This window comes from Winslowiella toletana (assembly GCF_017875465.1).
In the GTDB taxonomy this organism is placed as follows: Bacteria; Pseudomonadota; Gammaproteobacteria; order Enterobacterales; family Enterobacteriaceae; genus Erwinia; species Erwinia toletana.
This window is the reverse complement of sequence record NZ_JAGGMQ010000001.1, coordinates 861,496-919,166: the sequence shown is the minus strand read 5'-3', so window position 1 is coordinate 919,166 and position 57,671 is coordinate 861,496. Positions and strand designations below refer to the sequence as shown.

At 55.4% G+C, this 57,671-nt stretch carries 44 protein-coding genes and 1 pseudogene (2 of these 45 only partly in view); 36 read left to right on the top strand and 9 right to left on the bottom strand.

Going from position 1 to position 57,671, the window contains the following annotated elements; genetic code table 11:
* Window positions 1-95, bottom strand: the 5' portion of a protein-coding gene (locus J2125_RS04220; protein ID WP_017803422.1) for a hypothetical protein. It extends 67 nt beyond the left edge of the window; 95 of the gene's 162 nt are visible here — the first part of the coding sequence; the start codon lies at window positions 93-95; its stop codon lies off the left edge, out of view.
* 551 nt (window positions 96-646) lie between these two features.
* Between J2125_RS04220 and lrhA the strand changes: the two genes are divergently transcribed.
* From lrhA to J2125_RS04130, 18 genes and pseudogenes are all read left to right on the top strand, one after another.
* Complete coding sequence (gene lrhA / locus J2125_RS04215) at window positions 647-1,573, top strand: transcriptional regulator LrhA (protein ID WP_026112029.1); 927 nt, start codon at window positions 647-649, stop codon at window positions 1,571-1,573.
* A gap of 668 nt (window positions 1,574-2,241) precedes the next feature.
* A complete protein-coding gene (locus tag J2125_RS04210; protein WP_026112030.1) occupies window positions 2,242-2,685 on the top strand; it encodes an NADH-quinone oxidoreductase subunit A in 444 nt (147 codons plus the stop codon).
* 15 nt (window positions 2,686-2,700) lie between these two features.
* The gene (locus J2125_RS04205; protein ID WP_017803426.1) at window positions 2,701-3,375 is read left to right on the top strand and encodes a NuoB/complex I 20 kDa subunit family protein; all 675 of its coding nucleotides are present in this window, start codon (window positions 2,701-2,703) and stop codon (window positions 3,373-3,375) included.
* Between the two features lie 95 nt (window positions 3,376-3,470).
* Window positions 3,471-5,284 (top strand): annotated as a pseudogene (nuoC, locus tag J2125_RS04200) (NADH-quinone oxidoreductase subunit C/D).
* Between the two features lie 2 nt (window positions 5,285-5,286).
* Window positions 5,287-5,802 (top strand): NADH-quinone oxidoreductase subunit NuoE, encoded by a 516-nt coding sequence (gene nuoE / locus J2125_RS04195; RefSeq protein WP_017803428.1) that lies wholly within the window; start codon window positions 5,287-5,289, stop codon window positions 5,800-5,802.
* Window positions 5,799-7,139, top strand: a complete 1,341-nt coding sequence (gene nuoF / locus J2125_RS04190) for an NADH-quinone oxidoreductase subunit NuoF (protein WP_017803429.1) — start codon at window positions 5,799-5,801, stop codon at window positions 7,137-7,139. Before nuoE ends, nuoF begins: the two co-directional genes overlap by 4 nt.
* Before the next feature lie 92 nt (window positions 7,140-7,231).
* Window positions 7,232-9,958, top strand: a complete 2,727-nt coding sequence (gene nuoG, locus J2125_RS04185) for an NADH-quinone oxidoreductase subunit NuoG (protein WP_017803430.1) — start codon at window positions 7,232-7,234, stop codon at window positions 9,956-9,958.
* Entirely contained in the window at window positions 9,955-10,932 is a 978-nt protein-coding gene (gene nuoH, locus J2125_RS04180; protein ID WP_017803431.1) for an NADH-quinone oxidoreductase subunit NuoH, read from the top strand. Before nuoG ends, nuoH begins: the two co-directional genes overlap by 4 nt.
* Window positions 10,933-10,946: 14 nt before the next feature.
* Complete coding sequence (gene nuoI / locus J2125_RS04175) at window positions 10,947-11,489, top strand: NADH-quinone oxidoreductase subunit NuoI (RefSeq protein ID WP_017803432.1); 543 nt, start codon at window positions 10,947-10,949, stop codon at window positions 11,487-11,489.
* 10 nt (window positions 11,490-11,499) lie between these two features.
* Entirely contained in the window at window positions 11,500-12,054 is a 555-nt protein-coding gene (gene nuoJ / locus J2125_RS04170) for an NADH-quinone oxidoreductase subunit J (protein ID WP_017803433.1), read from the top strand.
* Complete coding sequence (gene nuoK / locus J2125_RS04165; protein WP_017803434.1) at window positions 12,051-12,353, top strand: NADH-quinone oxidoreductase subunit NuoK; 303 nt, start codon at window positions 12,051-12,053, stop codon at window positions 12,351-12,353. Before nuoJ ends, nuoK begins: the two co-directional genes overlap by 4 nt.
* A complete protein-coding gene (gene nuoL / locus J2125_RS04160) occupies window positions 12,350-14,188 on the top strand; it encodes an NADH-quinone oxidoreductase subunit L (protein WP_017803435.1) in 1,839 nt (612 codons plus the stop codon). The genes nuoK and nuoL overlap by 4 nt, the downstream gene beginning before the upstream one ends.
* A gap of 214 nt (window positions 14,189-14,402) precedes the next feature.
* A complete protein-coding gene (gene nuoM, locus J2125_RS04155; protein ID WP_017803436.1) occupies window positions 14,403-15,923 on the top strand; it encodes an NADH-quinone oxidoreductase subunit M in 1,521 nt (506 codons plus the stop codon).
* A 6-nt stretch (window positions 15,924-15,929) separates the two neighbouring features.
* Window positions 15,930-17,387 (top strand): NADH-quinone oxidoreductase subunit NuoN, encoded by a 1,458-nt coding sequence (gene nuoN, locus J2125_RS04150; RefSeq protein ID WP_026112032.1) that lies wholly within the window; start codon window positions 15,930-15,932, stop codon window positions 17,385-17,387.
* Window positions 17,388-17,607: 220 nt separating this feature from the next.
* Window positions 17,608-18,978, top strand: coding sequence for an HdeD family acid-resistance protein (locus J2125_RS04145; RefSeq protein ID WP_051050861.1), 1,371 nt, complete (start codon window positions 17,608-17,610; stop codon window positions 18,976-18,978).
* Window positions 18,968-20,092, top strand: coding sequence for an MFS transporter (locus J2125_RS04140; RefSeq protein WP_017803439.1), 1,125 nt, complete (start codon window positions 18,968-18,970; stop codon window positions 20,090-20,092). Before J2125_RS04145 ends, J2125_RS04140 begins: the two co-directional genes overlap by 11 nt.
* Window positions 20,093-20,131: 39 nt before the next feature.
* Window positions 20,132-20,581: a GNAT family N-acetyltransferase gene (locus J2125_RS04135; protein WP_017803440.1), complete on the top strand. Its 450-nt coding sequence runs from the start codon at window positions 20,132-20,134 to the stop codon at window positions 20,579-20,581.
* A 175-nt stretch (window positions 20,582-20,756) separates the two neighbouring features.
* The gene (locus tag J2125_RS04130; protein ID WP_017803441.1) at window positions 20,757-22,709 is read left to right on the top strand and encodes a methyl-accepting chemotaxis protein; all 1,953 of its coding nucleotides are present in this window, start codon (window positions 20,757-20,759) and stop codon (window positions 22,707-22,709) included.
* Between the two features lie 39 nt (window positions 22,710-22,748).
* On the opposite strand, the gene J2125_RS04125 is transcribed toward J2125_RS04130, so the two are convergent.
* Window positions 22,749-24,407, bottom strand: coding sequence for a glucan biosynthesis protein D (locus J2125_RS04125; protein ID WP_026112033.1), 1,659 nt, complete (start codon window positions 24,405-24,407; stop codon window positions 22,749-22,751).
* A gap of 403 nt (window positions 24,408-24,810) precedes the next feature.
* Here J2125_RS04125 and elaB point away from each other — a divergent pair, with 403 nt between their 5' ends.
* The 8 genes from elaB (at window position 24,811) to J2125_RS04085 (ending at window position 37,063) form a co-directional block, all read left to right on the top strand.
* Complete coding sequence (gene elaB / locus J2125_RS04120; RefSeq protein WP_017803443.1) at window positions 24,811-25,122, top strand: stress response protein ElaB; 312 nt, start codon at window positions 24,811-24,813, stop codon at window positions 25,120-25,122.
* A 143-nt stretch (window positions 25,123-25,265) separates the two neighbouring features.
* The gene (gene menF, locus J2125_RS04115) at window positions 25,266-26,555 is read left to right on the top strand and encodes an isochorismate synthase MenF (RefSeq protein WP_026112034.1); all 1,290 of its coding nucleotides are present in this window, start codon (window positions 25,266-25,268) and stop codon (window positions 26,553-26,555) included.
* 74 nt (window positions 26,556-26,629) lie between these two features.
* The gene (menD, locus tag J2125_RS04110) at window positions 26,630-28,297 is read left to right on the top strand and encodes a 2-succinyl-5-enolpyruvyl-6-hydroxy-3-cyclohexene-1-carboxylic-acid synthase (RefSeq protein WP_017803445.1); all 1,668 of its coding nucleotides are present in this window, start codon (window positions 26,630-26,632) and stop codon (window positions 28,295-28,297) included.
* Window positions 28,297-29,073 (top strand): 2-succinyl-6-hydroxy-2,4-cyclohexadiene-1-carboxylate synthase, encoded by a 777-nt coding sequence (gene menH / locus J2125_RS04105; RefSeq protein WP_017803446.1) that lies wholly within the window; start codon window positions 28,297-28,299, stop codon window positions 29,071-29,073. Before menD ends, menH begins: the two co-directional genes overlap by 1 nt.
* On the top strand, window positions 29,060-29,917 hold the full coding sequence (menB, locus tag J2125_RS04100) for a 1,4-dihydroxy-2-naphthoyl-CoA synthase (RefSeq protein WP_017803447.1): 858 nt from the start codon (window positions 29,060-29,062) through the stop codon (window positions 29,915-29,917). The genes menH and menB overlap by 14 nt, the downstream gene beginning before the upstream one ends.
* Window positions 29,917-30,885, top strand: coding sequence for an o-succinylbenzoate synthase (gene menC, locus J2125_RS04095; RefSeq protein ID WP_017803448.1), 969 nt, complete (start codon window positions 29,917-29,919; stop codon window positions 30,883-30,885). Before menB ends, menC begins: the two co-directional genes overlap by 1 nt.
* Complete coding sequence (menE, locus tag J2125_RS04090; RefSeq protein ID WP_026112036.1) at window positions 30,873-32,252, top strand: o-succinylbenzoate--CoA ligase; 1,380 nt, start codon at window positions 30,873-30,875, stop codon at window positions 32,250-32,252. The genes menC and menE overlap by 13 nt, the downstream gene beginning before the upstream one ends.
* A gap of 452 nt (window positions 32,253-32,704) precedes the next feature.
* Window positions 32,705-37,063, top strand: coding sequence for an SET domain-containing protein (locus J2125_RS04085; protein WP_157819482.1), 4,359 nt, complete (start codon window positions 32,705-32,707; stop codon window positions 37,061-37,063).
* Here the strand turns inward: J2125_RS04085 and J2125_RS04080 are convergent.
* Entirely contained in the window at window positions 37,060-38,004 is a 945-nt protein-coding gene (locus J2125_RS04080) for a sugar-binding transcriptional regulator (RefSeq protein ID WP_017803451.1), read from the bottom strand. The genes J2125_RS04085 and J2125_RS04080 overlap by 4 nt on opposite strands.
* A gap of 307 nt (window positions 38,005-38,311) precedes the next feature.
* On the opposite strand from J2125_RS04080, the gene J2125_RS04075 reads away from it, so the two are divergent.
* The 8 genes from J2125_RS04075 to J2125_RS04040 all read left to right on the top strand — a co-directional run bounded on the left by J2125_RS04075 (window position 38,312) and on the right by J2125_RS04040 (window position 47,124).
* Window positions 38,312-39,253: a D-ribose ABC transporter substrate-binding protein gene (locus J2125_RS04075; protein ID WP_017803452.1), complete on the top strand. Its 942-nt coding sequence runs from the start codon at window positions 38,312-38,314 to the stop codon at window positions 39,251-39,253.
* 16 nt (window positions 39,254-39,269) lie between these two features.
* Window positions 39,270-39,881 (top strand): DUF2291 family protein, encoded by a 612-nt coding sequence (locus J2125_RS04070; RefSeq protein ID WP_017803453.1) that lies wholly within the window; start codon window positions 39,270-39,272, stop codon window positions 39,879-39,881.
* The gene (locus J2125_RS04065; protein ID WP_017803454.1) at window positions 39,878-41,401 is read left to right on the top strand and encodes a sugar ABC transporter ATP-binding protein; all 1,524 of its coding nucleotides are present in this window, start codon (window positions 39,878-39,880) and stop codon (window positions 41,399-41,401) included. The genes J2125_RS04070 and J2125_RS04065 overlap by 4 nt, the downstream gene beginning before the upstream one ends.
* A 2-nt stretch (window positions 41,402-41,403) precedes the next feature.
* The gene (locus J2125_RS04060) at window positions 41,404-42,510 is read left to right on the top strand and encodes an ABC transporter permease (protein ID WP_017803455.1); all 1,107 of its coding nucleotides are present in this window, start codon (window positions 41,404-41,406) and stop codon (window positions 42,508-42,510) included.
* A gap of 85 nt (window positions 42,511-42,595) precedes the next feature.
* Window positions 42,596-43,426 carry a transketolase gene (locus J2125_RS04055; RefSeq protein WP_017803456.1) on the top strand — a complete coding sequence of 277 codons (831 nt, stop codon included), beginning with the start codon at window positions 42,596-42,598 and terminating at the stop codon, window positions 43,424-43,426.
* A complete protein-coding gene (locus J2125_RS04050) occupies window positions 43,419-44,363 on the top strand; it encodes a transketolase family protein (RefSeq protein ID WP_017803457.1) in 945 nt (314 codons plus the stop codon). Before J2125_RS04055 ends, J2125_RS04050 begins: the two co-directional genes overlap by 8 nt.
* 2 nt (window positions 44,364-44,365) lie before the next feature.
* Window positions 44,366-45,868, top strand: a complete 1,503-nt coding sequence (locus J2125_RS04045) for an FGGY family carbohydrate kinase (RefSeq protein ID WP_017803458.1) — start codon at window positions 44,366-44,368, stop codon at window positions 45,866-45,868.
* A gap of 59 nt (window positions 45,869-45,927) precedes the next feature.
* The gene (locus tag J2125_RS04040; RefSeq protein WP_026112038.1) at window positions 45,928-47,124 is read left to right on the top strand and encodes a nicotinamide mononucleotide deamidase-related protein YfaY; all 1,197 of its coding nucleotides are present in this window, start codon (window positions 45,928-45,930) and stop codon (window positions 47,122-47,124) included.
* Window positions 47,125-47,260: 136 nt separating this feature from the next.
* Here the strand turns inward: J2125_RS04040 and yfaE are convergent, their stop codons facing one another.
* The 4 genes from yfaE to ubiG form a co-directional block, all read right to left on the bottom strand.
* The gene (yfaE, locus tag J2125_RS04035) at window positions 47,261-47,521 is read right to left on the bottom strand and encodes a class I ribonucleotide reductase maintenance protein YfaE (protein ID WP_017803460.1); all 261 of its coding nucleotides are present in this window, start codon (window positions 47,519-47,521) and stop codon (window positions 47,261-47,263) included.
* Between the two features lie 3 nt (window positions 47,522-47,524).
* Window positions 47,525-48,655, bottom strand: coding sequence for a class Ia ribonucleoside-diphosphate reductase subunit beta (nrdB, locus tag J2125_RS04030; protein WP_017803461.1), 1,131 nt, complete (start codon window positions 48,653-48,655; stop codon window positions 47,525-47,527).
* A 79-nt stretch (window positions 48,656-48,734) separates the two neighbouring features.
* Window positions 48,735-51,020 carry a class 1a ribonucleoside-diphosphate reductase subunit alpha gene (gene nrdA / locus J2125_RS04025; RefSeq protein ID WP_017803462.1) on the bottom strand — a complete coding sequence of 762 codons (2,286 nt, stop codon included), beginning with the start codon at window positions 51,018-51,020 and terminating at the stop codon, window positions 48,735-48,737.
* A gap of 557 nt (window positions 51,021-51,577) precedes the next feature.
* Window positions 51,578-52,309: a bifunctional 2-polyprenyl-6-hydroxyphenol methylase/3-demethylubiquinol 3-O-methyltransferase UbiG gene (gene ubiG, locus J2125_RS04020; protein WP_017803464.1), complete on the bottom strand. Its 732-nt coding sequence runs from the start codon at window positions 52,307-52,309 to the stop codon at window positions 51,578-51,580.
* Between the two features lie 183 nt (window positions 52,310-52,492).
* Here ubiG and gyrA point away from each other — a divergent pair, with 183 nt between their 5' ends.
* Window positions 52,493-55,129, top strand: coding sequence for a DNA topoisomerase (ATP-hydrolyzing) subunit A (gene gyrA / locus J2125_RS04015; RefSeq protein ID WP_017803465.1), 2,637 nt, complete (start codon window positions 52,493-52,495; stop codon window positions 55,127-55,129).
* 59 nt (window positions 55,130-55,188) lie between these two features.
* On the opposite strand, the gene J2125_RS04010 is transcribed toward gyrA, so the two are convergent.
* Entirely contained in the window at window positions 55,189-55,515 is a 327-nt protein-coding gene (locus J2125_RS04010) for a helix-turn-helix domain-containing protein (protein ID WP_017803466.1), read from the bottom strand.
* A 210-nt stretch (window positions 55,516-55,725) separates the two neighbouring features.
* The gene (locus tag J2125_RS04005) at window positions 55,726-56,742 is read right to left on the bottom strand and encodes an alpha/beta hydrolase family protein (RefSeq protein WP_017803467.1); all 1,017 of its coding nucleotides are present in this window, start codon (window positions 56,740-56,742) and stop codon (window positions 55,726-55,728) included.
* 85 nt (window positions 56,743-56,827) lie between these two features.
* Between J2125_RS04005 and J2125_RS04000 the strand changes: the two genes are divergently transcribed.
* A protein-coding gene (locus J2125_RS04000) for a helix-turn-helix domain-containing protein (protein WP_017803468.1) crosses the window boundary here: on the top strand, window positions 56,828-57,671 show its 5' portion. 146 nt of this gene lie beyond the right edge of the window; only the first 844 of its 990 coding nucleotides appear in the window; its start codon is at window positions 56,828-56,830; the stop codon falls past the right edge of the window.

The following is a 57,671-nucleotide window of genomic DNA, read 5'->3' as shown; positions in this document are numbered from 1 at the left end:
ATGAGGTTGATTCGCATCAACGTCGCTACCCCGGTTATGAATGTTTTCTGAATGCCGGTATTTGCCTTCGATGGTACGATAAAATGCGCTGCCATCGATAAAATCCTGCTTTAGTGATAAGAATAGCAGGATTGGGGCTTAAAAAATAATCGACAGTATGCCAGGATAACCGTCAAGGGACTTCTCCGCTAAAATGGCGAAGTTTCTGGTGATAAAAAAAGCCGTTTTACGGTAAAAAACATTAAGTACTATTTACTATTTGGCGTTGTGAGTGCAACGTTCTGGAAAGTCAACTCAGGTGAGTCGTTTCAAACCTGCAATTGTGCAGCCAGCCATTTTTCAAGTTGCTGCCATGTTAATTAACGACTACGTCGCAGCTTCCTGCAACTTATGGGTTAGTGCTGCGAGCATTAACAACCTATCAGACGAAAGATACTATTTATTTGCGGGCCTGATTGTGAAAGATCGACGGGACCGGTATCACGAAAAGGAGCTTCTTACGTTAGCCGACAACGTAATGTGTTGAGGAAGATTCTTGTTCAATTTCTCGCCATTCTCGTTTTGTCACCGCTTTATCCGTTGGATAAAGTAAGTAGTAACACCAGGGTAGCTGTTTGTAAAAAAATCTAATAAGTGAAGAAAAAACATGACTAATGCAAATCGTCCAATACTTAATCTTGACCTCGATCTGCTGAGGACGTTTGTTGCGGTTGCGGATCTCAATACTTTTGCGGCCGCCGCCGCCGCAGTATGCAGAACGCAATCAGCAGTAAGCCAACAGATGCAGCGTCTGGAGCAACTGGTGGGCAAAGAGTTGTTTGCCCGGCATGGACGCAATAAATTGTTGACGGAACACGGCATCCAGTTACTGGGATATGCCAGAAAGATACTGCGCTTCAACGATGAAGCCTGTACCTCGCTGATGTACAGTAATATTCAGGGCGTGCTGACCATTGGCGCATCCGATGATACCTCCGACACCATTCTTCCGTTCTTACTGAACCGCGTCACGTCGGTCTATCCGAAGCTGGCGATTGATGTCCGTGTGAAGCGTAATCCATTTATGATGGAGATGCTGAACCAGGGTGAAGTGGATCTGGTGGTCACCACCTCCAGTCCAGGTAACTTTACCCATCAGGTTCTGCGTACGTCGCCAACGCTGTGGTATTGCGCCGCTGACTATATTTTTCAGCGTGGTGAAGCGATTCCACTGGTTCTGCTCGACGAACCAAGTCCGTATCGTGATATGGCTATCGACCATCTTAACGAAGCCGGTATTCCATGGCGTATCTCCTATGTCGCTTCTACCCTGGCGGCAGTACGCGCTGCGGTAAAAGCGGGGCTGGGCGTCACGGCGCGTCCGGTTGAAATGATGAGCCCGGAACTGCGCGTAATGGGTGCAGCGGAAGGCCTGCCAGTGCTGCCAGACACGCAGTATCTGCTGTGTCGCAACCCGGAAAGTGATAACGAACTGGCTCTGGCCATTTTTAATGCGATGGAGTCCAGCAACGATCCCTATAATCTGATTGTTGCGGGTCAGGACGGTGCAGTCCTGCTGGATGACGAAGAGTAATATCGTTAACCGAAACGATACCCGTTATCATTAAAATGCAGCTTTCGTCTGATTAACTGCAAAAAACAAGCCTCTTATCAGGATATCTTGATAAGAGGCTTTTTTATTGGTCTTTTCATCGCCGTTCCCCGTGTTTTAACCCCTTTCCGTTTTATTTTGTTTTATTTCAGTCTTTATTGTTTGTTGCGTAAATATAACCCTGTGAAATCACTTTAATAGTGGTTGCACATCGTGAGTAATTGTTATGGAAGCTGGCTGTTTTTTTATCATAAAGGCTAAAAGTGTGTTCTGGATCATAAAAATAACCCCATTAAGGGGCAGGAAAAAGCGCGGATTCCTGTCAAAATACGATTGTTAAATCATCGATCCCTGTTATGGATTTGCAGCTACACTATAATTTGTAGGGGTATACTGACTCGATTTAGCTCAATATCTGCGCATCATATGTTAAAAAAATGCTGCAACTGTAAAATAAGGTGTAGATACTTTTGTCAAAGTTGACAAAAGGTTATAGAAAGGGGTAAAAAACCCCATAAAATTGCTGCTTATTCATTAAAGACGGCAAAATTTATAAGGTTTTTCATCCTTCCCTTGAATCGATGTGGTGTGTTAACTGCCGTTATCAGAGCAGGACGCTGAGCACCACTTTTGATAAGTAAGCAGAGTGTATGTCAACAACCACTGAAGTTATCGCTCATCACTGGGCATTTGCTGTTTTCCTGATCGTCGCTATGGGTCTTTGTTGCCTGATGTTGGCTGGCGCATGGTTTTTGGGCGGAAGAGCCCACGGAAGGCACAAAAACACACCTTTTGAATCTGGTATCGACCCCGTTGGCAGCACGCAAATGCGTCTTTCTGCCAAATTCTATCTGGTAGCGATGTTCTTCGTTATCTTCGACGTCGAAGCCCTCTATTTATACGCATGGTCGACCTCTATTCGCGAAAGCGGCTGGGTCGGTTTTGTCGAAGCCGCCATTTTCATTTTGGTGCTGCTGGCTGGACTGGTTTATCTGGTGCGCATTGGTGCGCTGGATTGGGCTCCTGCACGTCGCCGTGTAGTAGTGAAAACCGACGTTATCAGCCACAACAACACCAACCGTCATACGCAGTAACAGCGAGGCATTAAGATGGACTATACGCTCACCCGCATAGACCCAAACGGTGAGAACGACCGTTATCCCCTGCAAAAACAGGAGATCGTTACCGATCCTCTGGAGCAGCATGTTCACCGCAGTGTCTATATGGGCAAACTCGAAAATGCCCTGCATGACATGGTGAACTGGGGTCGCAAAAACTCTCTTTGGCCGTATAACTTCGGTCTTTCGTGTTGCTACGTGGAGATGGTGACCTCGTTCACTGCCGTTCACGACGTGGCGCGTTTCGGTGCAGAGGTACTTCGTGCTTCTCCACGCCAGGCAGATTTTATGGTGGTTGCCGGTACGCCATTTACCAAAATGGCCCCGGTTATTCAGCGTTTATACGATCAGATGCTGGAACCGAAATGGGTGATCTCAATGGGCGCCTGCGCCAACTCTGGCGGTATGTATGACATCTACTCAGTGGTACAGGGCGTGGATAAATTCCTGCCGGTAGACGTCTATATTCCGGGTTGCCCGCCGCGTCCTGAAGCCTATATGCAGGCGTTGTTACTGCTGCAGGAGTCGATCGGCAAAGAGCGCCGTCCACTCTCATGGGTGGTGGGTGACCAGGGTGTTTATCGCGCCAATATGCAGTCAGAGCGTGAGCGGAAACGCGAAGAGCGCATCGCAGTGACGAACCTGCGTTCGCCTGACGAAATTTAAATATGGTTGCGGCCTGACACTCGCGTAAAAAAAACACAATTTATCACGCGAACCGCAACCTGACGCCAACACTGTGCGCCTGGCGACAGGCCAGAATGGTGAACAATTTATGACAGATTTGACCACGCAAGATCTCGCTCAGCCAGCATGGCAAACCCGGGATCACCAGGATGACCCGGTGATCGGCGAGCTGCGTAATCGTTTTGGGCCAGATGCTTTTACCGTTCAGCCAACCCGCACCGGTGTTCCGGTGGTCTGGGTTAAGCGTGAACAATTACTGGAAATCGGCGAGTTTCTGCGCAAACTGCCAAAACCTTATGTGATGCTGTTCGACCTGCATGGTATGGATGAGCGTCTGCGTACGCACCGCGACGGGTTACCGGCCGCAGATTTTTCCGTTTTCTACCATCTGATCTCCATTGAACGTAATCGCGACATTATGCTCAAGGTGGCATTGTCCGAAAACGATCTGCATGTGGCGACCTTCACCCGACTGTTCCCGAACGCCAACTGGTATGAGCGTGAAACTTGGGAGATGTTCGGCATTACCTTTGATGGTCACCCGCATCTGACGCGCATTATGATGCCGCCGACCTGGGAAGGGCATCCGCTGCGTAAAGATTATCCGGCGCGCGCCACTGAGTTCGATCCTTTTGAGCTGACAAAGCAGAAAGAGGACCTCGAGATGGAAGCGCTGACCTTCAAGCCGGAAGACTGGGGCATGAAGCGCGGCACCGCCAATGAGGACTTTATGTTCCTTAACCTCGGCCCGAACCACCCTTCGGCGCACGGGGCGTTCCGTATTATTCTGCAGCTGGACGGTGAAGAGATCGTCGACTGCGTGCCGGATATCGGTTACCACCATCGCGGCGCCGAAAAAATGGGCGAGCGCCAGTCCTGGCACAGCTACATTCCCTACACTGACCGTATTGAATACCTTGGCGGCTGCGTTAACGAAATGCCGTATGTGCTGGCGGTTGAAAAACTGGCGGGCATTAAGGTACCGGAACGCGTGGATATGATCCGCGTAATGCTTTCCGAGCTGTTCCGCATTAACAGTCACCTGCTGTATATCTCCACCTTTATTCAGGACGTCGGCGCAATGACGCCAGTGTTCTTTGCCTTTACCGATCGTCAGAAAATTTACGATCTGGTGGAAGCGATCACCGGTTTCCGTATGCACCCGGCGTGGTTCCGTATTGGCGGTGTGGCGCATGACCTGCCGAAAGGCTGGGAACGTCTGCTGCGCGAATTCCTCGACTGGATGCCAAAACGTCTTGATTCCTATGTGAAAGCGGCGCTGAAAAACAGCATCCTGATTGGTCGTTCCAAAGGTGTGGCGGCTTATGGCCGTGATGAAGCGCTGGCATGGGGCACCACCGGTGCTGGCCTGCGCGCCACCGGCGTCGACTTCGATGTGCGTAAATGGCGTCCGTACTCTGGCTACGAGCAGTTTGATTTCGAGGTGCCGATCGGCGATGGCGTGAGCGACTGCTATAGCCGTGTGATGCTGAAAGTGGAAGAGCTGCGTCAGAGCCTGCGCATTCTTGAGCAGTGCTACAAGAATATGCCGGAAGGTCCGTTTAAGGCTGACCATCCGCTGACGACGCCGCCACCAAAAGAGCGCACCCTGCAACATATTGAAACCCTGATCACTCACTTCCTGCAGGTTTCCTGGGGGCCGGTAATGCCGGCCAACGAATCCTTCCAGATGATTGAGGCGACCAAAGGGATTAACAGTTACTACCTGACCAGTGATGGCAGCACTATGAGCTACCGCACCCGTGTGCGTACGCCGAGCTTCCCGCACCTGCAACAGATTCCTTCCGTGATCCGAGGCAGCCTGGTATCCGACCTGATCGTATACCTCGGTAGTATCGATTTTGTTATGTCAGACGTGGACCGCTAATTATGCACGATCAAAAAATTGCGATCGAAACGATCGATGAGAATGAGGTCTTTGTGCTGAGCGCCACAGAACGTGACGCAATTGAGCATGAAAAACATCATTACGAAGATGCACGCGCAGCCTCAATTGAAGCGCTGAAGATCGTGCAGAAACAGCGTGGCTGGGTGCCGGATGGCGCAATCCATGCGATTGCCGAAGTGCTGGCGATTCCGGCCAGCGATGTCGAAGGTGTGGCGACATTCTACAGCCAGATCTTCCGCCAGCCGGTGGGGCGTCATGTGATTCGTTATTGCGACAGCGTGGTGTGCCATATCACCGGTTATCAGGGGATTCAGGCGGCGCTGGAGCAGAATCTGCATATCAAGCCAGGACAGACCACCACCGATGGCCGCTTTACCCTGCTGCCAACCTGCTGCCTGGGTAACTGCGATAAAGGCCCAACCATGATGGTCGACGAAGATACTCATGTGCATCTGACGCCGGAAACCATCGCCACTTTACTGGAGCAGTATCAATGAAACAGATCATTCGTACTGCCGAAATGCACCCGCTGACCTGGCGGATGCGCGATGACAAACAGCCGGTGTGGCTGGATGAGTATCGCAGTAAAAATGGTTATGCCGGGGCGGAAAAAGCGCTGAAAGGTATGGCGCCCGACGAGATCGTGGCGCTGGTAAAAGATTCCGGCCTGAAAGGGCGCGGCGGCGCGGGCTTCTCTACGGGTCTGAAGTGGAGCCTGATGCCGAAAGACGAAAGCATGAACATCCGTTACCTGCTGTGTAACGCCGATGAGATGGAGCCGGGCACCTACAAAGACCGCCTGCTGATGGAGCAGATGCCGCATCAGCTGGTGGAAGGGATGTTGATCAGCGCCTTTGCGCTGAAATCTTACCGTGGCTACATCTTCCTGCGCGGGGAATATATCGAGGCGGCGGTCAATCTGCGTCGCGCAATTGCCGAAGCCACCGAGGCGGGTTTGCTGGGGAAAAATATCCTCGGCACCGGTTTTGATTTTGAGCTGATCGTGCATACCGGCGCCGGTCGCTATATCTGTGGTGAAGAGACGGCACTGATTAACTCGCTGGAAGGCCGTCGCGCCAACCCGCGTTCCAAACCGCCGTTCCCGGCATCCGCTGGCGCCTGGGGCAAACCGACCTGTGTCAATAACGTTGAAACCCTGTCAAATGTGCCTGCGATCCTTGCCAACGGCGTGGAGTGGTACAAGGGTATTTCCAACAGCGACGATGCTGGCACCAAAATGATGGGCTTCTCTGGTCGGGTGAAAAACCCTGGCGTCTGGGAGCTGCCATTTGGCACCACTGCCCGCGAAATCCTCGAAGATTATGCTGGCGGCATGCGCGATGGCCTGAAATTTAAAGCCTGGCAGCCGGGCGGGGCAGGCACCGACTTCCTGACCGAAAGCCATCTCGATCTGCCGATGGAATTCGCCAGCATCGGTAAAGCTGGCAGCCGTTTAGGCACCGCGCTGGCAATGGCGGTCGACCACGAGATCAATATGGTGTCGCTGGTGCGCAATCTGGAAGAGTTCTTTGCCCGCGAATCGTGCGGCTGGTGTACGCCATGCCGTGACGGGCTGCCGTGGAGCGTCAAAATCCTGCGTGCGCTGGAGCAGGGTAAAGGTCAGCCGGGGGATATTGAAACCCTTGAGCAGCTTTGCCGTCAGCTCGGCCCGGGCAAAACCTTTTGTGCCCACGCGCCAGGTGCAGTAGAGCCACTGCAAAGCGCGATTAAATATTTCCGCGAAGAATTTGAAGCTGGCATCGCGCCACAGGTCTTTAGCAACGCCCGATCGATCGGCGGTATTCAGCCAAACCTGTTAAAAGCACGCTGGTAACGGTTAGGGAAATAAAAATTCGCGCGGTTTACCCGATTAAAAGAATTGTGTTTAACGCCTGATAACTCAGGCCTTACGGAAGCATGTTCACTATGGCTACAATTCATGTAGACGGTAAAGAATATGAGGTCGACGGCGCAGACAACTTGCTTCAGGCATGTCTGTCCCTTGGGCTCGATATTCCTTATTTTTGCTGGCACCCGGCGCTGGGCAGCGTAGGTGCTTGCCGCCAGTGTGCGGTGAAGCAATATCAAAATGCCGAAGATACCCGTGGTCGCCTGGTCATGTCCTGCATGACGCCAGCTTCCGACGGCACCTTTATCTCAATTGATGACGGTGAAGCGAAAGAGTTCCGCGAAAGTGTGGTGGAGTGGCTGATGACCAACCACCCGCACGATTGTCCGGTCTGTGAAGAGGGCGGTAACTGTCATCTTCAGGATATGACGGTGATGACCGGCCACAGCTTCCGCCGCTACCGCTTTACCAAACGCACCCACCGCAATCAGGATCTCGGGCCGTTTATTTCCCATGAAATGAACCGCTGTATCGCCTGTTACCGCTGTGTGCGGTACTACAAAGATTATGCCGATGGCACCGATCTGGGGGTGTATGGCGCGCATGACAACGTCTACTTTGGTCGTCCGGAAGATGGCACGCTGGAAAGTGAGTTCTCCGGTAACCTGGTGGAAATCTGTCCGACCGGGGTGTTTACCGATAAAACCCATTCCGAACGCTACAACCGTAAATGGGATATGCAGTTTGCGCCAAGCATCTGCCAGCAGTGCAGCGTCGGCTGTAACACCAGCCCGGGCGAGCGCTATGGCGAACTACGTCGTATCGAAAACCGCTATAACGGCACCGTAAACCACTACTTCCTGTGTGACCGTGGTCGTTTTGGTTATGGTTACGTCAATCTGAAAGATCGTCCACGCCAGCCAATGCAGCGTCGCGGCGACGACTGGATTGCGCTGAATGCCGACCAGGCGATGCAGGGCGCAGCGGACGTGCTGCGTCAGGCGAAAAAAGTGATTGGTATTGGTTCGCCACGCGCCAGCGTCGAGAGCAACTTTGCGCTGCGTGCGCTGGTTGGCGCGGAAAACTTTTCTACCGGTATCCCGGCAGCGGAGCAAACCCGTCTGGAGCTGATGCTGAAAGTGCTGCGCGAAGGCGGAATCCATACCCCGGCGCTGCGCGATATCGAAAGTTACGATGCGGTGCTGGTATTAGGTGAAGACTTAACCCAGACCGGCGCCCGTGTGGCGCTGTCGGTGCGTCAGGCGGTAAAAGGCAAATCACGCGAAATGGCGGCAGCGCAGAAAGTGGCTGACTGGCAGATCGCGGCGATCCTGAATATCGGCCAGAACGCCAGACACCCGCTGTTTGTCACTAACGTCGATGAAACCCGTCTTGATGATATCGCGGCGTGGAGCTATCGCGCGCCAGTGGAAGATCAGGCGCGTCTCGGCTTTGCCATTGCCCATGCGCTGGATAACAGCGCGCCGGCGGTGGAAGGGATTGAGCGCAGTCTGGCAGGCAAAATTGATGTCATCGTGCAGGCTTTGGCCGGTGCGCGTAAGCCATTGATTATTTCCGGCACTCATTCCGGTAGCCCGGCAATGATTGAAGCCGCCGCTAACGTGGCGAAAGCGCTGAAAGGGCGTGGTGCCGATGTCGGTATCACCCTGCTGGCCTCGGCAGCGAATAGCGTCGGACTCAGTATGATCGGCGGCAAATCGCTGGATGCCGCGCTGGAAGAGCTGGCCAGCGGCAGCGCCGATGCGGTGGTGATTATGGAAAACGATCTCTACCGTCAGGCGCCCGCCGCGCAGGTCGATGCGGCGCTGAACAATACGCAGAATGTGATTGTGATCGATCACCAGCGTACCGCCACCATGGAAAAAGCCGGTCTGATTCTCTCTACCGCCAGCTTCGCCGAAAGTGATGGCACGGTGGTCAATCAGGAGGGCCGCGCGCAGCGCTTCTTCCAGGTTTACGACCCGGCCTATTACGACACTACGGTGGAGATGCTGGAAAGCTGGCGCTGGCTGCATTCGCTGCACAGCACCGTTGAGAGTCGCAGTGTTGACTGGACGCAGCTGGACCATGTGATTGACGCTGCGGTCGCGGCGCTGCCACAGCTGGCGGCGATCAAACAAGCGGCGCCGGATGCCAGCTTCCGTATTCGTGGTCAGAAACTGGCGCGTTCTCCGCATCGCTCCAGTGGCCGTACCGCGATGCGCGCCAATATCAGCGTGCATGAACCGCGTCAGCCGCAGGATAAAGACAGCATGTTCTCCTTCTCAATGGAAGGGAACAACAACCCACTGGCCGATCGTCAGCAGATTCCGTTTGCCTGGGCGCCAGGCTGGAACTCACCGCAGGCGTGGAACAAGTTCCAGGCAGAAGTGGGCGGCAAACTGCGTCATGGCGATCCGGGTGTGCGTCTGTTTGAAGCCAGCGAAGGTCAGCTGGCGTGGTTTGAACAGGTGCCAGCCGCCTTTAGCGGCAGTGACCATCAGTGGCGCGTCGCGCCTTACTACCATCTGTTCGGCAGTGAAGAGATGACCCAGCGTGCGCCGGTGATTCAGACGCGCATGCCGCAGCCGTATGTGATGGTCAACCCGTCTGATGCCGCAAAACTGGGCGTTAATGCCGGTAGCGCGGTGGAGTTCAGCTGCGCGGGTCACCACCTGCGTCTGCCGGTGCGTTTCTCTGATGCTTTGCAGGCCGGACAGGTCGGTTTGCCGATCGGGTTGCCGGGCATTCCGCCGTACCTGTCAGGTGCGAATATTGACAATCTGCGGGAGGCGGCGCAATGAGCTGGCTAACTCCGGATGTTATCGACATCCTGCTGAGTATCCTGAAAGCGGTAGTGATCTTGCTGGTGGTGGTGATCTGCGGCGCCTTTATGAGCTTTGGTGAGCGTCGTCTGCTCGGTCTGTTCCAGAACCGCTACGGGCCAAACCGTGTCGGCTGGGGCGGCTCGCTGCAGCTGGTGGCTGACATGCTGAAGATGTTCTTTAAAGAGGACTGGATCCCGCCATTTACGGATCGGGTGATCTTTACGCTGGCGCCGATGATCGCCTTTACCTCACTGCTGCTGGCGTTTGCGATTGTGCCGGTCAGCCCGAGCTGGGTGGTGACCGACCTGAATATCGGTCTGTTGTTCTTCCTGATGATGGCCGGTCTGGCGGTCTACGCGGTGCTGTTTGCCGGTTGGGCGAGCAATAACAAATATTCCCTGTTGGGCGCGATGCGTGCGTCGGCGCAGACCCTGAGCTACGAAGTGTTCCTCGGCCTGTCGCTGATGGGCGTGGTGGCGCAGGCGGGTTCATTTAATATGACCGATATTGTCAACAGCCAGACGCATGTGTGGAATATTATCCCGCAGTTCTTCGGCTTCCTGACCTTCGCCATCGCTGGCGTCGCGGTCTGTCACCGTCATCCGTTTGACCAGCCGGAAGCCGAGCAGGAACTGGCCGATGGTTATCACATCGAATATTCCGGTATGAAGTTCGGTCTGTTCTTTGTGGGTGAATATATAGCCATCGTAACCGTCTCCGCGCTGATTGTGACGCTGTTCTTTGGCGGCTGGCACGGACCCTGGTTGCCTCCGTTTATCTGGTTTGCGCTGAAAACCGCGTTCTTTATGATGATGTTTATTCTGATTCGTGCTGCGTTACCGCGTCCGCGCTATGACCAGATGATGTCTTTTGGCTGGAAAGTTTGTCTGCCGTTGACGCTGTTGAACCTGCTGGCGACTGCCGCAGTGATTCTGTACACCGCGCAGTAAGGGGTTAAATAACCATGACATTGAAAGAGATAGTGGTTGGTTTCGCGACCCAGGTACGCAGCATCTGGATGATCGGGATGCATGCGTTCGCCAAACGCGAAACGCTGATGTATCCGGAAGAGCCGGTTTACCTGCCGCCGCGCTATCGTGGCCGTATCGTGCTGACGCGCGATCCGGACGGCGAAGAGCGCTGTGTGGCCTGTAACCTGTGTGCTGTCGCCTGTCCGGTTGGCTGTATTTCGCTGCAAAAGGCGGAGCAGCAGGATGGCCGCTGGTATCCGGAATTCTTCCGCATCAACTTCTCGCGCTGCATTTTCTGTGGCCTGTGTGAAGAAGCCTGCCCGACCACCGCAATCCAGCTTACCCCGGATTTCGAACTGGGTGAGTTTAAGCGTCAGGATCTGGTGTACGAGAAAGAGGACCTGTTGATTTCAGGCCCGGGTAAATATCCGGAGTATAACTTCTATCGTATGGCGGGTATGGCGATCGAGGGTAAAGACAAGGGCGACGCCGAAAACGAAGCCAAACCTATCGACGTCAAAGGCTTGTTACCTTAAGGAGCCAGGCATGGAATTTGCGTTTTATATTTGCGGACTGGTGGCGGTACTGACGACATTACGCGTCATCACCCACACTAATCCGGTACATGCGTTGCTGTATCTGATCATCTCACTGTTAGCGATTGCCGGGGTGTTCTTTTCACTGGGCGCTTACTTTGCCGGTGCGCTGGAGATCATCGTTTACGCTGGCGCCATTATGGTGCTGTTCGTGTTCGTGGTAATGATGCTTAATCTCGGTAAAGCGGTGCAGGAGCAGGAGCGTAAGTGGCTGAAACCGACATTGTGGATCGGACCCGGGGTGATGGCGTTGCTGCTGCTGGCAGTACTGATTTACGCGATTAGCACCGTTAACGATCAGGGTATCGAAGGCACCATGATTGATGCGAAAGCGGTCGGCATTAGTCTGTTTGGCCCTTATGTCCTGGCGGTTGAGCTGGCGTCGATGCTGCTGCTGGCAGGCCTGGTGGTGGCATTCCACGTCGGACGTGAAGATCGCCAGGGTGAGCTGTTAAGCAACCGCCCGGCGGATGCGGCAAAAAGTAACAAGGAGGAACAAGCATGATCCCTCTGCAACATGGACTGATTCTGGCGGCTATTCTGTTCGTTCTCGGACTAACCGGACTGGTGCTGCGCCGCAACCTGTTGTTTATGTTAATTAGCCTCGAAATCATGATTAACGCTGCGGCACTGGCGTTTGTGGTGGCGGGAAGCTATTGGGGACAGGCCGATGGTCAGGTGATGTATATCCTGGCAATCAGCCTCGCGGCGGCGGAAGCCAGTATTGGCCTCGCGCTGTTACTGCAGCTGCATCGCCGTCGTCAGACTCTGAACATTGACACAGTAAGCGAGATGCGCGGATGAATCTTCTTTACTTAACTATTCTGTTCCCGCTGATTGGCTTTTTGCTGCTGGCATTTTCCCGCGGTCGCTGGTCAGAAAATCTTTCCGCCACTGTTGGTATCGGTTCGGTCGGTCTGGCCGCGCTGGTGACGCTGTTCGCCGGAGTGGATTTCTTTAATCACGGTCAGCAGGCATTTAATCAGGCGCTGTGGACCTGGATGCAGGTCGGCAACTTTAAAATTGACGTCAATCTGACGCTGGACGGCCTGTCGCTGACCATGCTGTCGGTGGTCACCGGCGTTGGCTTCTTTATTCATATGTTTGCCTCCTGGTATATGCGTGGTGAAGAGGGCTATTCGCGCTTCTTCGCTTATACCAACCTGTTTATCGCCAGCATGGTGATTCTGGTGCTGGCCGATAACCTGATGCTGATGTATCTCGGCTGGGAAGGGGTGGGGCTGTGCTCCTACCTGCTGATCGGTTTCTACTACACCAACCCGAATAACGGCGCGGCGGCGATGAAGGCGTTTATCATCACCCGTGTCGGTGACGTGTTCCTTGCCTTTGCACTGTTTATTCTGTGGAACGAGCTGGGTACGCTGAACTTCCGCGAAATGGTCGAACTGGCGCCAGCGCACTTTGCTGCTGACAATCATATGTTGCAGTGGGCGACGCTGATGCTGCTGGGTGGTGCCGTAGGTAAATCCGCGCAGCTGCCGTTGCAGACCTGGCTGGCCGATGCGATGGCTGGCCCGACGCCGGTTTCCGCACTGATTCACGCGGCGACCATGGTGACAGCGGGGGTTTATCTGATTGCCCGTTCACATGGCCTGTTCCTGCTGACGCCGGAAGTGCTGCATCTGGTGGGGATTATCGGCGCGATTACGCTGGTGCTGGCAGGTTTTGCCGCGCTGGTGCAGACCGATATTAAACGCGTGCTGGCTTACTCCACCATGAGCCAGATTGGCTATATGTTCCTCGCGCTTGGCGTGCAGGCGTGGGATGCGGCGATTTTCCATCTGATGACCCATGCTTTCTTTAAAGCGTTACTGTTCCTCTCTTCCGGTTCAGTCATTCTGGCCTGTCATCACGAGCAGAACATTTTCAAAATGGGCGGCCTGCGTAAAAGCATCCCGTTAGTTTATGTCTGCTTCCTGGTGGGTGGCGCGGCGCTGTCAGCACTGCCGCTGATAACCGCAGGCTTCTTCAGTAAGGATGAGATCCTGGCGGGAGCGCTGGCAAACGGTCATCTGAATCTGATGGTTGCCGGTCTGGTGGGGGCATTTATGACCTCGCTGTATACCTTCCGTATGATTTTTATCACCTTCCACGGTGAAGAGCAGATCCATGCGCATGCAGGTAAAGGCATCACCCATCATCTGCCACTGATTGTGTTACTGATTCTCTCAACCTTTATTGGTGCGATGATTGTTCCGCCGTTGCAGGGCGTGCTGCCTGATACCACGGAACTGTCGCACGGCAGCGTCCTGACGCTGGAAATCACCTCTGGCGTGGTGGCTATCGCCGGTATTCTGCTGGCCGCATCGCTGTGGCTGGGCAAACGTAAACTGGTGATCGCGGTCGCTAACAGCCCGGTTGGCCGCTTCTTCAGCAGCTGGTGGTTTGTCGCATGGGGCTTCGACTGGCTGTACGACAAAGTGTTCGTGAAACCTTATCTTGCTGTCGCCTGGCTACTGCAACGCGATCCGCTGAATGGTCTGATGAACACCCCGGCAATCCTGTCGCGCTTCGCGAACAAGGGACTTGTGGTCAGTGAAAACGGCTATCTGCGCTGGTATATCGCCTCCATGAGTGTCGGCGCCGTGGTGGTGCTGGCCCTGCTGCTGGTGATTTAAGGTTAGTGAGCGGGGTGGGGCAAGCCTCATCCCAGAATAAGAAATTTGAAAATAAACCCCAGATGGATGGGCGTTATCGGCGAAACGAGTTTGCTTACCGCCAGCGCACAGTAACCGCAGCATACTTCAGTATGTGAGGATTGCGAGCACTGCCGGGAAGCAAAACCGTGAGTGAGATAGCCCATGAGGGGCCCAAGTAAGGGAAAGACTCGCCATGTTATTGCCTTGGCTTATATTGTTACCCTTTGTCGGTGGCTTGCTGTGTTGGCAGTTTGAGCGCTTTGGTACGAAAGTACCGCGCTGGATCGCGCTGATCACCATGGGTCTGACGCTGGTGCTGTCGCTGCAACTGTGGATGCAGGGCGGCTACTCGCTGACACAGGCCGCAGGCTTGCCACAGTGGCAATCTGAATTCTCCGCCGCGTGGATCCCCCGTTTCGGCATTAATTTCCATCTGGCGCTCGACGGTCTGTCGCTGCTGATGGTGGTGCTGACCGGCCTGCTCGGTCTGATGGCGGTACTCTGTTCGTGGAAAGAGATTGAGAACAATCAGGGCTTCTTCTATCTCAACCTGATGTGGATCCTCGGTGGCGTAATCGGCGTGTTCCTTGCCATCGATATGTTCCTGTTCTTCTTCTTCTGGGAAATGATGCTGGTGCCGATGTACTTCCTGATCGCGCTCTGGGGTCATAAGGCATCCGACGGTAAAACCCGTATTACCGCCGCCACCAAGTTCTTTATCTACACCCAGGCGAGCGGTCTGGTGATGCTGATTGCCATTCTTGGACTGGTATTTGTTCACTATAATGCCACCGGCGTCTGGACCTTCAACTATACCGAACTGCTGAAAACGCCGATGTCACACGGTGTTGAATATCTGCTGATGCTCGGCTTCTTTATCGCCTTTGCGGTGAAAATGCCGGTAGTGCCGCTGCACGGCTGGTTACCCGATGCTCACAGCCAGGCGCCAACCGCCGGTTCGGTCGACCTCGCCGGGATCCTGTTAAAAACCGCGGCTTACGGCCTGTTACGCTTTAGCCTGCCGCTGTTCCCGAATGCATCCGCTGAGTTCGCGCCAGTTGCGATGGGGCTGGGGATTATCGGTATCTTCTACGGTGCGTGGATGGCCTTCACCCAGTACGATATCAAACGTCTGATTGCTTACACCTCGATTTCCCATATGGGCTTTGTGCTGATTGCGATTTATACCGGCAGCCAGCTGGCGTTCCAGGGCGCGGTAATTCAGATGATCGCCCACGGCTTGTCGGCGGCGGCGCTGTTTATCCTCTGCGGTCAGCTGTATGAACGTCTGCATACCCGTGATATGCGCCAGATGGGCGGCTTGTGGTCACGTATCAAGTGGTTGCCAGGTCTGTCGCTGTTCTTTGCGGTGGCCAATCTCGGCATGCCAGGTACCGGTAACTTTGTCGGTGAATTTATGATTCTGACCGGCAGCTTCAAGGTTGCGCCGGTGGTGATTATTATCGCCACCTTCGGTCTGGTCTTTGCGTCGGTTTATTCGTTAATTATGATGCAACGCGCTTACTACGGTCCGGCAAAATCCGACACGCCGTTGCCAGGCATGTCACCGCGCGAATTCCTGATGATTATGGTGCTGGTGGTTCTGCTGGTGTTGCTGGGCGTTTATCCACAGCCGATTCTGGACACCTCACATGCTGCGATGAGCAATATTCAGCAGTGGTTTACCGCTTCAATTTCAACTACAAGGCCGTAATTCGCCATGACAATAACTCCTCAACATTTGATCGCGCTGCTGCCGCTGTTGATCGTCGGATTGACGGTGGTGGTTGTGATGCTGTCCATTGCGTGGCGACGCAACCACTTCGTCAACGCTACGCTGACGGTGATCGGTCTGAACGTGGCGCTACTGTCACTGTTCTTTGTCGGCCAGGCTGGCCCGATGGATGTCACGCCACTACTGCGCGTAGATGGTTACTCGATGCTGTATACCGGGCTGGTGATCCTCGCCAGTCTTGCCACCTGTACTTTTGCTTACCCATGGCTGGAGGGTTATCCCGACAACCGTGAAGAGTTCTACCTGCTGGTGCTGATTGCGGCGCTCGGCGGCATCGTACTGGCCAGCGCCAACCACCTGGCTGCGCTGTTTATCGGTATTGAGCTGATCTCGCTGCCGCTGTTTGGCCTGATTGGTTATGCTTTCCGTCAGAAACGCTCGCTGGAAGCGGCAATTAAGTACACCATTCTCTCTGCCGCAGCATCGTCATTCCTGCTGTTTGGTATGGCGCTGGTGTATGCCGATTCCGGTAACCTGAGCTTTGTGGCGCTCGGCAAAAGTCTGAATGACAGCATGCTGACGCAGCCGCTGCTGCTGGTGGGGCTTGGTCTGATGATTGTCGGCCTCGGCTTTAAACTGTCGCTGGTGCCGTTCCATCTCTGGACGCCGGACGTTTATCAGGGCGCGCCAGCACCGGTTTCCACTTTCCTCGCTACCGCCAGCAAAATCGCTATTTTTGGGGTAGTGATGCGTCTGTTTATGTATGCGCCGGTGACCGACAGCGAAGCAGTGCGTACCGTGCTGGGCATTATCGCCTTTGCCTCGATCCTGTTCGGTAACCTGATGGCGATCTCGCAGAGCAATATCAAGCGTCTGCTGGGTTACTCATCCATCGCCCACCTCGGTTATCTGCTGGTGGCGCTGATTGCGATTCAGACGCATCAGCTGTCGCTGGAATCTGTCGGTGTCTATCTGGCCGGTTACCTGTTCAGCAGCCTCGGCGCCTTTGGCGTAGTGAGTCTGATGTCCAGCCCGTACCGTGGCCCGGATGCGGATTCACTCTACTCCTACCGTGGTCTGTTCTGGCATCGTCCGATTCTCTCGGCGGTGATGACGGTGATGATGCTGTCGCTGGCGGGTATCCCGATGACGCTGGGCTTTATCGGCAAGTTTTACATTATTGCCGTGGGTGTCGGTGCGCATTTATGGTGGCTGACTGGTGCCGTGGTACTCGGCAGTGCAATTGGTCTCTACTACTATCTGCGCGTGACGGTCAGTCTCTATCTCAGCCCGCCAGAACTGTTGCAGCGTGATACGCCCGCTAACTGGGCATTTACTGCCGGTGGGGTGGTGGTGCTGATCTCCGCGATTCTGGTGCTGCTGTTGGGTATCTATCCGCAGCCATTGATCCATCTGGTACAAATGGCGCAGCCGCTGATGTAATCATTTGCGGGCGGCGAGAACGCCGCCTCTACAAGCGACCCCTGTAGGGGGGGCGTTCTCGCCGCCCGTGTTGATAAGTTGCACAATGAAAAACAGGCCGATGTGGGCCTGTTTTTTTTTTGCAAAATTTTTACTACTGCACAATATTGCATCGTTTACTTTGTACGCTTTCTGGCTTGTTGCTAATTTAAAGACATCTCAATTGCGGCGGAGATGTCACTTGATAAGATTGATTTTCTTACTGTCAGGCGCGCATGTGCTGAAGTCGCGCTGGCTGCTGATGGGGCTTTTCGGACTGTGCTGGATCGCGCTGGGTATCGTGATATTTATCGATATCGCCGATGATGGTCGCTTATCCGTGCCGCTGGATATGCTGGCAATTCTGCTGGTGGTGGAAGGGCTGGTGGAGATTGCTGCGGCGCTGATTATTGATATCCGCATTCACTGGCCCGGTATCCTGAAAGGCGTGGGTTTCCTGTTTATTGCCTTTCTGGTGTTCGATCTTCCCTGGGATAATAATATTCTTGCCTCGCTGCTGTTTGGCGTGGCGTTTCTTGGCGACGGGCTGTTTCGTATTTGCTCGTCACTGGTGCTGCGCACGCCGAAATGGCGGCGTCAGATTATTTCTGGCGTAATTGAGATTGGACTCAGTATGCTGATTTTCAGCAACTGGCCATTCCATCACCATGTCACCGTACCGCTCTGTTTTGCTCTGCTGCTGATAACCTCCGGACTGTCATTAATGCTGATGGCGCGTCAGGTATTGCTGCTGCCGGACAACACGTCGGTGATGTCGCTGCCGCTATTTACCTCGCGTGGGCTGCGCCACTGGCGTGAAGTAACATATCAGCATCCGCCATTCCCCGAAGATCCGCCGCCGCAACCGCTTACGGTGCTGGTATGGACGCCAGTGGGCACGGCGGTGGTGACCGACCGCCGGCGGGTTATCGATCGCTATATTGCCGCCGTTGATCAAAACGGCGTAATCTCCACCGGCCATGCCGCGCTGCAAATGCTGCCAGACCTCTATATCAGCCACTATCCGTTTGATGATATCGACCGCGACAGCGGTAATTTCCGCGCTATGTTACGTGCCGGGGAGGAGAACGATGTTGCCGGACGATTTCTGACCTCGCTGGAAGAGGAGATTGCCGACTGGTGCGAACCGGACCAGCAGGTGCTGTTTACGTATTACAATGCCGCGGCGTTGCGTAATTACTGGCAGGCTTTCTCAGCGGACAGCACTTACAACCTTACCTCACGCAACTGCTCTTCGACGGTGGTGCAGGCGCTGGATGTCGCGACAGAAGGGGCGATGGGGCGCTATCTGTTCCCCGGCGTTCGCCTGTTTTTTGACCCCAATTTCTGGCTGCTGGGACTGGTGCGCGGTCGTGCGGAACAGATGACCTGGACGCCAGGCCTGGCGCTGGATTATGTCCGCCTGCTGAACGCGGTGATTACGCCCGTTCACAGTCGCGCATGGCATAAGCGGGTGCGTGAAGCTTTCGCGCTCCGGCGCAGGATGATTAAGCAACAAGCGCGACAGCGCAGAGCGCAGAGAAAGGCAGGTGGCGGCCAGCATGAGAGCTGAATTACGCGCGAAGGCCGCGGTGATTGCGGCGGTCACTATTTTTGGTCTGACTTACGGTCTGAGCGCACCGCTGATTGCGCTTACGCTGGACAGTCGTGGCTACAGTGAAACCTTTATTGGCATTAACGCGGCGATGCATGCGCTGGGTGTGCTGCTGATTGCCCCGGCGTTGCCAGGGTTATGCCGCACTTTTTCCACGCGCCAGCTGATGTTTACTGCCTTACTGGCTGCCGGTCTGCTGCTGATGCTGTTTCCCGTGCTGCCGGTGGCCAGCTGGTTTCTGCTACGCCTGCTGCTGGGCGTGGCGACGGAAGTGATTCTGGTGGTAACCGAAACCTGGTTAAATCAGGTTACGGTAGAACAGCACCGGGCAAAAAATCTGGCGCTGTATACCGCAATGCTGTCACTGGGTTTCGCCGCCGGGCCGCTAATCCTCAGCCTGCATGGCAGCGGCGGCGGCGCCTTTATGCTCGGCGCAATCATTGCGCTGGCCGCAGCGGCCGCGATGCTGCTGGCGCAGACCGGGGCGATCGCCGCTGAACAGGAAATAAAACGCTCACTGTGGCGCTGGTTGCAAATGCTGCCGCTGGCGCTCAGCGCAACGGTGCTGAATGCTGCGCTGGAGTGCGCAGGCATGAATCTGTTGCCGCTGTATGCAATCAATCTTGGCTGGCGTGAAGCTGATGCCACCTCACTGATTACAATCCTGATGGTGGGGGCGATTGTATTGCAGTTGCCGATTGGCTGGCTGGCGGACCGGGTCGATCGGCGGCGGCTGATTGTTATCCTGGCGGCGCTCTCTACCTTCGGAGCGCTAATCTGGCCGCTGGCGCTGCGCGAACTGTGGCTGGCGCGTACGCTGCTGTTTCTGTGGGGCGGGGTATTTGTCGGTATTTATACCGTGATCATCACCCTGACTGGTCAGCATTTTCGCGGCGCCGAGCTGACAGGGGCCTATGCTATTTTGTCGGTAGGCTGGGGCGTCGGCGCGTTGCTGGGGCCAACCCTTGGCGGTATCGCGATGTCGCTGACATTGCACGGTTTACCGTTGATGGCGGCATTATGCTGCGCTCTCTTTACGCTTTTTGCGCTGCGGGCAACGCGAACGATTTAGGGTATAGTTATTGGTCGATTAATCAGGGGGGGAGAAACAATGGATCTGTTATGGCAGGATTTACACCACACCGAACTGAGCGTTGCGCAGCTGTATGACATTCTGGCGTTGCGCAGCAGGGTGTTTGTCGTTGAGCAGCAATGTATTTATCAGGACATTGATGGCGGCGATCTGCTGCTGGATAACCGCCATATTCTCGGCATGCTGGATGATAAAGTGCTGGCCTATGCCCGTATCCTGACGCCGGAAACTGCGCAGCCAGCAGTGCGCATTGGCCGGGTGATTATCTCGCCGGAAGCGCGTGGTTTAAACCTCGGTTATCGCTTAATGGAACAGGCGATTGCCAGTTGTGAACAGCACTGGCCGGGGATATCGATCTATCTTTCCGCGCAGGCCCATTTGCAGGGATTCTATGGCCGTTTAGGTTTTAAACCGGTAGGCGAGATTTATCTCGAAGATGATATTCCGCATATCGGTATGCAGAATTAAGGTCTGCTATTAAGGGCTTAGCCGTATGGCGCTGTACCTGATCGTTAAATCTGACAACGTTGCAAAATCCTCAACCATTAAAGATCAAAAAAAAAGCGCCGATAGGTGAATGGCAGGGATTTTTTTTGTAATGGATTTGTTGATTCTGTTATCAGGTAACTCCAGGAGCGCCATAATGGCCAGGCAACTAATCAAGAAAAAAACCATGAGCACCCGCGCCCAGATGTTACTGACCGGCGCGCTGACGATTACTTTAGGTTTTGTGGTCACTATTGGTGTCCTCAGCTGGCAATCCAGCCGTGAACAAAAATCACTGGCTGAAAACTATCTGCAACAGATTGCTCAAACCCAGGCGCTGCAAATCCAGCATCAGCTAAACTACGCCCGCGACGTGGCGCGTAACCTGGGCCAGAGCCTGATAGCGCTGCCGGCGGCAGGGATTAACGATCGCGCGGTGGTGGATAAGCTGACTGAATATGCGCTGCGCGATAACCCCGATTATCTGTCGATATCGGTGATTTTCGAACAGAATGCTTTTGACGGGCGTGATGCGGAATTTGCCGGTAAGCCGGGCCAGGCGCCAAATGGCCGTTATGCCTTTTTTGTCGATCGCGACCAGGCGGGTAATTTTAACATGCATCCGCTGCTTTCCATTCTCACGCCCGGGCAGGGCGACTACTATCTGATCCCGCAAAAAACGCAGAAAGATACGCTGACCGAGCCTTACAGCTACGCCTATAACGGCGTGCCCACGCTGCTGACCTCAGTGGCCGCGCCGATCGTTGATGGCGGCAAGCTGTGGGGCGTAGTGACCTCAGATATCTCGCTTGCCTCGTTACAGCAGAAAGTAAACCAGATTAAGCCGTGGGAAGGGGTGGGCTACGCCATGTTGCTGTCGGGCGCAGGCAAGGTTATCTCTTATCCGGATAAAAACCTGACCGGCAAAGCGCTGCCGGCCCAGAGCGGCAACTTTAGCGCCGCAGTGGTAGAACAAGCCGATGCCATCCTTGGTGAAGATGCATTAGTCACCTGGCAGCCGGTGACCATCGGCAACAGCAGTGAGAAATGGTATCTCGGCGTCGCGGCGCCGGTCAGTCAGGTGATGGCCGCCGCCAACCGCCAGTTAACCAATGCGCTGATCCTGATGGTGCTGAGTATCCTGCTGGTCAGTGCGCTGCTGGGCATCGTATTTAGCCGTAAAGTGCTGAAACCAATAGGCGGCGAGCCGCTGCATGCCGCCACTATTGCGCTGGCGGTCGCCGACGGGCAGCTGGGCAACCGTATTGACGTCAGGCCGCAGGATCGCAGCAGTCTGTTCTTTGCGCTGCATACCATGCAGGAGCGTTTACGCGATATTGTCGGACAGATCAAAGAGGCCAGTGATTCGGTACGTCAGGGGGCCGGTGAGATTGCCAGTGGCAACCTTAACCTCGCTTCACGCACCGAACAACAAGCCGCCGCGCTGGAGCAGACCGCCGCCAGTATGGAGCAGATCACCGCCACGGTGAAACACAATGCCGACAATGCGCATCAGGCGACTACGCTGACGGAGAACGCCACCAGGATTGCCAGCCGCGGTGAGTCGCTGGTCGGCCAGGTGGTACAGACCATGGCGCAGATTGATGACAGTGCGAAGAAAATTGGTGATATCACCGCCATTATTAACAGCATCGCCTTCCAGACCAATATTCTGGCGCTGAATGCGGCGGTAGAAGCGGCGCGCGCCGGAGAGCAGGGGCGTGGTTTTGCCGTCGTGGCTTCTGAAGTGCGTAATCTGGCGCAGCGCAGCGCCAGTGCGGTAAAAGATATCGCTGCGCTGATTGAAGAGTCTACGCACCGCGTTGAGAGCGGCGTGCAGCTGGTGCGTGACGCGGGTAAAACCATGCAGGATATGACGCAGGCGGTCAGCTCTGTGCAGAGTATTATCGGTGAGATTGTTGCCGCCTCAGATGAGCAGGCAAAAGGTATCAGTCAGGTCACTATTGCCGTCAATGAAATGGATGGCGTCACCCAGCAGAACTCGGCGCTGGTACAACAGATGTCGGCGGCAGCCAGTTCGCTGGAGGATCAGGCTGAACAGCTGGCGCAGACGGTGGAGCATTTCCGTCTGGAAGAGCAGCGCGCATAACGCGTAAAAAGCCGGGGCTGGCCCCGGCTTAATCACCACTTAATCGGGATGCATCTGGCGATCATCCACATACTTACGCTTATCTGGCGGTGGCGGGAAATACTGATACAGCCAGGTTTCGCTCAGCGTCTCCTCCTTGCTGCGCAGGAACATACGCATCTCCACTGGTTTGGTGTCGTTACTGTCCGGATACCAGTCAAACAGAATGCGATAACCATTCATCGGCTCAACAAACAGAATCTCAACCTGCTTAATGGTGCCTGACGACACATTAATTACCGGCTCAATACCTTTCGGTGCGGCGGCCTGCAGGTCGCCACCAACAAAATCAACTGCAATACGGCGCGCCCAGACATCCGGGTATTGTTCGCCCGGCGCCCAGCCTTCCGGGAAACCGCCCATGCCGGTGCGGGTCGCGTCGACACGCGCTAAGCCACTGCGTACCGGCGGCAAACCACTCCAGTAAAGTTTGTAGTGGAAGCTGTATTCGCTGCCCGCTTTGATCGGCTCTTCCGGCTGCCAGAAGCAGACCACATTATCCAGCGTCTCACCGGTAGTTGGGATCTCCATCAGATTGATGGCGCCTTTACCCCATTTACCAATTGGCTCCACCCACAGACTTGGGCGTTTGTTATACCAGCCAATTACATCCTGATAATCCTTGAAATCATGATTCAGCTGCAACAGGCCAAAGCCACGCGGGTTGGTGTCTTCATACGCGTTGTATTGCAGCTTCTGCGGATTATTCAGCGGACGACAGATCCATTCACCGCTGCCGGTCCACATCGCCAGGCGATCAGAGTCATGGATTTGCGGATGGATGGTGTCACACATGCGGCGCTCATTGGTGCCGCAGCTAAACATACTGGTCATCGGTGCGATACCGAGCTGCTTAATATCCTTACGCGCGAAGATATGGTTCTCAATCTCCATCACCACACGTTTGGCTTCACAGTCGATAATAAATTTATACGCGCCGGTGGCGCTTGGGCCATCCAGCAGGGCATACACCGTAAAGCTGGTGTCCTCTGCTTTGGGTGTTTCAAACCAGAAAGCGGTGAAGTCCGGGAACTCCTCCTGACCGTTGCTAAAGGTGTTAACCGCAATACCACGCGCGGACAAGCCGTACTGATAAGTGTCATCTACCGCGCGGAAATAGCTGGCGCCAAGGAACGAGACGACATCGCGGCTGGTCAGTTCCGGTTTTTTAAACGCGCGGAAGCCGGCAAAGCCCAGATCGGTTTTGCCATCCAGTTGCTTAGTATCCACTTTGGCGTTGTTGTAGTTAAACAGTTCAGGGCGGAAATGAATCTCACGTGCTTCACGGCTGGTTTCATCGACCGAGAACATGCGGATACGGCGTTTAAAACCCATACCGACATGGAAGAACTGCACATCCAGTTCGCGGTCGGCAGTACCGTTCCATAATGAGTGGTTGGCGTCGTACTGAATTTCGTTATACGCCTGCGGAGTGAGGGTCGCCAGCGTCTGCGGAAGCGCGCCTGGTGCGCCGCCCCACGGTTGCTTCGCCATACTGGCGGCCATTTTTTTCAGAACGTCAAAATCAAATCGCATCGCGGTGCCGTCGGCAATATCGGTATCTGCCCATGCTGACTGTGCAAATAGCGTGGATAAGCCAGACATCCCGCTTACGCTGGCGAACGCCATTGACGCTTTCATAAACATTCTTCGATTCATGCCAGAGGTCATTTCCTTTGCTGAACGGAGTTTGTAGTGACTGTCGTGCCTAATCACCCATTTACATCGCCTGGCGCTGCCAGGGTTACAGGGAGGTACGACAGCTTGCTGATACAAAAATTCAAATCTCAGAAAATTTATCAGATTAATCAAATAAACGTACGCTTTTCCGCTGAAACAAGGCGAGATTTAAGCGGTTTTACGTTTGTCTGATTTTTAAACGTGGATTGGGGGCCGGCGGCACGGTGGTGATGCAATGAGGTCTGGTATTGATGGCTAACATTCCAGCTTGTTAACTCTTGCCACCATTCTCAGTCTATTCCTGGTCGCCATTCCTCACAGAGCTGTGAAAACTGTCTATAGTTAATGGACATACATGTGTTTTCGCCCACGGAGGAAGAAAATGGCTATACCTGATGAACCGCATGAAACCCGACTGGATGACGATTTGACACTGCTGACTGAGACCCTGGAGCAGGTGCTGAAGTCGTCGGGCGATCCTGCCGATCAGAAGTACATTGAGCTCAAGGCTAAAGCAGAGCAGGCACTGCATGATGTCAAATCGCGCGTCAGCCAGGCGTCGGATACGTATTACTACCGCGCGAAGCAAGCGGTATACCGCGCCGACGACTATGTGCATGAAAAACCCTGGCATGGGATTGGCGTTGGCGCCACGGCCGGACTGGTGATTGGTCTGCTATTGTCGCGTCGTTAATCTCCGCGTTTAGTATTGCCCCGGGGCCGGTATAACCGGCCCTTCTCTTTTGGTTAACAATCCTCGCTTTACTGCCTCAAATCAAAAACTCCGAATGTCACCGCGCCTAACATAACTGACTCCTGCTCAATTTTGAGGTCAGCATGATGGCATTCAGCGCAGCGCTTAATCAGTTACGCCACGACCTGCAACAGATCACCAGCCGTCAGCCAGGTTACCGGCGACTGAGCGTCAGAATCGCTGACAGCGGCGATGCCCTGTGCTGGCTAAACGCCCAGCAGTGCTGGCCACAGCTGTGGTGGCAACATCGTAATGGCAAAGAGAGTGTGGCGGCCTGCGGCGAAGTACAGCATTTCAGCGATATTCAGCAGGCGCAGCGGGCGGCCAACCGTTTGCCGGCCGACTGGCGTATCTGGGGAGCCAATGATTTCTCCGCCGGGCAGAGCTATCTGTTTCTGCCGCGCATCGTCTGGCGGCGCAGCGAAACGGGTTGTCAGCTACAGCTGCATCTTTGCAGCGACAGCTCGCTGCATGAAGACGCCCGGCATGCGTTGCAGTTTCTTGCCGAACTCCAGCCGCTGCGCCCGCTGGCGCCGCTCGACGCGCCGTTGCTGCTCAGCCAGCATACCCCGGACCGTGCCGGCTGGTCGCGACTGATTGACCAGGCGCTCACGGCGATTGCCGCCGGAGAGATGGATAAAGTGGTGCTGGCCCGTGTCACCGATCTCTGGTTCTCGCGCGCGGTGAGTGCGGCGGCGCTGCTGGCCGCCAGCCGTCGGGTAAATCATCACTGCTACCACTATATGCTGGCCTTTGACGGCCATCATGCTTTTATCGGTTCCACACCGGAGCGGCTCTATCTGCGTCAGCAGAGCGAACTGCTGACTGAAGCGCTGGCGGGCACCGTCGCCAGCGATGCTGATGATCGCGTGGCCGCGCGCCATGCCGACTGGCTGCGTCAGGATGATAAAAATCAGCGGGAAAATCTGCTGGTGGTCGATGATATCTGTCAGCGATTACAGGGGATGGTCGCCGGGCTGGACGTGATGCCGGCGGAGGTGGTTCGCTTACGTAACGTGCAGCATCTGCGCCGCCGCATTCACGGTGAACTGCGCCAGCGCAGTGATGAACTCTGCCTGAGTCACCTGCAACCCACGGCGGCGGTTGCCGGTTTTCCGCGCCAGCCCGCGCGAGCATTTATTGCCCGTTATGAACCCTTTACCCGTCAGTGGTATGCCGGCTCGCTGGGCTATCTGTCGCGCCAGAAGAGTGAGTTTAGCGTGTCGCTGCGTTGTGCGCAGATCGACGATCGTCGGGTACGCCTGTATGCCGGCGCGGGGATTGTGGCGGGTTCCGATGCGCAGCAGGAGTGGCAGGAGATCGACAATAAAGCGGCGGCGCTGGCGACATTACTTAGTGAAGACTCACGTTAAACCTGGCTCAAATCAACATCCTGTATATTTTACCTTCATATAATAAGTTTCGTGTTGTTGATCGGGACCGGGTTATGTCGATAAGCACCTTTAATCGCCGCTGGGCGGAAGTGATCATTGAAACCTTAACGCGGCATGGTGTTCACCATATCTGCATTGCGCCTGGCTCACGCTCCGCTCCGCTGACGCTGGCCGCCGCCGCCAATCCTAAACTGTTATGCCATACCCATTTTGATGAGCGCGGTCTCGGCCATCTGGCGCTCGGGCTGGCGAAATCGAGCGGCGAGGCGGTTGCGATTATTGTCACTTCCGGCACCGCGCTGGCCAATCTCTATCCGGCGGTGATTGAAGCACGCTTAACCGGTGAAAAGCTGGCGGTGATCAGCGCCGACCGGCCTGCGGAGTTGATTGGCTGTGGCGCTAATCAGGCCATTGATCAGTTGGGGATTTTTGCCAGTTATGCCGAAACCCTGAATCTGCCGCGCCCGACGCCAGAGATTTCCGCACCCTGGCTGGTGGCGGCGCTGGACGAGCTGTTAAGCCGCCAGCGTGCTGGCGCAGTGCAGATTAACGTGCCGCTGGCAGAACCGCTGTATGGCGAGGATAACGGGGAGTATATGAACTGGCGAGATAATCTGGCTGACTGGTGGCAGGGATCGCGTCCGTGGGTCACACACCGCCAGTGGGAAACAACAGAAAGCCAGGAGAAATGGCGCTACTGGCAACAACGACGCGGTGTGGTGATTGCCGGCGGGCTGACGGCTGCGCAGGGTAAGCGTGTCGTCAGCTGGGCGCAACAACTTGGCTGGCCGCTGCTGGCGGATGTGCAGTCGCAAACCGGTTCACCGCTGCCCGCCGCCGATCTCTGGCTGGGTAATCCACTGGCGCAGCAAACGCTGGCGCAGGCGGAGATCGTCGTGCAGTTTGGCAGCAAGCTGACCAGTAAACGCCTGTTGCAGTGGCAGGCCAGCCTGCGGGGGGCGGCTTTCTGGCTGATTGACCCGTTGCCGGGACGGCGCGATGCGGCCAATTTGCGTGGTGATCGCATTGTGGCGGATATTGACTGCTGGCTCGATCAGCACCCGCCACAGTGTCATACCCGCTGGGCCAGAGCGCTGGAGCCGCTGGTGGCACGGGCGCAGCGCGAGATTGTCGCCGCCTGTGAAGCCTTTGGCGAGGCGCAACTGGCGCACCGGCTGCCGCAGCTGCTGCCGAAAGGTGGGCAGCTGTTTATTGGCAACAGCCTGATGGTGCGGCTGGTGGATGCGCTGGCGCAGCTACCGGTGGGCTACCCGGTGTATGCCAACCGCGGCGCCAGCGGCATCGACGGCCTGCTCTCAACTGCCGCCGGAGTCCAGCGTGGTCATGCCGTGCCAACGCTGGTGATCCTTGGCGATATCTCAGCGCTTTATGATCTGAATGCGCTGGCGTTACTGCGCAACGCCCCGGCGTCGCTGGTGCTGATTGTGGTCAACAATAATGGCGGCCAGATTTTCTCGTTACTGCCGACCCCGGCCGCCCAGCGTGAACGCTTTTTCTGTATGCCCCAGCATCTCCATTTTGAACATGCCGCTGCAATGTTTGGCCTGCGCTACGCCTGTCCGCAAGACTGGCAGGCGCTGCAACAGAGTGTCGCCAGTGGCTGGCAGCATGAAGGTGTGACGCTGATCGAACTGGTGGTCGAGCCGCAAGCCGGCGCTGACACGCTGAAGCAGCTGAGCAACCAGGTGGCGGCATTGTGATGCTGCATGCGCGCTGGCAGGGACATCACCATAGCAGCAAGCCGGTGCTGGTCTGGCTGCATGGCTTTCTCGGCAACGCCGCAGAGTGGCAGGAGATTCAGCGCTCATTTAGCGACTGGCCGTTGCTGAGTATCGACTTGCCTGGCCATGGCGGCTCGGGCGCGCAGAGCGTCAGCGGTTTTGACGATCTCTGTCAGCGTCTCAGCGCCACACTGCTGGCTCATCAGGTGGATCGCTACTGGCTGATTGGTTACTCGCTGGGCGGACGGGCGGCGATGTATTACGCCTGTCACGCTGCACTACCAGGACTGCGGGGCGTAATCGTTGAGGCCGCACATCCCGGCTTAAGCCTGGCGGAGGAGCGGGCAGAGCGTCAGCGGAACGACCGCTGCTGGGTCGTGCGTTTTGCTTCGCAGCCGCTGCGTCAGACGCTGGCGCAGTGGTATGCCCAGCCGCTGTTTGCCGAACTCAGCGCCTTGCAGCGCCAGCAACTTGTCGAGGCGCGTGCCGACAGTTATGCCCCGGCGCTGGCGGCGATGCTGGAAGCCACATCTCTCAGTCAGCAACCGGATTTACTGCCAAAACTGCAACAGCTGACGCTGCCTTTCCATTATCTGTGCGGTGAGTGGGACCATAAATTCCAGCGGCTGGCGCAACTTAAAGCGCTGCCGCTCAGCACTATCGCCGCAGCCGGTCATAACAGCCATCGCGCTAATCCCGCGGCTTTCAGCTGGCGGATTGCGCGTATTTTAAGGAATAAGCATGATCTATCCTGACGAACAGCAACTTTACGCCCCGCTTGAGTGGCGCGATTGCAGCGGTGACTTTAGCGATATTCACTACCATAAGTCGCTGGATGGCATCGCAAAAATCACCCTTAACCGTCCCGAGGTACGCAACGCGTTTCGTCCGCTGACGGTGAAAGAGATGATGCAGGCGCTGAACGATGCGCGTCATGATGACGGCATCGGCGTGATTATCCTGACGGGTGCCGGTGAACTGGCGTTCTGCGCCGGTGGCGACCAGAAAGTGCGCGGCGACTACGGCGGCTATCAGGATGACAGCGGCGTGCATCACCTCAATGTGCTCGATTTTCAGCGCCAGATCCGCACCTGTCCGAAGCCGGTGGTGGCGATGGTGGCGGGCTATGCGGTGGGTGGCGGCCATGTATTGCATATGATCTGCGATCTGACGATTGCCGCCGACAATGCGCAGTTTGGCCAGACCGGGCCGAAAGTCGGATCCTTTGACGGCGGCTGGGGCGCTTCTTATATGGCGCGGATTGTCGGCCAGAAAAAAGCGCGTGAAATCTGGTTCTTATGCCGGATGTATAACGCGCAGCAGGCGCTGGATATGGGGCTGGTCAATTGCGTAGTGCCGCTGGCGCAGCTGGAACAGGAGACGGTACGCTGGTGCCGGGAGATGCTGGAGAACAGCCCGATGGCGCTGCGCTGCCTGAAGGCGGCGCTAAATGCCGACTGCGATGGTCAGGCCGGTTTACAGGAGCTGGCAGGCAACGCCACCATGCTGTTCTATATGACTGAAGAGGGGCAGGAGGGACGCAATGCTTTCAATCAGAAACGCCAGCCCGATTTCAGCAAGTTTCGGCGTAATCCATAATGCGCGCAGCAAGCCTCTGGCGCTATACCATCCCGCTGGAGGCGGGCGTGGTGTTGCGCGACCAGCGCGTTAAGCTGCGCAGCGGGCTGGTGGTCAGGCTGCGGGACGGATCGGCGGAAGGCTGGGGCGAAATCGCGCCGTTACCGGGATTCAGCCGCGAGGATTTACCGCAGGCGCAGGAGGCCGCAGAAGGCTGGCTGGCAGGCTGGTGCGCCGGAAAAGCGACGGCGGAAAGCGTTCTGCCCTCGGTGGCATTTGGCTTAAGTTGTGCGCTGGCTGAGCTGGATGGCACGCTGCCCGCCGCGGGAAATTACCACCCGGCGGCGCTCTGTGTCGGCGATCCCGATCAGCTATTTGCGCGCTTACAGGCGTTACCGCATCAGGTCGCCAAAATGAAAGTCGGTCTGTATGAGCCGATCCGTGATGGCATGCTGGTCAGCCTGCTACTTGAGGCGCTGCCGGATTTACAACTGCGGCTGGATGCCAATCGCAGCTGGACGCCGGAAAAGGCGTGGCAGTTTGCCCGCGCGGTCGAGCCTGAGCTACGCCAGCGCATCGCTTTTCTCGAGGAGCCTTGCCGCACACCTGATCAATCCCGCCGTTTTAGCGCCGCAACAGGCATTGCTATTGCCTGGGATGAGAGCGTGCGCGAAGCGAATTTTGTGGTTGCGGCGCAACCGGGGGTTACTGCGCTGGTGGTCAAACCCACGCTGACCGGCAGTATCAGACAGCTGCAACAGTTAATCATCGCGGCGCAGCAGCAGGGATTGACGGTGGTGATCAGTTCGGCGATTGAATCGAGTCTCGGCCTGACGCAACTGGCGCGGCTGACAAACTGGCTGACGCCGCAGGTTTTACCCGGGCTGGATACGCTGGATTTGATGCAGCATCAGCTGCAGCGCCGCTGGCCGGGTAGTTCGTTATCACTCCAGACGCTGGCGGATCGGGAGGCGATATGGCGCCGTTAATGCAGTGGCCCTGGCAACACTGGGCGCATTTGCGCAGTGCAGAAACGGCATTAATCTGCGCCAGCGGTGCACTGAGCTGGCAGCAGCTGGCGCAACGGATTAACGCGCTGGCAGTGGGATTTCGTCAGCAGGGCGTGCAGCCCGGCAGCGGCGTGCTGTTAAAGAGTAAGAACAGCGAACCCGCCCTGCTGGCGTATCTGGCGCTGTTGCAGTGCGGCGCGCGTCTGCTGCCGCTTAATCCTCAGCTGCCGGATGGTCAGTTAGACGGGCTGCTTCCGCGGCTTAATCTTGAATTTAGCCTCAGCCTGGCGGCATCGCCACCAGATTATCCCTTAACGGCGTTGCAGATGAACAGCGCCAGCGGCTGTTTATCGTGCCAGTGGGAGGGGGAAAGTCTGGCGACCCTGACGCTGACTTCTGGCTCCTCTGGCGTGCCGAAAGCGGCAGCGCACAGTTTTAATGCCCATCTTGCCTGCGCGCAAGGGGTGGTGGATTTGATGATGTTTGGCGCGGATGACAGCTGGCTGCTGTCGCTGCCGCTGTATCATGTCTCCGGCCAGGGGATTATCTGGCGCTGGCTGCTGACCGGCGCGAGGTTAAAGGTTGCCCCACAGCTACCGCTGGCGCAGGCACTGGCGGGTTGCAGCTTTGCCTCGCTGGTGCCGACGCAGTTATGGCGTTTGCTGCAGCAGGATACTTTACCCGCTGGCTTGCAGAATGTACTGCTGGGCGGCGCTACCATTCCACGTGAACTGGTGGCGCGGGCGGAAGCGGCAGGTATTCGTTGCTGGTGTGGTTACGGCATGACGGAGGCCGCCTCGACTATTGCGGCAAAGCGCGCCAATGGCAGTGACGGCGTTGGGCAGGTGCTGGGGAATGCGCAGATTAAGCTGGTGGACGGCGAAATCTGGCTACGCTCAGCGGCTCTGGCCTGCGGCTACTGGCAGGATGGCGAACTGTTGCCACTGACGGATAGCGCAGGCTGGTTGCATACCCGTGACGCCGCAAGCTGGCGACAGGGCGAACTACAGCTGGCCGGTCGGCTGGATAATCAGTTTTTCAGCGGTGGCGAAGGGATCCAGCCGGAACAGATTGAACGCTTATTGCTCAGCCATCCGGCGATTTCGCTGGCGTTTATTGTCCCGCGGACAGATAAGGAGTATGGCCAGCGCCCGGTCGCGCTACTGGAATGGGATCGGCAGGTGTCTTTGCAGGCGATTGCCTTATGGGCCACGGAGAAGCTGGCAAAATTTCAGCTGCCGGTAGCATGGTATGGTTTGCCTCCCCATATCAGCGCTGGCGGCATTAAGCTGCCGCGTAAAGAGTTAATTTATTGGGCAAATAATCAGGCGATAAATAATGATTAACTACTTATCATCAGGTAATTAATGATGATTAATTTTTGATGTTTCCGGCGTTTTGTTGAAGAGCAGGGCGGAAGATTTAATTACTGTTGCCGTGAGTATTGTACTGACTGTTTAATGATTAAATATTGCTCGTCTGATTGTCGGTTTATCTTAATTTATCACTATTGAGTGATATCCCGTCTGCAAACTAACAATGGAATGTGCTTATGCTTAAATTACTGACAGACTTCTTTCTTGGTTTAAATAATTTAGGGACCGGTAATAAATTTGACCCGTTATTTTCTTCGCGTTTTAAAGCCCTCAAAAACATTTCCAATTCGTCATTACCCCACCCTACCTTCCAGCAGCGTAAGCAGGAGATAATATGGGTACCGCCCGGGCAGGGGATTTTGCCGGCTGACGCGCAAATTTCTCCGCCGCCAGTTAAACCGCTTGCCAGGATGATAGAAGCGGTGGCGGTACTGTTTACACAGCCGGGTCAGGCTTATGCCCGCTATGTTGCGCCAGCTGCGCCCGCGCTGCAGAAGGTGGACCAGACGGTAGACCGTATCGTTAACGGCCTGCTGCCGTGGCAGGCGGCGCTGGCTGAGGAAATTTCGCCCGCCCCGGTTTCGACAGCGAACGTTACGGGCGCTGACGGGCAACATGCCACTGACGGGTTGACTGACCCGGCGGACAGTGAACTGCTCCGCTTGCAACTGGTTGATGAGTTGCTGGGGTATCTGGGGCTATCGCAGGATGCGGCGTTGCGGCAACAATTACTCGCCAGTCTGGCAGACACCGAGATTATGCTGATCCCTGCGCCCGAAACGGGCGGAGGACGCGAGGAGCGGGCGCATGAAGATGAGATGCGATATCGCCTGCGGCTGTATGAGATGTCGATCAGGGATAACCAGGTGGCGTCTGACAGTATTGGCGCACGTATCATCGCCTGGGGAGACCAGCAAACCGCCAACAGTTACGTGCTGTTTCAGCAGAGCATCGACAAGCTCAGTCTGCACCATTTTATGGCTGGCGGGGTCGAAGCGATAGTGGGTTATTTCGCCCGTACCCTTGGTGAAATCTATACCGGTGAAATCTTTCAGCGTCAGCCTGGCGAAACAAACGGCGAACGGTTGTTGCGGCTGTCAAATATGGTGTTGCTACCGGAACGGGCAGCGGGCCACGCGTTCGCTTTTAAGCCTGCGCCTGCCTTCAAGCCGGTTCGCCAGCTGCCGGGCGCCGTTATCACCCATCCGCCCAGCGGCATAACGGCGCGGTCGGTGCTGCAAAGCGATATTTCCGGCGTACGCTGGCATCTGTTTCCGCAGGGCTCGCTACATGCTACGGCCGTGGAGGTCGGTGCACCAGAGGCGGTAACGCGCACGGCGACATTCAATCCGCACAGCAGTCAGTGGCGGATTGAGGGGGTAACGGGTGAGCACCGGTTTACCCATCACTCCACACCGGATTTGTTTGTCAAAAACGGTGACGACTACCTGCCGGTCACCACCTCTGCCGATGATGGCACACTGCTACTGGCGGACGGTCAGAAAATTTATTTTGATCCGCAAACGCAGCAATGGACGCGTTTTTTTACCGCCAACACCCATCTGCACGCCGGGGTGATGCCGTTGCTTGCGGAGGAGTTAATCACCGCCGAGCCGGGGCGCCAGGGGGTGCTGAGCACCCAGTTTGGCGCTGAGCGTCGGGTATGGAAAACCGAGCAGGGCAAATATTATCTGGAAGTGCGTTCGCAGGCGGACAACCCGAATAATGAACATATCGGCTATATCGAGGGCTGGCCGGAGGGTGACTTTTTCACCATCAAGGGGGCGGGAGAGGCGTTGTCGCATCAGCAGCCGGTGTTGCAGTGGCAGGCGGCCACGCAAAAATGGCATCAGGCGCAGTCGCCGTTTAGCTTATTAAAGGCGGCGGAAGGGAAAATTGATACCGCATGGTTGCGACAGGCGCCAGCGCCTGAAGCGCTGACGCCTGTCGCAAAGCGTCCCGGTCTGTATCATCTCGGGTACCATTATGTTCTGCGCTGGCGTAACACACCGGAAGGCGAGATGCACTATCTGCCCCTGCTGGCGGGCGACCATCCCGGCGACTATTTTCCTGAAGAGCCTGGTGCTGATGATTTACGTTTTCGTTACGACGAGCAGCTAAAAGAGTGGCAGTTTGTGCCGTTAACCCAGCAGGCATTTGCGGGTCTGCCGCAGGCGGTGAAAGTGCATCTCACCAATCCGTTTTCCGTTGATTACAGCGTTAGCGGCTATCAGCATCTGTATCTCAGTGGGAGGGAACTTTATATCCACACTGGCGCGAATAAATTGGGTGAACCGGAGTATATCCGTGTTGAACAGGATCAGGCTGACCCTGACCTGTTCAGTTTGCGCTTAGCAGAGGATGATCAGTCGGAAAGCCTGTGGCAGTTTCGTTATAACCGTGATAACGATGAATTTGAGCTGGCGCGCTGTCGGCGGGCGAAACGCGCCGACGATATGCCTTGTTCTGTCGCGGGCAGCAGCTCTGATACTGAGGGGACTTTTCAACTGCCCGACGAACAGCGAAGCAGCGAGTTCGCACCTGCGGTATGGCAGTGGTTGCGGCAGCATCCACTGACTGCCGGCAAGGGCCGCCTCGACTATGCCTTACAGCTGGAGACATTGCGGCGGCAGAATTTACCCCAACAGGTGACTGTCGCGGATATTGCGCGCTATACCGGGACCTCAGAAAGCCTTATTCGCGGCAATTTAGATGCAAATCTTTCGCTAAAAGATCTTTTGTTAATCAGTGAGTCGCAACCGCCACAATCGTCAAACACGAAAAAGGCTAAACAGCCTGGCGGTGAGTTTAAACGAAAAAAATACACCAGAGGCTCCATAATAAACCTGGAGCAGGAGCTGTTTAATACGCGGCAGCAAGATGAAGATCCGTTTGATTACGCCATGCGTCTTAATGGCAGGCGGTTGCCGAGTGAGAAGCTGGAGGCTATCGCCCTGAAAGCCAGGGTCGATGAGTTTACGCTGGCCAATAAACTCAGTGAGTTATGGCTGGCGCAGCAGTCGTCGTTAACTGCGCTGGAAAAGCAGTGGCTAAAGGAGCAGCCGCGTCAGCGCGGCGAAGAGAGGATTGACTACACCATCCGGCTGCTGAACGCGCTGGAAGAGCAGACGGCGACAGGCGCGCTTAACGGCGTAAAAATTACCAAAGCGCATATTGCCGGTTATAGTCAGGAGTCACTGGCTTCGTTGGTGTCGGAAATAAAAAAACGCGAAGATGAGTGGTTTTTGCAAAACCGGCGTCAATTAGACGAATTGCGCAGAACCGATGACAGCGAGGAGGCCAGTTTTAATAAAAGAAAAACCTATGCATTGCGCCTGCTGAGGAAACGTTTTGAATCACCGCAAACAATTTTCGTTAGCCAGAATGCTATCGCCCGGCAAAGCGTTCTGCATCCGAAGACTCTGCAGGATATCGTTGAAAATGAACAACGTCGCTGGTTCGATAATATACCCCGGCAAATGGATGAGCAGACAGATAGCGATCTTGATGATGACCTGATTAAGTTACGCAACCAGTTATATGCCCGACGCGTGGCGGAAGCGCGTGATGGGCAACAGATGAAATGGCTGGTGACCGACAAAGATATTGCTGGTTACGCCAAAGTCACCCTGCAATCTTTCAGGCAGGCCCGGGAGCGTGATTTTGACGGGATTTTACCGATAAAACTGAAGCCCGATCCGGATAACGCGCCACTGCGTGCACAATGGCAGGAGTATCGGGCGCTGCTGGTGGATGCCAGCAATCCGCAACGTAGTGTGACGGCAGAGGTGATTAAGCAGCCGATCAGGCTTAGCGGGATGGCGGAGATACCGCAAGGTATGTCAGCAGCAAGGTGGAAAGAGGTTAAAAAAGAATTTTCCGTGCGGGCGCAGCAGCTGATTGCAAGTGATGGCAAAAGTATGGCGCCGTTTTCGCAACAGTATCTGGAGGTGGTTGAAGGGAGAGTGGGATTGGGTGTCGTGGCGAAGAAATTTATCCCCGCCGGGCGCTTTGTCGGCGGATACAGCGGCGTCTGGCATCCCACGGAACACTCCCTGAGTGTGGAATTAAGAAAGACAGGCTCTGAGAAGGTGCTGACTAAACTCTGGGGAACATATCAGGATGAAGGGGCGGTTAGTGGTTATCAAAATGCTAATATGCTTTCGTTAATTAATACCGGTCGAATTGAAGGGTTTCCTGAACTGGGCGAAAATAATCTGGCGGTTGGTTATATAAACGGTAAGTTGCCGTTCTACTATACCATCAAGGATATTGACGTGGGTAAGGAGTTGTTGATTTCATATGGTGATAACTTTAATCCGAAATATAATATTCAGACGGCGTTAAATTATGACATGATTGATATTATTGCCAGACATGAAAACAGATATTTTGTTATCCGCAATGCCGCGAAAAAACCCATCAAGATATTCGGTCCGGATGGTGAGCTGGATAGTCCGAGAAATATCCCCAAAGGGGCAATGATCAGCATCCTGCAAGAGCGTTTAGCGGAAAGGTATATTATTCACTACGATATAATCAGTAAAAAAGGGTATAAAAAAATCGTTAACCGGCATGAAGGCGATGACCATCTCTATTATGCGCTGGCGAAAGCGATAAATGAGGAGGGCGGGACGGATATGATCGATGAAAAAATCACTGAACTGAAAACCGCAGTTAAGACCGCACATCCTGAGGATGTGGTCATTAAAGCTGAACCTGCCGAACTCCCCCCTGCCCGAAAAAAAAGGGGCGCCGGATCAGGGGGAAACCATGGTTAAACCAGCAACCGCGCCGTCGGGTAATCCAGTACAATCACATTGATATAGCCGCCTTTTAACGCCCCGCGAATGGCGTTGGCCTTCTCTTTGCCGCCGGCCAGCGCCACCACCTGCGGACAGTTACGCAGCTGCTCCAGTTCCATGCCAATCACCGGATCTTCTTCTTTGCTTAATACCGCATGCCCGTCAGCATCATAGTAGTGCAGGCAGAGGTCGCCGACCGCGCCGCGCTCAGCGAGAGTTTTCAGCATTGCTTCGTCGTAGTAGTTACCGGAGTTACGCAGCAGCTGCGAAGGTTCCAGATCGCCAACGCCCACCACCGCCACATCCACTTCCGAAAATTTGCCCACCACTTCGGCCACATCGGCGGTGGAGACCATCCGCGCGCGTTCATCAACTGCCCGCTCGATACTTTGCGCCGGTAACAGCCATGCCGGGCAGCTAAGGTGCGCCGCCAGAGTCTGGGTCAGGATCGTCGCCTGTACATTGCCGTTAGCGCCAACGCCGCCCAGCAGCTGAATCACGCCGCGCGCCTTGACGCTGTTTGGGTGCAGTTCATCGACCATGGCGCGAATGGTGCTGCTCCAGGAGGAGAGACCCACCAGTTCTTCCGCCCGCACCCGCGTTTCCATATAGTGCGCCGCCGCCGAGCCAATCGCCTGTTTCACCTGATGGGCAGTGGCGTCCTCCGGCACATCGACCACAATCGCCTGCTGAATGCCATATTTCTCCTCGATGGCTTTTTCCAGCGCCGGAAAGATATTGGCTGGTTGCACCACGCTGATTTTAACCAGTCCCTCTTTCAGACTGCGATTTAAAATGCGTGACACAAAAGATTGCGACAAGTTGAGCGAACGGGCGATATCAGACTGCTTGTGATTTTCCATGTAATAGAGCGTGGCGATTTTCACCATCAGCCGCTGCTCATCCTGCTTTGACATAGTACCTCCTTCCAGACGACCTCAGTATTGTCATGCAAATACCAACCGCTGTATAGCAGTGTGATAAGGGCGGCGAAAACGCCGTTATTACGGCTGGTGCCAATTATCAACACGGGCGGCGAAAACGCCGCCCCTACGGGATCGATTGTAGGGGCGGCGTTTTCGCCGCCCGACCAGAGCAATAAATCAACAAACTGTGATCCTTTTCGCTTTTCCTGGTTTTGTCATTCGACAAAGCCACAGGGCAGGCTCATAGTATAATGAATAATAAGTCATGAGTGAATATATATTCAACGTGGAGATAATAATGAAAAGTACCCTACTGAAAATGTCACTGATTGCCTCGGCAATGGTTTTTTCCTCCTCTCTGCTGGCGGCAGATAAAGGCATGATTGCGATTATTACCCCGTCTCACGACAACCCGTTTTTCAAAGCTGAAGCAGAGGGCGCCAAAGCGAAAGCGACCGAGCTTGGCTACAGCACGCTGGTGGCGTCGCACGATGATGATGTCAGTAAGCAGAACCAGTTAATCGAAACCGCCATCGCGCGCAAAGCCAAAGCCATTGTGCTGGATAACGCGGGTGCGGACGCCACCGTGGGGCCGGTGCAGAAAGCGAAAGATGCCGGTATTCCGACCTTTCTGATCGATCGCGAAATCAATAAAACCGGAATCGCAGTGGCGCAGATTGTTTCCAATAACTACCAGGGGGCGCAGCTCGGCGCTGAAAAGTTTGCCAAATTGCTGAACGGCAAAGGGGAGTATGTCGAGCTGCTGGGTAAAGAGTCGGATACCAATGCGGGCGTGCGATCCCAGGGTTATCACGATGTGCTTGATGACTATCCGGATTTGAAAATGGTGGCGCAGCAGAGCGCTAACTGGAGTCAGACCGAAGCCTTCAGCCGCATGGAAACCATTCTGCAAAAAAATCCCAATATCGTCGGGGTGATTTCCGGAAATGACACCATGGCGCTGGGGGCTGAAGCAGCGCTGAAATCCGCTGGTAAAACCAATGTTATTGTCGTCGGTTTTGACGGCAGCGACTATGTGCGCGATTCGATTATTAACAAAGGCAATATTAAAGCCACGGTGCTGCAACCCGGCTGGGACCAGGCGCAGATGGCGATTGAACAGGTTGATTACTATCTGAAAAATGGCAAAGCGCAGAAAGAAGAGAAGCAACTGATGGACTGCGTGCTGATCGACGACAGCAATGCGCGCCAGCTGAAAGTGTTCAAACTGACAAAATAGCGCTGAGGGGCTGATTATGTTGAAAAAACATTGGGGCATAAACGTGCTGTTATGTGCCTCTTTGTTGCTGACAGCTTGCACAGTGGTGGATCTGGATGCGGACGGTAAGCCGATTATCCCGCCGGATCCCAATGCCAAAGCCAGCTACAGCAATCAAACTCCGCAGCAGGTGGTGCAGGAAAACTGGGACAGCAAAGTGATGTCAACAGCGAAACAGCACGCCCTCGACTGGGCCGCGATGCAGGAAAAGAGCCGCACGCTGAAAGCGGGCAGCAGTGAGAGCGTGTTTGTTAAAGCCAGTGGCCAGGTGACGGCGTTTAACCGCGTCAGTGAGCGCGAGCGTACTCTGGCGATCAACGTTAACGGCACGCCGGTCGAGGTGCAGCTGGGGCCGGTGATCCGCAGTAACGCGATTCGTGACGCCGCAGGCTTTAATTTTGAGGATTTCACCAACCAGGTACAGTTTGCCCAGCTGACCAAAGCGCTAAATCGCCAGACGGTAAAACAGTTACCGCCGGTGGATGCCAGCTGGCAGGGTAAAACCGTCGATACGTTGCTGGCGGTGACCCTGACTGCGCAAGGGGTGCAGGATGCGGTGGCGCTGACGTTAACGCCGGAGGCGCCATGACAGCGGAAAACCGCGATCTGATTCTGGAAACGCGTGGGGTGTCAATGCTGTTTCCTGGCACTCTGGCGCTGGATAACATCAATTATCACGTCTGGCGCGGCAAAGTTAACGTGATTATTGGCGAAAACGGCGCCGGAAAATCGACGCTGATGAAGATCCTCGCCGGGGTACAGCAGCCGGGCAGTGGCGAAATCTGGCTGAATGGTCAGCAGGTGCATCTGGCTAATACCCGTGAAGCGGCGCGACTGGGGATTGGCATGGTGCATCAGGAGCTGAACCTGTTTGAGAACCTGAGCGTGGCTGAAAATATCTTCCTTGGACGCGAGATCCAGCGCGGCCTGATGCCGATCGATGAGGCGGCACAGGAGCAGCGTACCGCTGAACTGCTACAGCGGCTGGATCAGCCGATTTCGCCGCGTGAGCTGGTGGCCAACCTGAAAGTCGGTCAGCAGCAGCTGGTGGAGATAGCCAAAGCGCTGGCGGAAGACGCCGATATTCTGATTCTCGATGAGCCGACTTCCGCACTCAGTAAAACCGAAGTGGCGATTCTGTTCCGCGTGATCCGCGAGCTGACGCGTCAGGGGGTGACGATTATCTATATTTCGCACCGGCTGGAAGAGCTGATGGCAATTGGCGATGTGATCACCATCCTGCGTGACGGTAAGTTCCAGGCCGAGGCGCAGGTGGGGGATATCGATGTGCCGTGGATTGTCCGCGAAATGCTCGGCAGCGAACCGGTCAGTAACTTCCTTAAACCGGGCCGTCAGTTTGGCGCGCCGGTACTGGAAGCGGAGCATATTACTTGTGTTAACAGCGCCGGTAATACGCTGGTGGATGACGTGTCGTTTAATGTGCGCGCCGGAGAGATTGTCGGCATTTATGGCCTGATGGGCGCCGGGCGTACCGAGCTGTTTGAGTGTCTGCTCGGCACCCAGCGCAACTATCTCGGCAAACTGTGGCTGGACAGCAAACCGCTGGCGAACCGGCTGTCGACCGCTGACCGGATTCGTATGGGAATGAGTCTGGTGCCGGAAGATCGCAAACGCACCGGAATTTTTCCGGTGTCATCGGTGGCCAGTAATCTCACTATCGCCAGTTTATGGCGTCGCCTCTCCTGGCGCTTTGCGATTGCGCAGCGTGAAGAGCAGGCGGTAGTAGCCAGCACCGTCGGCAATCTGTCAATCAAGGTCTCTTCGCCGGAGGTGTCGATTCAGGCGCTTAGCGGCGGCAACCAGCAGAAAGTGGTAATTGGTCGCTCATTGCTGACCAATCCGAAATTGCTGCTGCTGGATGAGCCGAGTCGCGGCATTGATGTTGGCGCGAAGGCCGATGTGTTTCGCATGATGGTGGAGCTGTCAGAACAGGGGATTGCGGTGATTTTTTCCACCTCCGATCTGAAAGAGATTATGGCAGTTTCCGACCGTATCCTGGTGATGTCGGGTGGGAAGCTTACCGCTGATATTCCGCGTGACAGCGCGGAAGAGTCGGCACTGGTGAAAGCAAGCGCCCAGGGGTTTTGACAATGAAGAATAGCCATAACGTTGCGCTGGCAGCGCATCCGGTCAAAGCGTTTAATTCGCGCGAAAGCCTGATTTTACTGTTGTTAAAGATGCGGACTTTTATCGCACTGTTTCTGATTGTCGGTTTCTTTGCCTTTACCGTACCGGACTTTCTCGCGCTGGGCAGCATGGTGATCATGATTAAACATATCGCCATCAATGCTTTCCTCGCGCTGGGGATCACTTTTGTGATTATTACCGCTGGTATCGATCTGTCGATCGGCGCCACGCTGGGGCTGTGCGGCATGGTGGCGGGCTGGCTGATTACCAAAGGCATTGTATTGCCGATGTTTGGTATCGCGATTTTCCCCAGCGTCTGGGTGATTGTGCCGGTGGTGTTGCTGATTGGCGCGCTGATTGGCGCGGGTAATGGCTGGATTATTACCCGTTATAACGTCGCGCCCTTTATCTGCACGCTTGGCACTATGTATATCCTGCGCGGCGCGGCGATGCTGACTTCGGGTGGGGAAACGTTTCCCGCGCTGGGGGGCAATCCGCAGTTGGGGAATACCGGTTTCGAGGTGATTGGCTCCGGTACGCTGTTTGGTTTGCCGTATGCCATCTGGATGATGATTGTGCTGGCGCTGGTGATTGGCTACGTCGCGAAACGGCTGCCGTTTGGTCGCCAGGTATATGCGATTGGCGATAACGAAAAGGCCGCGGAGCTGTCCGGCGTGCGGGTTAAACAGGTCAAAATTCTGGTCTATACCCTGTCGGGTTTCTGCGCGGCTATTGCCGGCATTGTGGTGTCATCGCAGCTGGTAGCCAGCCATCCGGCGAACGGCACCGCCTTTGAGATGAATGCAATTGCCGCAGTGGTGCTGGGCGGCACCTCGCTGGCTGGTGGACGCGGCACCATTATTGGCACGCTGATTGGTGCATTTGTGATCGGCTTTCTCGCCGATGGCCTGATTATGATGGGCGTTAGTGAATTCTGGCAGATGGTGATTAAAGGCATCGTGATTATTGTGGCGGTCATTATCGATCAGATGCAAAACCGCATGCAGCAGAAAGCCGCAGTGGTGGCGCAGAAAGCGGTGATACAGCAGGGTGAAGTAAGCCGTGAGTAGCGGTTTAGTTTAATTTTTTTACCCAAATTTTTTTAAATCAACTGAATATATATTCGTAATTGATTTTAAATTCAAAGAGGTTGCTATGAATCCGTTCAGACTCTCTGTGGAACAGCTGGAAAAGAAAGCGCGGGCTGTTCGCCGTCGCATCATCATGCTGAATGCCAACAGCCCGGCGGGCGGGCATACCGGCGCCGATCTGTCGCAGGTGGAAATTCTCACCGCGCTCTACTTCCGTCTGCTTGATTGCGCACCGGAACGGACGGAGGATGCGACGCGCGATATCTATATCCAGTCAAAAGGGCATGCGGTGGGCGGCTACTACTGTGTGCTGGCAGAAGCGGGGTATTTCCCGGAAAGCTGGCTGCCGACCTATCAGCACGCCGATTCCCATCTGCCGGGCCATCCGGTGAAACATAAAACCCCGGGCATTGAACTGAATACCGGTGCGCTCGGGCACGGCCTGCCGGTGGCCGTCGGCATTGCGCTGGCGGCGAAGAAAGATAACAGCAAGCGGCGGGTGTTTGTCGTCACCGGCGACGGCGAGCTGGCGGAAGGCAGTAACTGGGAAGCGGCGTTAGTGGCGGCCCATTACGGCCTCGATAATCTGACGATTATTAATGACAAAAACAAACTGCAACTGGCGGGCGCGACCAGCGACATTCTGAATACCGATCCGCTGGATGAGAAGTGGCGGGCATTTGGCATGAACGTTACTGAATGCGCCGGCAACGATATGCGTGCGGTGGTGGAAACGCTGGAAAATCTGCCCGCCAACGGCAAGCCGAATGTGGTGATTGCCCATACCGAAAAAGGCTTTGGCATCTCGTTTATTCAGAGTAAGCCCGAGTGGCATCACCGGGTGCCAAAAGGCGACGAGATTGAGCAGGCGATGGAGGAGTTGAAAGATGAGTAATTCAGCACATCTGGCCGACGTAATGGTACAGGCTTTTATCGATGCGGTAGAGCGCGGGGTTGATCTGGTGCCGGTGGTGGCCGATTCGACCTCAACCGCCAAAATCTCACCATTTATTAAGCAGTTTCCCGGACGGCTGGTCAATGTCGGCATCGCCGAGCAGACGCTGGTGGGCGCAGCAGCGGGGCTGGCGATTGGCGGTAAAGTGGCGGTGACCTGCAATGCCGCACCGTTTTTGATCTCACGCGCGAACGAGCAGGTGAAAGTCGATATTTGCTACAACAACACCAACGTTAAGCTGTTCGGTCTGAATGCCGGCGCCAGCTATGGCCCGCTGGCCAGCACCCATCACAGTATCGACGATATTGCGGTGATGCGTGGCTTCGGCAATATCGAAATCTATGCCCCTTCCAGCCCGCTGGAGTGCCGCCAGATTATTGACTATGCACTGGAGCATGTTGGCCCGGTCTATATCCGCCTCGACGGTAAGGCGCTGCCGGAACTGCACGATGACAGCTACCGCTTTGTCCCCGGCCATATTGATCAGTTGCGCAGTGGCCAGGATATCGCGCTGGTGGCGATGGGCTCGACGGTGCATGAGATTGTCGACGCCGCAGCGACGCTGGAACAGCAGGGGATCTCGGCAGCTGTGATCAGTATCGCATCGATCAGACCTTGTGATACCCAGGCGCTGCGCAAGCTGTTAAATCAGTATGCATATGTCATCACCGTTGAAGAACATAACGTTAACGGCGGCGTCGGCAGCCTGGTGGCGGAAGTGCTGGCGGAGGGCGGTTGTGGCGCCAGACTGAAACGGCTGGGGATCGCCGATGGTGAATACGCTATTGCCGGCGATCGCGCTTCAACCCGCGCGCGTCACGGCATTGATGCTGCCGGTGTGGTCAACAGCGCCGTGCAGGTGTGCCAGGGAGAATAATCATGTGCGGCCCGCTAATTCTGGCAATCGATGAAGGTACCACTAATGCTAAAGCCATTGCCGTCGATGGTGATGGCCGGGTCGTGGCGCGCGCCAGCCAGCCGTTGCAGATTTTCCATCCGCAGCCAGGTCTGGCGGAGCAGGATCCGCTGGCGATCTGGCAGGCGGTGCGTCAGGCGATCGGCGACTGTCTGGCGCAGTGTGACGGCGCAACGGTGGCGGCGGTGGCAATCAGCAATCAGCGTGAGTCGATTATGATCTGGCAGCGCCGCGACGGCCAGCCGCTGACGCCGCTGGTCAGTTGGCAGGATCGCCGCTCGGAAGCGCTGTGTCGTGAATTACAGCAGAGCGGGCAGCAGCCGCTGATCTCCTCGCTGACCGGGCTGGCGGTGGACCCGATGTTTCCCGCCGCCAAGGTGACCGGCATGCTGGCGGCGCTCCATGATGGTTATCAGCGTGCGGCGGCAGGTGAGCTGTGCATCGGCACGGTTGATAGCTGGCTATGCTGGCAGCTGACCGCCGGGCAGCAGTTTGTCACCGATTACGCCAATGCAGCGCGCACCCAGTTGTTTAATATCCACCAGGCGCAGTGGGATGACAGCCTGCTCGGGCTGTTTAAGGTGCCGCACCAGGCGTTGCCGCAAGTGCAGCCCTCGGCGGCGCACCATGGCACGGTGCAGCGACAGGATATTGCCGGGCTGGCGGTCGGTACGCCGATTCTGGCGCTGATTGGCGATTCGCATGCCGCGCTTTACGCGCAGCGCACTGCCCGTGGCGAAGTGATTAAAGCTACCTATGGCACCGGTTCATCGCTGATGATGTCGATGCCGCAGGCGGTGATCGGTGATGGCGGCTTAAGCACTACGCTGGCCTGGCATGATGGTCAGCTACGCTACGCTTTTGAAGGTAATATTACCCATACCGGCTCCGGCGCCGCCTGGCTGTCACGGATGCTGGGGGTGAACGATCCGCAGCGGCTGACGGAGATGGCGCAGCGCAGCGACAGCAATCAGGGCATTTACTTTGTTCCGGCGCTGTCAGGGCTGGGGGCGCCCTGGTGGGATCTGCAGGCGCGCGGGCTGATCTGCGGCCTGACCGATGCCGCCACGCCGGAGGTGCTGGCGCGGGTGGCGCTGGAGTCGGTGGCATTTCAGATTGCCGATGTGTTTTTCGCTATGGAAAAGACCAGTGACCAGCCGCTGGCGCAGTTGTGTGTCGACGGCAGCGCTACGGAAAATAGCTGGCTGATGCAGTTTCAGGCCGATCTGCTGCAACGTCCGTTAATTAAAGCGCCAACAGCGGAAGTTTCAGCGCTGGGCGCCGCGGTGCTAGCCGGACGTGAACTGGGCTGGTGGCGCGCAAGCAGCGAACTAAGCGCATTACAGGGTGGCTCGACAATTTATCCGCGCGAATCGCAGGTGCACTTGATGCAGCAAAACTATCAGGGCTGGTTAGCGGCGGTGGCGCGTTGTCGTTATCAGCCGGATGGCTCTTTTAACTGTTGACGCCATTGTCAGATCCGGCCAGGCTAAATCACTGCTTGCGAACCTGACTGGAGAATACAGTGATAAGAGTGGAAATGCTCTCAACTGGCGATGAAGTGCTGCACGGACAGATTGTTGATACCAACGCCGCCTGGCTGGCGGATATGCTGTTCCAGCATAGTTTGCCGATGACCGGGCGATCGACGGTTGGCGACAGTTTGCAGGCGCTGGTTAACGCCCTGACCGAACGCAGCCGGATTGCCGATGTGCTGATTGTTAATGGCGGCCTCGGGCCAACCAGCGACGATCTGAGCGCCCTGGCGGCGGCTACCGCACTGGGCGTGGAGCTGGAGATTCATCAGGCGTGGCTGGAGAAGATGGAAGCCTTCTTTGCCGGTCGCGGTAAGCCAATGGCGCCGAGTAACCGCAAGCAGGCGGAGATTCCGGCTGGTGCTGAACTGATCGATAATCCGGTGGGGACCGCCTGTGGTTTTGCCATTCAGCTTAACCGCTGCTGGATCTTCTTTACCCCCGGCGTGCCGTCAGAATTTAAAGTGATGGTCGAGCAGCAGATCCTGCCGCGACTGAAGCAGCGCTATACCTTGCCTGAACCGCCGATCTGTTTACGTCTGACCACGTTTGGCCGTGGCGAAAGCGATCTGGCGGCCGAACTGGATGTGTTAACCATGCCGGAAGGCTCGGTGCTGGGCTATCGCTCTTCAATGCCGATTATCGAACTGAAACTGACCGGTCCGGCGGCGCAGCGCGCGGCGATGGAGCAGGCCTGGCAGCAGGTGCGGACGATGGTAGCGGACTGCACTATTTTTGAAGGCACCGAAGGTTTGCCAGCGCTGCTGGCGCGGACCCTGAATGAGAAACAGCTGACGTTAAGCGTCAGTGAGCAGTTTACCGCCGGTTTGCTGCAGTGGCAGCTGGCCTCCGCCGCGGTGACGTTAGCGGCTGGCAACGTTCTGCCGTCGCAACCGGAGTCATTGCAGGCTATCGCCGCTCGCAGCAAGGGGCTGGCGCAGAGCAATGGCTCATCGCTGGCACTGGTGGTCGGCGGTTATCATGACGATCTGCTGGGCTTTGCGCTGCATACGCCGGACGGCACTTTTGCGCAACTGGTGAAGTTTAATGTCAGCCGTCACGGTCTGAAAACCCGTCAGGAAGTGGTGGCGATGATGGCGATGAATATGCTGCGTCGCTGGCTGAAAGGTGAAGCGGTGACGACCGGCCATGGCTGGATTGATGTGCTGGAGACGATTAAGGTTTAGGGGATGGGGTGCGGGCGGCGAGAACGCCGTCATCACGCAGAATGCAAACCATCGACACGGGCGGCGAGAACGCCGCCCCTACAGGAAACGGTGATCTTTTGTAGCGGCGGCGTTCTCGCCGCCTGCCACGCAACGGTTAAATCTCAAGCTCAATATCGCCTTTCGCCTTGCAGCAGCAGGGCAGGATCTCGCCCTCCTGCACAAATGCAATCGGCTTTGCCGCATAGCAGACTTCGCCTTTCAGCAGGCGCACCCGACAGGAACCACAAAAACCTTCCCGACACTGATATTCAAGGTACGTTTTATTGGCTTCCAGCGCGACCAGCAGTGACGGATAGTCTTCATCGCATTGCAGCTGCGCACCGGAAGTGCGCAGGGTAATGGTCAACGCGCTCATGGCTTACAGCTGGAAATCGCTGAAATCGTCGCCGTTGACTTCGGAGTCAATCTGGCCGACAAGGTAGGAGCTGACTTCCACTTCCTGCGGCGCCACCTGCACGTTATCCGACACCAGCCAGGAGTTGATCCATGGAATCGGGTTAGAACGCGTCTGGAATGGCAGATCGAGGCCAACCGCATTCATACGGATATTGGTGATGTACTCAATGTACTGCCACAGAATATCTTTGTTCAGACCGATCATTGAGCCGTCACGGAACAGATATTCCGCCCACTCTTTCTCCTGCTGCGCCGCCAGCACAAACAGGTCGTAACACTCCTGGCGACATTCGCGGGCAATCTCCGCCATTTCAGGATCGTCTTCACCGCTGCGCAGCAGGTTCAGCATATGCTGCGTGCCGGTCAGATGCAGCGCTTCGTCACGGGCGATCAGTTTGATGATTTTGGCGTTGCCTTCCATCAGCTCGCGCTCGGCAAAAGCGAATGAACAGGCGAAGCTGACATAGAAGCGGATCGCTTCCAGCGCATTAACGCTCATCAGGCAGATATACAGCTGCTTTTTCAGCTCGCGCAGACTGACGGTAACGGTTTTACCGTTAACCTGGTGGGTGCCTTCGCCCAGCAGATGCCAGTAGCTGGTCATCTCAATCAGATCGTCGTAGTAACCTGAGATATCTTTGGCGCGCGACAGGATCTGCTCGTTGGTGACGATATCGTCAAACACCAGCGCCGGATCGTTAACGATATTGCGGATAATATGGGTGTATGAGCGCGAGTGAATGGTCTCGGAAAACGCCCAGGTTTCTACCCAGGTTTCCAGCTCCGGGATCGAGATCAGCGGCAGCAGCGCGACGTTAGGGCTACGGCCCTGAATCGAGTCGAGCAGCGTCTGATACTTCAGGTTGCTGATAAAGATATGCTTCTCATGGTCCGGCAGCGCCTGATAATCAATGCGGTCGCGTGAGACGTCAACTTCTTCCGGGCGCCAGAAGAAGGAGAGCTGTTTTTCAATCAGCTTTTCAAAAATGTCATATTTCTGCTGGTCAAAACGTGCCACGTTAACCGGCTGACCGAAGAACATTGGTTCTTTCAGCTGGTTGTTTTTGTTCTGCGAAAAAGTGGTGTAAGCCATGGTGTAAATCCAGTTAGCTAATGTGATGGCCGGGGAGTGCCCGGCCATCAGGGATTACGGAACAGCAAGCCGTCGCGAATTAAATCTTACAGGCGCCACTTTCGCAGCCATCATCCTGAATCGACGGTGCCAGATCGTCCTGCGCATCTTCTGCGCCATCACGGGTGTTCTGATAATAGAGGGTTTTCACGCCAAATTTATAGGCGGTCAGCAGATCTTTCAGCAGCTGCTTCATCGGTACGCGACCGTTGGCGAAGCGCGTTGGATCGTAGTTGGTGTTGGACGAAATCGCCTGGTCGATAAACTTCTGCATCAGACCCACCAGTTGCAGATAACCGTCGTTATTTGGCATATCCCACAGCAACTCATAGTTGTCTTTCAGACGCTCATACTCCGGCACTACCTGACGCAGGATACCGTCTTTTGACGCCTTGATGCTGATATGGCCGCGTGGTGGCTCGATACCATTGGTGGCGTTTGAGATCTGCGAAGAGGTCTCAGACGGCATCAGCGCAGAGAGCGTGGAGTTACGCAGGCCGTGAGTTTTAATCTCCTCACGCAGCGCTTCCCAGTCCAGATGCAGCGGCTCGTTGCTGATAACATCCAGATCTTTCTTGTAAGTGTCGATTGGCAGGATGCCCTGCGCATAGGTGGTTTCATTGAACCACGGGCATGCGCCTTGCTCTTTCGCCAGTTCGTTCGAGGCTTTCAGCAGGTAGAACTGAATCGCTTCGAAGGTTTTGTGCGTCAGGTTGTTGGCACTGCCATCGGAGTAACGTACGCCGTGTTTCGCCAGGTAGTAGGCATAGTTGATGACGCCGATACCCAGGGTACGACGACCCATCGCCCCGCGCTGCGCGGCCGGAATCGGGTAGTCCTGATAATCCAGCAGGGCGTCAAGCGCGCGCACCGCCAGCGTTGCCAGCTCATCCAGATCGTCGAGGCTGTTAATCGCGCCGAGGTTAAACGCCGACAGAGTACAGAGCGCAATCTCACCGTTTTCGTCATTCACATCCAGCAGCGGTTTGGTCGGCAGCGCGATTTCCAGGCACAGGTTGGACTGGCGCACTGGCGCGATAGCCGGATCGAACGGGCTGTGGGTGTTGCAGTGATCGACGTTCTGGATATAGATACGACCCGTTGAAGCGCGTTCCTGCATCATCAGCGAGAACAGATCGACCGCTTTAACCCGCTGTTTGCGGATGCTGTCGTCGTTCTCATATTTGGTGTACAGACGCTCAAACTCATCCTGATCGGCAAAGAAGGCATCGTACAGGCCGGGCACATCTGACGGGCTGAACAGGGTGATATCGCCACCTTTCAGCAGACGGGTGTACATCAGCTTGTTGATCTGCACGCCGTAGTCCATATGACGTACGCGGTTGCCTTCCACGCCACGGTTGTTTTTCAGTACCAGCAGGCTTTCAACTTCCAGATGCCACATCGGGTAGAACAGCGTCGCCGCGCCACCGCGCACGCCGCCCTGCGAACAGGATTTCACTGCCGTCTGGAAGTGTTTGTAGAACGGGATACAACCGGTGTGGAACGCTTCGCCGCCACGAATCGGGCTGCCCAGCGCACGAATGCGGCCAGCGTTGATGCCGATACCGGCGCGCTGCGAAACGTATTTCACAATTGCGCTGGAGGTGGCGTTAATTGAATCGAGGCTGTCGCCACACTCAATCAGTACGCAGGAGCTGAACTGACGGGTCGGCGTACGCACGCCGGACATAATTGGCGTTGGCAGCGAGATTTTAAAGGTGGAGATCGCATCGTAGAAACGCTTAATGTAATCCAGACGGGTTTCGCGCGGATAGCCGGAGAACAGGCAGGCGGCGACCAGAATATAGAGGAACTGCGCGCTCTCGTAGATTTCACCGCTGACGCGGTTCTGCACCAGATATTTGCCTTCCAGCTGCTTAACTGCGGCATAGGAGAAGTTCATATCACGCCAGTGGTCGATAAAACCGTCCATCTGCCCGAACTCTTCTTCCGTGTAGTCTTCCAGCAGATGTTTGTCGTATTTACCCATCTCGATCATTCGCGTGACCTGATCGAGCAGTTTTGGCGGTTCAAACTGGCCGTAGGCTTTTTTACGCAGATGGAAAATCGCCAGGCGCGCGGCCATATACTGGTAGTCAGGCGCATCGCGCGAGATCAGGTCGGCAGCCGCCTTGATCACCGTTTCATGGATATCGGACGTTCTGATGCCGTCGTAGAACTGGATGTGCGAACGCAGTTCAACCTGAGAAACAGAGACGTTTTGCAGGCCTTCCGCCGCCCAGTCGAGAACCCGGTGGATTTTATCAAGATTAATACGTTCTGTGCGGCCATCGCGTTTAGTGACGAGCAGACTCTGATTCATGTCGCGTTTTACCTGTCCGTGAAATTATCCCCGGTTTATACACAGAAATCTCATTGTGAGTAACTCTGTGGATAAACACTACATATAGGGGGTAGGGGATGAATGTGTAACTAGATGGTGAGTATTCTAGTAAGTTATGCGCGTATAACAAGAGTTGATTTCTGAATGGATTTGCGGTTCAGGGGCTGGCTTTTTTCCTAAGTCCACGTTTCTCAAGGCTCGTCGGCCTGTCAATCCTTATGATAAAAAAATGAATTATTTGATCGAACGCTGGTTTTCTATCCATTGCTTATTCCAGCCACTTTTCTTTGTCGCAAAAGTGGTCTAAGCAGGGCGATTTTATCGCTCCGCTAACATAAGACAGACGATTTTATCGCCAGTCATAAACACCCTATAATTTAGGCTGGTATGCGTACAGAAGGAAAAAGATCTGGCTGGCGGGGGATAAGCTAAGAAAAAAGTATGACAGCTGGATGTCAGGGGAGCGAGCGGCGAGAACGCCGCCCCTGTAAAAACCATCATAACCTGTAGGGGCGGCGTTCTCGCCGCCCGCAGGATCAGGATTCAACTACGCGATGGGTATGCAGCATATAATTGACATCCACACCGCGCCCTAAACGGAATTTATTGGTCAGTGGGTTGTAATGCAGACCAATAATATGACGTTCGCGCAACGGGGTTTCATCCACCCAGTTCAGCAGTTCAGCCGGACGGATAAACTTCTTAATATCGTGGGTGCCACGCGGCACCATGCGCAGGATATATTCCGCGCCGAAAATCGCCATCAGCCAGGCTTTGCTGTTGCGGTTCAGGGTGGAGAAAAACACTTCGCCGCCCGGTTTTACCAGACGCGCGCAGGCGTGCACCACGGAGCGTGGATCCGGCACATGTTCCAGCATCTCCATGCAGGTCACCACATCGTACTGACCGGCAAACTGCTCCGCATGCTCTTCAACGGTTTGCTGCACATAATCAATTTTAACGCCGCTTTCCAGCGCATGCAGGCGCGCCACTTCCAGCGGCTCGGCGCCCATATCCAGACCGGTCACCACCGCGCCTTCACGCGCCATGCTTTCCGCCAGAATCCCGCCGCCGCAGCCCACATCCAGCACCTTTTTACCAAACAGGCCATCGGCGTGCTGCGCAATATAGCCGAGACGCAGCGGGTTAATGCGGTGCAGTGGCTTGAATTCACCTTCCATATCCCACCAGCGCGAGGCGACCGCTTCAAACTTGGCGATTTCAGCATGATCAACATTAGGTGCGGCGGGTTTTGGCTTTACATTCATCGAATCTGGACTCCGGCTACAAAATTTTCTCCTCAGTATAACCTTTTCGCCAGCGAAGGGCACGAAGCCGCCCTGACGGGAATAAAGCGCGGCATTACGACGCTTTCCATTCACCGTTTCGGCGCAATGTGATATACTTTCGCACCTTTGAATCCGGGACTAATGTAGAGGGATAGCGGCTCTATGAGCGACCTTGCCAGAGAAATTACACCGGTCAATATTGAGGAAGAGTTAAAGAACTCTTACCTTGATTACGCCATGTCGGTCATCGTTGGCCGCGCATTACCAGATGTTCGGGATGGACTGAAACCGGTCCACCGTCGTGTGCTTTTCGCCATGCACGTTCTCGGTAACGACTGGAATAAAGCTTATAAAAAGTCTGCCCGTGTGGTCGGCGACGTTATTGGTAAATATCACCCACATGGTGATACCGCGGTGTACGACACTATCGTGCGTATGGCGCAGCCATTCTCATTGCGCTATATGCTGGTCGATGGGCAGGGTAACTTCGGTTCCGTCGACGGCGATTCCGCGGCTGCGATGCGTTATACCGAAGTTCGCATGTCGAAAATCGCCCACGAACTGCTGGCGGATCTGGAAAAAGAGACTGTCGATTATGTGCCTAACTACGATGGCACCGAGCAGATCCCGGAAGTGATGCCGACTAAAGTACCCAACCTGCTGATTAACGGCGCGTCGGGGATTGCTGTCGGTATGGCGACCAATATTCCTCCACATAACCTGACTGAAGTGGTTAACGGTTGTCTGGCCTATATCGACGATGAAAACATCAGCGTTGAAGGGCTGATGGAACACATCACCGGACCAGACTTCCCGACCGCAGCCTTTATTAATGGTCGTCGCGGGATCGAAGAAGCCTATCGCACCGGTCGCGGCAAGATCTATATCCGCGCCCGTGGCCAGGTGGAAGCCGATGCGAAGACCGGTCGCGAAACCATCATCATCAATGAAATTCCGTATCAGGTGAATAAAGCGCGCCTGATCGAGAAGATCGCCGAGCTGGTGAAAGAGAAGCGTCTGGAAGGCATCAGCGCGCTGCGCGATGAGTCCGATAAAGACGGCATGCGCATTGTGATTGAAATTAAACGCGATGCGGTTGGCGAAGTGGTGCTGAATAATCTCTACTCGCTGACGCAGCTGCAGACCTCTTTCGGTATCAATATGGTGGCGCTGGACCAGGGCCAGCCGAAAATTATGCCGCTGAAGGATATTATCGTCGCCTTTGTGCGCCATCGTCGTGAAGTGGTGACCCGTCGTACCATTTTCGAACTGCGCAAAGCGCGCGATCGCGCCCATATCCTTGAAGCGCTGGCGATTGCGCTGGCGAATATCGATCCGATTATCGAGCTGATCCGTGGTGCTGCAACCCCAGCTGAAGCCAAAGCTGGCCTGATTGCCCGTCCATGGGATCTGGGCAACGTTTCGGCGATGCTGGAACGCGCCGGTGATAACGCTGCACGTCCGGAGTGGCTGGAAGAAGAATTTGGTATTCGCGACGGTCAATACTATCTGACCGAGCAGCAGGCTCAGGCGATTCTGGATCTGCGTCTGCAGAAACTGACCGGTCTTGAGCATGAAAAACTGCTGGACGAGTACAAAGCGCTGCTGGAGCAGATTGCAGAGCTGCTGCACATTCTGGAAAGTGCTGAGCGCCTGATGGAAGTGATTCGTGAAGAGCTGGAACTGATCCGCGATCAGTTTGGCGATGCGCGCCGCACCGAAATCACCGCTAACAGCGCCGATATCAATATCGAAGACCTGATTAATCAGGAAGATGTTGTGGTTACCCTGTCGCACCAGGGCTACGTTAAGTATCAGCCACTGACTGATTACGAAGCGCAGCGTCGTGGCGGTAAAGGTAAATCGGCCGCACGTATTAAAGAAGAGGACTTTATTGATCGTCTGCTGGTGGCCAACACCCATGACACCATCCTCTGCTTCTCAAGCCGTGGCCGTCTCTACTGGATGAAGGTCTATCAGCTGCCGGAAGCCAGCCGTGGTGCGCGTGGACGTCCAATCGTCAACCTGCTGCCGCTGGAGCCGAATGAGCGTATTACGGCGATCCTGCCGGTGCGCGAATATGCGGAAGGTCTGAATATCTTTATGGCGACCGCCAGCGGCACCGTGAAGAAAACGGCGCTGACCGAGTTCAGCCGTCCACGCAGCGCCGGTATTATCGCCGTCAATCTGCGTGACGATGACGAACTGATTGGCGTAGCGCTGACTGATGGCAACGATGAAGCGATGCTGTTCTCCGCCGCCGGTAAAGTGGTGCGCTTCGCCGAGCAGGCAGTACGCGCCATGGGCCGTACCGCTTCTGGTGTGCGTGGTATCAAGCTGGCAGAAGGCGACCGCGTTGTGTCGTTGATCATTCCTCGTGAAGAGGGCGCGATTATGACGGTAACGCAGAACGGTTACGGTAAACGTACCAGTAACAGCGAATACCCGACCAAGTCGCGTGCCACTCAGGGCGTTATCTCGATCAAAGTCACCGAACGTAACGGACCGGTTATCGGTGCGGTGCAGGTGGTCGATGGCGATCAGATTATGATGATCACCGATGCCGGTACGCTGGTGCGTACCCGCGTGTCTGAGGTCAGCGTCGTGGGGCGTAACACCCAGGGCGTGATCCTGATTCGTACCGCAGAAGATGAAAACGTCGTGGGCCTGCAACGTGTGGCAGAGCCGGTAGCAGAAGAAGAACTTGATGCTATCGACGGCAGCGTGGCGGAAGGTGATGACGAGATCGCGCCAGAAGTGGAAAGCGATGACGATATCCCGGAAGGCGACGACGAGTAATCGTTAAGCGTGAGATAAAAAGGCCAGCATTGATTGCTGGCCTTTTTTATGGGGCTGAGTTATTCAAGTGTCAGCTGTTCAGGCGTGCATTGATACAGGGCGGCAAGGCGCTCAAGATTCTCTTTACGTGGTTTCTCCGATTTCTCAAACACGGATACTGATGCCTGGGTGATACCGAGTTTCTCCGCAACCTGTTTTTGCGTCATGCCGCGGTAGAGGCGCCAGGCGGCCTGCATAGTGCAATTTTTAGCGGAGAAAATGTTAATCACCTCATTGGGATATTTAACATTATCGCTTGCGCCAGCTTCATCCTGGATGGATTCATAGCGTTCGTCCCGTTCCCGCTCTGCAATCAGTATTTCGAAAAATGCGACGGGAATAACCACGGAAATTCGCTCACCTTTGGCGTTAGTAATATCGCGGCTTTACCCGTCCAGCTTAACTGGGTCATTACGTTACCTTGTAATTTCTGCACCAGACTATCTGCGCCACATCCTGCACTTCCTGTACAGGGCTATATATCTGCATTAAATCCCTTTAAATTGACTGTAAACCCTGTTTTCTATGTTTGTTAAATGTTACCCAGTGGCTCGGTATCAGCGAGACGCGTCGCTAATCACTATAATCCGGTTGTGCTGCAAAAAATTCTCCACGGCGGCAATCACCTGCTGATGAATGGCGGTACGCTGGCTTGTCGCCGTGTCGCAGATAAAGGCTTCGCCATCTTCCGCCAGAATATGCGCCGCCTGTGGCTGACACAATGGCAGAAAATCAAAATGTCCGGCATCGGTCAGCTTCTGCTGCGGTAAACGCAGCGTATCGCTCCCCAGATTTAGCGGTTTTGCGGCGTGAATATAATATCCGGCAGCCAGCACCAGCACCGGTATATCAATGCTGGCGAGGCTTGGTGGCGTAAAGACATAAGCCATTCCCGGATCCAGCGCGATAACAAATTTTACCCGTTGATCGCGATAGCTGGCCGCCAGCCGTGCAACGTCCAGCTGCTGAAGGTTCAGTTTACCCTGTACGTAAAACTGGCAGTCCGGCATTTGCGGCATAGTGCGGCAGTAATCAACAAAACGCTGGCGGGTAATTCTGCCGCCAGCCAGCGCCAGCGCGCTATAGCCGCCTTTAGAGTGACCAATAACACCGACTCTCTGTGCATCAATGGCGCTGCCCCATTGTTTACTGCCGAGTATCGCATTCAGCATAAGGCTGATATCGCGGGTTTGCAGGGTGATATCAATCGTGGGCCTGGAGTCGCCAGTGGTGCTGCCGGGGTGACTGGCAGCCACCACTATCATGCCCCTGGCGGCAAGCTGCGTCGCCAGCCAGGCGAGGCTGGTATTATTGCCGCCGCTACCGTGCGTCAGTATCACCAGCGGAAACTTACCGGCGGCCAGCGAGGCTGCGGGGATGGCAGAGAAACCCTGGAATACGGCATTGGCTGCCTGGGGGGTCGGCAACGCGCCGGATTCAGTGGGATAGAACCAACGCAGCGACAGGTTGCGTTGTAGATCGGCGGTAGTGATGGTCTGTGTCTGGTTACCGACGCTATAGCTCCAGCTACAGTGACTGAATAACAGGGTAAAGAGGAGACAAATAATACGCATAGCTTTAATTCCTTCAGGTTAAAGCGTTATCATCCCGTGAATCCGATTAATCCTCGTCCTCGATCACGATTTGCACCCTGGAAATATGCTGATTCCTGTCAATTTTATGCTGAGCTTCTGTTTTCTGTTGCTGCTGTTGCGTACGTTATTACGCCAGCGGGACGCGCGATTCTTTGTTGCGCTGCTGGTGCTCTGCATACTGCATTACCTGCTGGCAGGGGTTCGCGAAATCTGTCCGCATGCTTTCGTGGTGCGCTTACTGCCGGTGACAGCGATGGCGCTGCCGTTATTATGCTGGCTGGCATTACGTCAGGCTGGCGCGCAGTCGGCGCCGCTGTTATGGCTGCAGGCGCCGCTCAGCCTGATGGCGCTTTGTGTCTGGCAATGGCCGCAGGGCATTGATGCGTTGCTGCTGGTGACTTATCTGGCCTGCGCCGCGGCGATGCTGTCCGGATTAGCCAAAGGCGAGGCTGCTTTTGCGCCACAGACGCTGGCGCTTAGCAGCTGGCGTCTGATCGCGGTGATGCTGATTTGCTGTGCGCTGCTGGATCTGGCGGTCACCGCCGATATTTCGCTGTCCGATGGTCTGTGGCAGCGCGCATTATTGCTGACGGGTCAGGTGCTGCTCTGTCTGGTTATCGGCCTGGCGCTGGCCATTACCCCCGTTGTTTCACTGACTAAGCCGGAAAGTTCATCGCGCGAGGCTGACGAAAATGATGAGCAGGTGTTCGCGGCCGTCGAGCAGTTAATGCGCGACCATGCACTCTATCGCGATAGCGGGCTAAATCTGGCGAAGCTGGCACGCAAAAGCGGTATTCCGTCACGTAAAGTGTCAGCCGCGATCAATCTGATGCGTCAACAGAGCGTATCGCAATACGTCAATCAGTGGCGTATTGAAGAGGCCTGTCGACTACTAAGTCACAGTTCAT

Coding starts and splice junctions, on each gene's coding strand:
- nuoN (WP_026112032.1), top strand. CDS start 15,930: ATGACAATAACTCCTCAACATTTGATCGCGCTGCTGCCGCTGTTGATC.
- nuoK (WP_017803434.1), top strand. CDS start 12,051: ATGATCCCTCTGCAACATGGACTGATTCTGGCGGCTATTCTGTTCGTT.
- J2125_RS04070 (WP_017803453.1), top strand. CDS start 39,270: ATGTTGAAAAAACATTGGGGCATAAACGTGCTGTTATGTGCCTCTTTG.
- elaB (WP_017803443.1), top strand. CDS start 24,811: ATGGCTATACCTGATGAACCGCATGAAACCCGACTGGATGACGATTTG.
- J2125_RS04140 (WP_017803439.1), top strand. CDS start 18,968: ATGAGAGCTGAATTACGCGCGAAGGCCGCGGTGATTGCGGCGGTCACT.
- yfaE (WP_017803460.1), bottom strand. CDS start 47,521: ATGAGCGCGTTGACCATTACCCTGCGCACTTCCGGTGCGCAGCTGCAA.
- nuoM (WP_017803436.1), top strand. CDS start 14,403: ATGTTATTGCCTTGGCTTATATTGTTACCCTTTGTCGGTGGCTTGCTG.
- J2125_RS04080 (WP_017803451.1), bottom strand. CDS start 38,004: ATGTCAAAGCAGGATGAGCAGCGGCTGATGGTGAAAATCGCCACGCTC.
- gyrA (WP_017803465.1), top strand. CDS start 52,493: ATGAGCGACCTTGCCAGAGAAATTACACCGGTCAATATTGAGGAAGAG.
- J2125_RS04125 (WP_026112033.1), bottom strand. CDS start 24,407: ATGAATCGAAGAATGTTTATGAAAGCGTCAATGGCGTTCGCCAGCGTA.
- J2125_RS04045 (WP_017803458.1), top strand. CDS start 44,366: ATGTGCGGCCCGCTAATTCTGGCAATCGATGAAGGTACCACTAATGCT.
- nrdB (WP_017803461.1), bottom strand. CDS start 48,655: ATGGCTTACACCACTTTTTCGCAGAACAAAAACAACCAGCTGAAAGAA.
- J2125_RS04055 (WP_017803456.1), top strand. CDS start 42,596: ATGAATCCGTTCAGACTCTCTGTGGAACAGCTGGAAAAGAAAGCGCGG.
- menH (WP_017803446.1), top strand. CDS start 28,297: ATGCTGCATGCGCGCTGGCAGGGACATCACCATAGCAGCAAGCCGGTG.
- nuoH (WP_017803431.1), top strand. CDS start 9,955: ATGAGCTGGCTAACTCCGGATGTTATCGACATCCTGCTGAGTATCCTG.
- J2125_RS04005 (WP_017803467.1), bottom strand. CDS start 56,742: ATGCGTATTATTTGTCTCCTCTTTACCCTGTTATTCAGTCACTGTAGC.
- nuoE (WP_017803428.1), top strand. CDS start 5,287: ATGCACGATCAAAAAATTGCGATCGAAACGATCGATGAGAATGAGGTC.
- nuoJ (WP_017803433.1), top strand. CDS start 11,500: ATGGAATTTGCGTTTTATATTTGCGGACTGGTGGCGGTACTGACGACA.
- nrdA (WP_017803462.1), bottom strand. CDS start 51,020: ATGAATCAGAGTCTGCTCGTCACTAAACGCGATGGCCGCACAGAACGT.
- J2125_RS04210 (WP_026112030.1), top strand. CDS start 2,242: ATGTCAACAACCACTGAAGTTATCGCTCATCACTGGGCATTTGCTGTT.
- J2125_RS04075 (WP_017803452.1), top strand. CDS start 38,312: ATGAAAAGTACCCTACTGAAAATGTCACTGATTGCCTCGGCAATGGTT.
- nuoL (WP_017803435.1), top strand. CDS start 12,350: ATGAATCTTCTTTACTTAACTATTCTGTTCCCGCTGATTGGCTTTTTG.
- nuoI (WP_017803432.1), top strand. CDS start 10,947: ATGACATTGAAAGAGATAGTGGTTGGTTTCGCGACCCAGGTACGCAGC.
- menF (WP_026112034.1), top strand. CDS start 25,266: ATGATGGCATTCAGCGCAGCGCTTAATCAGTTACGCCACGACCTGCAA.
- nuoG (WP_017803430.1), top strand. CDS start 7,232: ATGGCTACAATTCATGTAGACGGTAAAGAATATGAGGTCGACGGCGCA.
- menD (WP_017803445.1), top strand. CDS start 26,630: ATGTCGATAAGCACCTTTAATCGCCGCTGGGCGGAAGTGATCATTGAA.
- ubiG (WP_017803464.1), bottom strand. CDS start 52,309: ATGAATGTAAAGCCAAAACCCGCCGCACCTAATGTTGATCATGCTGAA.
- menE (WP_026112036.1), top strand. CDS start 30,873: ATGGCGCCGTTAATGCAGTGGCCCTGGCAACACTGGGCGCATTTGCGC.
- J2125_RS04130 (WP_017803441.1), top strand. CDS start 20,757: ATGGCCAGGCAACTAATCAAGAAAAAAACCATGAGCACCCGCGCCCAG.
- lrhA (WP_026112029.1), top strand. CDS start 647: ATGACTAATGCAAATCGTCCAATACTTAATCTTGACCTCGATCTGCTG.
- menB (WP_017803447.1), top strand. CDS start 29,060: ATGATCTATCCTGACGAACAGCAACTTTACGCCCCGCTTGAGTGGCGC.
- J2125_RS04065 (WP_017803454.1), top strand. CDS start 39,878: ATGACAGCGGAAAACCGCGATCTGATTCTGGAAACGCGTGGGGTGTCA.
- nuoF (WP_017803429.1), top strand. CDS start 5,799: ATGAAACAGATCATTCGTACTGCCGAAATGCACCCGCTGACCTGGCGG.
- J2125_RS04135 (WP_017803440.1), top strand. CDS start 20,132: ATGGATCTGTTATGGCAGGATTTACACCACACCGAACTGAGCGTTGCG.
- menC (WP_017803448.1), top strand. CDS start 29,917: ATGCGCGCAGCAAGCCTCTGGCGCTATACCATCCCGCTGGAGGCGGGC.
- J2125_RS04060 (WP_017803455.1), top strand. CDS start 41,404: ATGAAGAATAGCCATAACGTTGCGCTGGCAGCGCATCCGGTCAAAGCG.
- J2125_RS04050 (WP_017803457.1), top strand. CDS start 43,419: ATGAGTAATTCAGCACATCTGGCCGACGTAATGGTACAGGCTTTTATC.
- J2125_RS04205 (WP_017803426.1), top strand. CDS start 2,701: ATGGACTATACGCTCACCCGCATAGACCCAAACGGTGAGAACGACCGT.